Raw genomic sequence first — 57,090 nt, forward strand, 5'->3', positions numbered from 1 at the left:
ATTCACGATCTCGGCATCGACTATCCTGTCGCCATCGACAACAACTTTGCGATCTGGCGCGCGCTGAACAATCAGTACTGGCCGGCGCACTATTTCATCGATGCGCAGGGCAATATCCGCTATCACCACTTCGGCGAAGGCGATTATGCGCACTCCGAGCATGTGATCCAGCAACTGCTCGCCGAAGCGGGCCACGGCGCAGCGCCTTCCATGTCGATGACGTCGAAGAGCGGCGACGATGCCATCGGCGAAGGCGCGATGATGCAGGCCGACAACTCGGACATGCGTTCGCCGGAGACGTATATCGGCTACGAACGCGCGGAGCAGTTCATGTCGCCGGGCGGCGAAACGCGCGATCGCCTCCACGACTATGCCGCGCCGAAAGCGCTCGATGTGAACGACTGGGGACTCGCGGGCCCGTGGAAAGTCGGCGCGGAACATGCGACGCTCGAAGGCACGAAGGGCCGCATCGTCTATCGCTTTCATGCGCGCGACCTGCATCTCGTGCTCGGACCGTCGAAGGACGGCAAGCCCGTGCGCTTTCGCGTGAGCATCGATGGTGCAGCGCCGGGCGCTTCACACGGCAGCGACGTGCAGGCCGACGGAAGCGGCACTGTGACCGAGCAGCGCCTTTATCAACTCGTGCGTCAGACGGGCACCGTCGCGGATCGCACGTTCACGATCGAATTTCTCGACCCCGGGGTCGAAGCGTACGCGTTCACGTTCGGTTGAACGAGACTCATCGAGGAGCAAAGATGTTCAAGACCACCAGCAAAACGTTCAAGGCCGCGAGCGTGGCCGTGCTGTTCGCGGGCGCGTTCGCATTGCAGCGCGTCGCGCATTCGAGCGAGGCCGCCGTGAAGATTCCGCCGCCCGTGCACGACGAAACCGCGGGCGCGGTGCATACGGAAACCGCCGTGTTCGCGGGCGGTTGCTTCTGGGGCGTGCAAGGCGTGTTTCAGCACGTGCGCGGCGTGAAGGAAGTGATGTCGGGTTATGCGGGCGGCGCGGCCGACACCGCGCAATACGATCGCGTCAGCGAAGGCGACACGGGTCACGCGGAGTCGGTGCGCATCACCTATGATCCGGCGCAGGTCTCTTACGGCAAGCTCTTGCAGATCTTCTTCTCCGTCGCGCACAACCCGACGGAGCTGAACTATCAAGGCCCGGATCACGGCACGCAATATCGTTCGGCGGTGTTTCCGACAAACACGGCGCAACGTGAGATCGCCGATTCGTATATCGCGCAGCTCGACAAGGCCCACGTGTACAGCGGCAAGATCGTCACGAAGGTCGAAGACTACAAGGGCTTTTATCCGGCCGAAGGCTATCACCAGAACTACCTGACGGAGCATCCGGAAAGCCCGTATATCGCGATCAACGATCTGCCGAAAGTAGCAAATCTGAAGCAGATGTATCCGGCCGCGTATCGTCAGGATGCGGTGCTCGTGGCGGTCGCTTCCAGATAAGCGTCGAGAAGCCCGACGACCTCGGGCATGTTGCGTCGGCCGAAACCGAGGCGCACATGCGCGTCGCCGTGATCGATGAGCGTCGAAGGCAGTAGCAGCACGCCGGTGCGTTCGAGCAGTTCGGAACAGAACTGTTCGGCGTGCCCGCGTTTCAGACGCACGAAGCCGATGGTGCCCGCGCGCGGACGATGCCATTCGAAGCGATCCGCGTGACGTGCGAAGAAATCGTCGAGCACGCGCAGATTGGCGCGCACGATCGACACATTGCGTTCGATGAGCGCATCGGTATGGCGCACCGCGATCGCCGAGAGATACTCGCTCGGCGCGCTGTTGCTGATGGTGAGATAGTCCTTGAACGTGCTCATGCGTTCGAGCACCTGCGCGCTCTTCGTCGCGATCCAGCCGAGGCGAAGCCCCGCGAGCCCATGCGTCTTCGAAAGCGCGCCGAGTGAAATCGCGCGCTCGTACACGTCGCACGCAGCGGGCAGGCGATCGGCGGGATCGTGCTCCAGACCGCGATACACCTCGTCGCTGAAGAGCCACAGCCCATGCCTGCGCGCGAACGCGACGATCGCATCGAACACGTCGCGCGACGGCAGATAGCCGGTCGGATTGTGCGGCGCGCAGATCACGAGCGCGCGCGTGGCGGGCGTGACGAGCGTTTCGAGTTCGTCCGGATCGAGCGCCCAGCCCGCCTCCTCGCGCGCTTTCCACGGCGACACACTCACGCCCATCGCCTCGGCCACCGAATAGTGCGACTGATAGCCCGGCATATGCACGATCATGTGATCGCCCGGCGCGAGCATCGTGTGCATGAACGAATAGATGGCTTCCTGCGCGCCCGTGTGCACGATGATGTCGTCCGCGTCGATGTGCTCGTACAGCGTCGCGAGCTCGCGTCGCAGCGCGGGCGCGCCGGGATACTCGGTATAGCCGAGCCACGTATCGCTCAATCCGTCGATCGCGCCGGGTTCGTACGCGAGCAATTCGCCGATCGACATCGATTCGGGATCGGAACTGCACAGCAAGTGGCGCGCGGTGAATTCATGTCGCGCGAAGTATCGTTCGAGTTTGAAGGGATTCGGTTGCATGGCGTCGCTTGATCGGGATCGAAGAAAGCCGTAGTCTGCGCTTTGAACGTGCGTTCAAACAGCTAAACTTCCTAATTTCGATTAAGGAACGCTAATGCTCGACTACGCTCTGCTCGATGCGTTGCTCGCCGTCGTGCGCACGGGGTCTTTCGAACGCGCGGCGCGGGATCTCAACGTCACGCCGTCAGCGGTGTCGCAGCGTGTGAAGCTGCTGGAAGAGCGCGTCGGCAGCCTGCTCGTCAAGCGCGGCCAGCCGTGCGAAGCGACGGCTTCGGGCGCGCTGCTGTGTCGCCATACCGAACGGGTGCAATTGCTCGAAGCGGAACTCGGCGGACGCATGCCGGCCTTGCCGGGCGCGCCGAGCGAGCGGCGCGCGAAGCTGCGCATCGCGGTGAACGACGACAGCATGAGCACCTGGTTCATCGACGCCGCGGCGGACTTCTGTATCGAGCGTGAACTGATGCTGGACCTCGTCGTTGACGATCAGGATCACACCGCGCAACGCATTCGCGAAGGCGACGTGCAAGGCGCCATCACCACGCAGGCCGAACCCGTACCCGGCTGGCGCTCGGTGAAACTCGGGCGCATGCGATATCGCGCCGTGTGTTCACCCGCGTATTTCGAGCGTCATTTCGCTGACGGACTGACGCGTGACGCGCTGCGTCGAGCGCCATGCGTCAACTTCAACGAGAAGGATGAATTGCAGAAACGCTTCGTCAAGCGTGTAAGCCGCGCAGATATCGAGCCGCCCGCGCATGTCGTGCCGCATGGCGAAGGCTTCGTGCGCGCGTGCACGTCCGGGCTTGCGTGGGGTATGTGTCCGCAACGGCTCGTCGCGGCGCAACTGGACAGCGGCGCGCTCGTGGAAGTGTCGCCCGGCGCGCGCCTGGATGTTGACCTCTACTGGCAGAGCTGGCGTCTGTCGGTCGGCTGGCTCGACGACTTCAGCGCGATGCTCAAGCACCGCGCCAAAACCTTGCTCGATTGAGTGTCAGGCGTCGCGCGTTTCGAATGAATCGATGCGATCTCGATAAAACGCCAGATGATCTTTTATCGATGCAACCGCGTCGTATGGCATCTCATAGGACCACACTGCATTGGCGGCTTTTTGTCCACCCGACGGGATGCTGTAATAGCTGCATTCGCCTTTGTAAGGGCAGTATGTCGTGTGCGACGTGCGTTCGAGTTTTGTCATGTCCACGTCTTCGCGCGGGACATAGAGCACCTCCGGATACGATGCCTCGCGCAAAGATAGCGCCCTCGAAGTATCGACGATGACATGCCCGCCCGCCTTCACGATCACGTGCAACGGACTGGGTTCGACCGTGATCGGATGATCGGGGCCGGGAATCTTGACGGCTTTATCCATGAGTGTCTTCCTGCGCATGAACGCGATAGAGCGAATGGAAGAACCGATGTTAGCGCCGTTGCGCCGAACGCGCAGAACCCGGCCGCGTCATCATCAACGGCCAAAATAAACCGGCTTTGTGCCGTCGTCATTCAAAGGCGGCATCATGTTGCGCGTGCCTGAGGCCGATCGGCCGGCCGCTGTTCCGCCGTATGCACCGTTCTGGCGCGCCACGCGACTTTCAGCGGCCTGGATATCTGATGGATACGAAGTCTGGTCCGAGCGCGTCGGATCATAGCCGGCGGCTTCGACCTGCCGCAGATCCTGCTTCACCTGATCACGCGTAAGCGACGAATCGGTTTGCGCGAAAGAGAGCGCCGGCGCCACCACTACAGCGGCGACGGCCACGGCCTTGACGAACGATTTCATGGTGAACCTCCGGTGTGTTGGGCTACGCACGGTGTTTTCTGTGCGTGCTGCATAACTCAGCATCGGCCGTGCCCGGCCTCGCCCCCACACCTTCGAATCGCGCGCTACGAGGCCTTGCTTTCGATCGCCTTGACGAGCGCATGCAGCAGGCGGTTCGCGGGCGTCGGGATGCCGAGCGCTTCGCCTCGCCGCACGATCAGCCCGTTCAGATGATCGATCTCGCTCGTCTTGCCGCGCGCCACGTCCTGCGCCGTCGACGAGTACTGGTTCTGCATCGTTTCGGCGATGCGGCGCACGGCGGCATCGACGTCGCTGGGAATGATCACGTTGTCGGCCTTCGCCACCGCGAGACATTCGTCGACGACATCGCGCATCGAGCGCGTGATGCCCTCGCCCTGCACGAGCTTTCCGTACGGCAACTGCGTGATCGCGGACAGCGCGTTGTAGGCGCAATTCAGCACGAGCTTGGCCCACAGCGCGCCACGCACGTTGTCGGAAATCTCGGTCGGCACGCCCGCCTCGACGAACGCACGCGCGACCTCCTCGCTTTTCGTCGATGGCTCAATCACGAGCTCGCCGCGGCCGTTGTGTTTGACGTGCCCCGGCCCCGCCATCCCGGTCGCGACATACACGACCGCGGCCGCCGCTTCCTGCGGCAGCAACTCGCGCAGGCGTTCGGCATTCTCCACGCCGTTCTGCAGCGAGAGCAGCAACGCATCGTGTTCGAGATGCGACGCGAGCGCCTTTGCAGCGCTCTCGGTATCGGTGGACTTCACGCAGAAGAGCACGAGTTGCGCGCCCTTCACCGCGCTCGCGTCGGTGCTCGCGGCCACGCGCACGCGCTCGTCGAAATGCTGCGTGTCGAGGCGCAGGCCATCGCGTTCGATCGCTTCGACATGCTGCTGCCGCGCGATCAACACGACCTCGTGACCCGCGCGCGCAAGCATGCCGCCGTAGTAACAACCGACCGCGCCCGCACCCATGACGGCGACTTTCATGTTTCGTTTCCTCGTTGTGTCGTTGCGTTGCTATGGCTCGCAAAAATAACACATGGCTGCCGCATCGAGCGTTGTGTTCGATGCTTCGCATAACCGACGACGCGCAAACGCTTGCGCATTTCTGGCGATTCGCGCCGTGTTGCGCGCCCGCGCGATTTTGTGGGCGGACGCACGATAGTCAGTCGAATTAGCGGTGCACCATATTGTTAAAACAGGCCACGCAGAGATACGCTTCTTTCAGCGGATCGACGATGCTGTCCAAACAATGCCGACCGCTGCGGGGTATGCGGCTCATACCGCATCGATAGCTGAATCCGGGGACCAAATACACGGCGTGCCGGGGGGGAAGCGCTGCGCGCGAAAGTTCGCCCGCGCGGTGCACCGACACGCCGTGAACTTAGACAAGCGCTGGCTCTGCCACTCGGCGACGAGTAGCGAGAAGCCACAGGCGTGGGCGTTATCACGAGAACAAAAACATGAATCATGGCTATGAAGCATCGCTCGTCAAACGCGTGGTGAACCAGCTCGTAGCGGGCATCGTGAGCGGCGAATACCAGGACAACGTGCTGCCGCCACAAGTCATCCTCTCGAAGCAGCACGGCGTGAGCCGGACCATCATGCGCGAGGCGCTGAGCATTCTCATCTCGCGCCGCATGCTCGACGTGCGACCCAAGACGGGCACACGCATCAAGCCCGCGCGGGAATGGCTCATCATGGATCCCGAGGTCGCCGAGTGGCGCATGCGCGCGCTGCATGATCCCGACTGCATACGCAGGCTGATCGAGTTCCGCGCGCTCGTCGATCCGCCCGCCGCCGCGCTCGCCGCGACGCGCGCAAACCGGCACCAGCGCATCGCCATCAATGCGGCCTATCAGCGGCTTTTGCACGCGAGCCCGTCCGAACCCCTACAGTCCGCCGCGGAAGAGGCGCTACAGGCCGCTATCGTCGATGCAAGCGGCGACGAAGTGCTGCGCCAGATGGGCAGCGTCGTGCGCGTCGGCATCCGGACGATGAAGGCAGCCTTGCGCGCGCAGCCGCATGCGCTGCCACGCGTGCCCGACTCCCAGCTCGGCGATTACGGCCGGCTCGTGCGGGCCATCGAAACCGCCGATGGAGACGGCGCGCGCACGGCCATGTCGCAGGTGCTGGCGCGCACGGCTGCGCTCTGGATCGAAGAAATCGCCTGAACGCAGGGTTTCCGCCGTACCGGTGCCGCGGCCGCAGGGCCGCCTGCATCGCCTCCATAGCCGTTCCGGGCGCATATCTTGCGCGCCTCCAGCCGCAGTTTCGCCTCGCATGCGCCGTGCGCGTGACTACAATGAGTGATGCCGCGGCATGCGACGAATCATGGCCTCTCCGTCCTGCGGAGCGCCTGGCGTTGGAAAAACGGAGGCAAGAATGGCAGAGCTCGAAAAGGAAAAGGTCGTCGACGTCCTGAACAGGATCCTCGAATCCGAACTGGCGGGCGTCGTGCGCTACACGCACTATTCGTTTCTCGTGTTCGGCTTCGGACGCATTCCCATCGTGTCGTGGCTGCGCGCGCAGGCCGATGAATCGCTCGTGCATGCGCATCAGGCCGGCGAATGGATCACGACGCTCGGCGCCTATCCATCGCTCGCAATCGGCCCGCTGCTCGACAATCACACCTTCGACATCGCGACGATCCTGCGCGAATCGCTACAGGCGGAAAACGTCGCGCTCGGTCTTTATCGCGACTTGCTGAAGCTCGTCGAGGGCCGCTCCGTCGCGCTGGAGGAATACGCGCGGCAGATGATCGAAACCGAGGAGATGCACGCGGGCGAAGTGGACAAGATGCTGCGCAAGCCGGGCGAAGTCGAAACGTCGCCCGAACGCCGCACCGGACACAACTGAGCTGAAATAAAAACGCCGGCCCGCGTGTGCGGCCGGCGTCCGATTTCAGTTGCGCGTGCGTTACTTCGGCTGCGCCACCGTGCGCAGATACGGCTTGAGCGTCTTGAAGCCGTCCGGATACTTCTTCTTTGCGTCGTCATCCGATACGGACGTGGGGATGATGACGTCCTCGCCCGGTTTCCAGTTCACCGGCGTCGCGACCGTGTGCTTCGCGTTCAGTTGCAGCGCGTCGAGCAGGCGCAGCACTTCGTCGAAGTTGCGGCCCGCGCTCATCGGATACGTGAACGTGGCCTTCACCTTCTTGTCCGGACCGACGATGAACACGGCGCGGATCGTCGCGTTGTCGGCTGCCGTGCGCGGATTCGCGCCGCTCGCGTTCGGGTGGATCATGTCGTAGAGCTTCGCGACGTTCAGATCCGCGTCGCCGATCATCGGATAGTTGACCGCGGTACCCTGCGTCTCCTCGATATCCTTGGCCCATTGCGAGTGATTCGTCACCGGATCGATCGAGAGGCCGATCACCTTCGTGCCGCGCTTGTCGAACTCGGGCTTGAGCTTGGCCATGTAGCCGAGCTCGGTCGTGCAGACGGGCGTGAAGTCCTTCGGATGCGAGAAGAGGATCGCCCATTTGTCGCCGATCCACTCGTGAAAGCGAATCGTGCCTTCGGTCGTCTCCGCCGTGAAATCGGGGGCTTCATCACCAATGCGTATAGCCATATCAAATTCTCCACGTGAGGAAAGTCCGGTGAACGTTCCGCAAGCAACAGGAACGGATTCCGGGTTGAAAATCGCAACTGTGCAACTGATTATAGTGCGCCGCGCATCCGTGCTTTATGCCGTCCGCGTATGTCCTTGACCGTTGTGGGGTCTTGCGCCGCGCGAGCGCAGTCCCGACCGGCGCCGAGCGCGGCACGTTTCCTGCTGCAAGCCGCTCGCCGTGCACGAACGTACTCGTAAAACGCGTCGTTGCACGCGCATCGCTGAGCAGCGCTCGAATTCCCCGGCAAAATCTGCTATCACGAAACGGCAATACGTCAGAACGAACGTGCAGGTGTGAAGCAAGCGGCGTGTGCATCATCCCGCACTTGAACGGGCGACAGACTTCGCCGCGCCACCGGGCGCGGCCTCGCTGCCGCCGCACAGGAGGCGATCGTGACCGTCATGCAAAGAAAGTCCGTTGCTACGCTGCAAAGCGAAGCGGAAGAAACCGAGGAAGTGCTTCAGGAACACGGCGGCCACACGCTGAAACGTTCGCTCACCGCACTCGATGTCGTGTTGCTCGGCATAGGCTGCATCATCGGCGCGGGGATTTTCGTGCTGACGGGCCACGCGGCCGCGACCAACGCCGGGCCCGCGATCATCCTGTCGTTCGTGCTGGGCGCGATCGTCTGCGCGCTCGCGGGACTGTGTTATGCCGAAATGGCGTCCACGGTGCCGGTTTCCGGCAGCGCCTACACGTATGCCTATGCGACGATGGGCGAGCTGATCGCGTGGCTCATTGGCTGGGATCTGATCCTCGAATACGCGGTCGGCGCGACGACGGTCGCCATCGGCTGGTCCGGCTATGTCGTGAGCTTTCTGCATTCGCTCGGCATCGACATACCGGAGCAGCTCGCGAAAGCGCCCTTCGCCTACGATCCCGGTCACGGCTGGAGCCACGTCGGCGCGATACTCAACGTGCCTGCGATGGTGATCGTCGGGCTCATCACGATGCTGCTCGTGATCGGCATACGCGAGTCGGCGCGCGTGAACAGCTTCATCGTCATCATCAAGGTGCTGATCGTGATCGCGTTCATCGCCGCGGGCATCGCGTTCGTGGACAGGAGCCACTGGGTCACCGCGCAAAACCCGACAGGCGCGTTCATTCCGCCGAACACCGGAGAATCGGGCGTGTTCGGCATGAGCGGCGTGCTGCGCGGCGCGGCGGTCGTGTTCTTTGCCTATATCGGCTTCGATTCGGTGTCGTGCGTGGCGCAGGAGACGCGCAATCCGAAACGCGACATGCCGATCGGCCTGCTCGGCTCGCTCACGATTTGCACGATCCTCTATGTGCTCGTGTCGTATGTGCTGACGGGCATCGTGTCATACGACAAGCTCAACGTGGCCGATCCGATCGCAGTCGGCGTCGATGCGATCGGCATGCGCTGGCTCTCGCCCATCGTCAAGCTGGGTGCGATCTTCGGCCTCACGTCGGTGATTCTCGTGCTGCTGCTGTCGCAACCGCGCATCTTCTATTCGATGGCGCGAGACGGCCTCCTGCCGCCATTTGCATCGAAGATTCACCCGCGCTTTCAGACGCCCTACATCACGACGATCATCACCGGCATCATCGTGATGATCCTGGCGGGGCTTTTGCCGATCGGGCTCGTCGGCGAACTGGTGAGCATCGGCACGCTGTTCGCGTTCATGGTGGTATGCATCGGCGTGCTGGTGCTGCGCATCACGCAGCCGAATCTGGAGCGCGCGTTCAAGACGCCCGCGGTGTATGTCGTCGCTCCGCTCGGCGCGCTGTCCTCGCTCTTCCTGATGTCCGGACTGCCCGCCGATACGTGGATACGGCTCATCGTATGGATGGCGATCGGCGTCGTGATCTACTTCGGCTATGGCATACGCCATAGCAGGCTGCGCAATCAGCGGGAGACTGCGCCGAAGCACACCGCGCGTGGATAACATGCAATGCAATGGGCCGCTCGACGCGGCCCATTGTCATTCGGACGCGCGTTTCGACTCGTGTTCGCGCGCTTCTTCAGGGCTTTCGTAGATATACGGCGCGACGCCGCGGCGCTTCAATGCATCGCCGAGTTTGAGGCGCAGGAAGCTGCTCGTCGTATAGCGCGTCACGCGGTCGTAAAGGCCATCGACGAGCTTCGTCACCATCTCCGAATAGGCGTCGAGCATGTCGGGCCGAATCGAAAAGTTATCGTAGTTCACGATCGCGTGCGGCTTCGTCCTCATGGCCGCCAATTGCTTTTCGACTTCGACGCGTATCGCTTCGACATCGCTCAGGCTCTTTACTTCATGGCCTTCGAAGTTGATGAAGAAGAGATTCTTTTCCGGGTCGTAGCTGAAGCGTTCCGACAGATCGAGCCTGAGCAGCACATTGCGCAGACCCATCGGCGCATCGCGGAAAATGCGTTCGTCCATCAGGCGCGGCGGCGTATCCATGATCGGCCTGAAGCCCATTTGCCCGACGATATCCCGCTCGATATCGATACCAGGCGCGACTTCCGTGAGCGCGAGGCCCTTGTCCGTGAGTTCGAACACGCAGCGCTCGGTGATATAGAGCACGGTCTGCCCGCGCTCGGCCGCATAACGGCCGCTGAACGTACGATGCTCGACCGCATCGACGAACTTGCGGCAATCGCCTTCGCGGCGAATCCTGAGCTTGCCGTCGCCGATCGCGACATCCAGCTTGCCCGCGTTGAACGTGCCCACGAACACCACTTTCTTCGCCGACTGGCTGATGTTGATGAAGCCGCCCGCGCCGGCCAGCTTCGGCCCGAACTTGCTCACGTTGAGATTGCCGTCGGCGTCCGCCTGCGCGAGACCGAGGAACGCGATATCGAGGCCGCCGCCATCGTAGAAATCGAACTGATAAGGCTGATCGATGATCGCCTGCGTATTCGTGGCCGCGCCGAAGTTGAGGCCGCCCGCCGGAATGCCGCCGATCACGCCGGGCTCGGTCGTCATCGTGAAGAGGTCGATCACCTGCTCCTCGTTCGCGACGCTCGCGATGCCTTCGGGCATGCCGATGCCGAGATTGACGACGCTGTTGGCCATCAGCTCGAATGCGGCGCGCCGCGCGATGATCTTGCGTTCCGTGAGCGCCATCGGCGGCACGGAACTCGCGGCCACGCGCAGCTCGCTCGAAAATGCCGCGCTGTATTGCTCGCCGAAGGTCTGCCAGTGATTGTCGGACTTCGCGACCACGACGCAATCGACCATCACGCCGGGAATTTTCACGTGACGCGAATTGAGCGTGTTCGACTCCGCGAGCCGCTCGACCTGCGCGATCACGATGCCGCCCGAATTGCGCGCGGCCATCGCGATGGACAGCGCTTCGAGCGTCAGCGCTTCCTTTTCCATCGTGATGTTGCCGTTCAGATCGGCGGTCGTGCCGCGCACGATCGCGACATCGATCGGAAAGGTCTTGTAGTACAGATAGTCCGTGCCGTCGATAGGCATGAGTCGCACGAGATCGTCGGTCGTGCGCGCGTTGAGCTTGCCGCCGCCGTTGCGCGGATCGACGAAGGTGCCGAGGCCGACCGTCGAGAGCTGCCCGGGCCGATGCGCGGCGATATCGCGAAAGAGTTGCGAGATCACGCCTTGCGGCAGGTTGTACGCTTCGACGCGGTTCTCGATCGCCATCTTCTGCAGGCCCGGCACGAGTCCCCAGTGGCCGCCTATCACGCGTTTGATCAGGCCTTCATGCGCCAGGTGATTGAGGCCTTTCGTGCGGCCATCGCCCTGACCCGCGGCGTAGACGAGCGTCAGATCCGCGATCGGATCGCTGCCTTCGACGAAGCGTTCCTCGAGCGCGATCGCCACTTCCTCCGCGAAGCCGATGCCGACGAAACCGCTCGTCGCGAGCGTATCGCCCGAGCGGATCAGGCGCACCGCCTCGCGCGCAGAGACGATCTTGCCGCGCTCGACGAGGCGCGCGGTAGAGGGGAATGGATGGCGGGTCGGCGGGCTGCTGGCGGTCATGGCGTCTCCTGTGTGCCGCATGTCTTGTCTTGAGTCTCGCGCAATCCGCGGCCGCCCGCTTGCGCCGGATGCACGCAAATCAGCCGATTTGCGCCGTCATATTTCGACCCGCGCGCCGAGCTCGATCACGCGATCGGCCGGTAATCGCAAATAGGCCGCTACGTTGCCCACATTGTGCAGCATGATCGCGAAGAGGCGTTCGCGCCATAAGGCCATGCCGGTGCCCGGCGTCGGCACCACGGTTGCACGCGAAAGGAAATACGAAATCGTCGCGCGATCGAACTTGAGCCCCGAAGAGCGGCACTTTTCGAGCGCGGCAGGCAGGTCGACTTCGTCCTTGAAGCCATAGTTCACGGTCACCTGAAAACAGCCGTTGCCGAGCGTCTCGATACAGACGCGGCGCGCCTCCTCGACCCACGGCACCGGCTCGGTGGTGACCGTCAGAAACACCGTGTGTTCGTGCAGCACGCGGTTATGCATGAGGTTGTTCAGCAACGAATGCGGCACGCCGCTGGGATCGTTCGACATGAATATCGCCGTGCCTTCCACGCGTGCGGGCGCGCGTGCGATGAGGCTCTTGAGGAAGGGCTTGAGCGGCGTCGCGCCGGCGCGCACGCGAGCCTCCTGGATCATCATTTGCGCGCCGCGTCCCCACGTCGCCATGACGGTGAACATCACGAGACCGATCGCGACCGGGAACCAGCCGCCTTCCGCGATCTTCAGGCAATTCGCCGAGAAGAACATCGCGTCGATGACGAAGAAGAAAGCCGTCGCGACGACGCATAGCGCCCAGTTGTAGTGCCACGCGTAGCGGATCACGAAGAACGTCAGCACCGTCGTGATGAGCATCGTGCCGGTGACGGCGATGCCGTATGCGGAACCGAGCGCCGTCGACGAGCCGAAGCCCAGCACGGCCGCGACCACCGCGAGCAGGAGCGTCCAGTTGATGCCCGGCACATAGATCTGCCCGATCTCCTTCGCCGACGTGTACACGACGCTCATGCGCGGCAGGAAGCCGAGCTGCATCGCCTGCTTGGTCATCGAATAGGTGCCGGAGATGACGGCCTGCGATGCGATGACCGTCGCGATGGTCGAGAGCACGACCATCGGATAGAGCATCCATGACGGAAAGAGCCGGTAGAACGGATTCTGCAAAGCGCCCGGGTCCGTGATCAGCAGCGCGCCCTGTCCGAGATAGTTGAGCGCGAGCGCGGGAAAGACGACGGCGAACCACGTGAGGCGGATCGGCCGCGAGCCGAAGTGGCCCATGTCGGCATAAAGCGCTTCGGCGCCCGTGAGCGAAAGCACGACCGCACCGAGGGCGACGAACGCGAGCCAGCGATGATGCAGGCAGAATGCGAGCCCTTCGAGCGGATTGAGCGCCACGAGAATATGCGGTGCATCCTTGATGTTCACGACGCCCGACACCGCCAGTATCGCGAACCACAGCACCATCACCGGCCCGAACACCGCGCCGATGCCCGATGTGCCGTGCTTCTGCATCACGAAGAGCGCGATCAGCGCGACGAGCGTCACGGGCACGACATAGGGCTGCAGGCCCGGCGCGGCCACTTCCAGCCCTTCCACCGCGCTCAGCACGGAAATGGCCGGCGTGATGACGCCATCGCCGTAAAAGAGCGCGGCGCCCATCACGCCGATGAGCAAGAGCACGTGCTTCAACCGCTTCTTCGATTCGACCGATGACGCCGCCAGCGCGAGCAGCGCCATGATGCCGCCTTCGCCGTGATTGTTGGCGCGCAGGATCAGCGTTACGTATTTGAGCGAGACGATGATCGTGAGAGACCAGAAGATGAGCGACACGATGCCGATCACGTTCGCGGGCTGCAATGGCAGGCCGCCTGCGGGATCGAAGACGGTCTTGAGCGTATAGAGCGGACTCGTGCCGATGTCGCCGTAGACGACGCCGAGCGCCGCGAGCGAGAGCCCCATCAATGCCGGGTGGCCGTGCGGCTCGGGCGCGTGCTTGTCGTCGGCCGGAACGCCGGGTGCAGTCGATCCCATGATTCCTCCCTTCCTTTTTCCGGGCCGCCGCGTGGGACAGCCTATTTGTCAGAGGATGAGCGTCTGCGTTGCTGTGTCGATCGAAGCTATGTCGATCAAAGTATAGGAACGAAGCGCGGTTATGTCCGCGCAAGCTTCCTTACGCATATTTGATCTGCGCGACCGAGCGCAAGTCATCGGCGGTGGCGGTGCCGTAGCCGAAGAACTCCAGATACGCCGGAATCATTTCGAAAAGCATGTCCGTGCCGACCTGCACGGCGCAGCCCTTGTCCTTGGCTGCGCGCAAGAGCGGCGTGTACTCCGATTTCATCACCACTTCGCCGACGAACGTGCCCGGCGCGATGCGGTCGATATCGAACGGCAAGGGGTCCGTTTCCTTCATGCCGAGCGGCGTCGCGTTCACGATCACGTCGAAGCCGGCGGGATCTTTCGTGTCCGTTCTTACGACGAGCTTGGGATAGTGCTCACGCAAGCGCGACGCGAGCCCTTCGACGGAAGCCGTGTTGGTATCGAAGATAGCGAGTTCCGCGACGCCTGCCGCCGCGAGCGATGCCGCGATCGGCGAACCGACGCCGCCGCTGCCGAGCACGAGCACGCTCGTGCCCGCGAGCTTGCGGCCCTTGCGTTCGACGCCGCGCACGAAGCCCGCGCCGTCGAACTGATCGCCGACGAGCGTGCCGTCCGGGCGTTTGAGGATTGCGTTGCAGGCTCCGGCGATGCGCGCGGTCGGGCTGACTTCATCCATCAGTCCGACGGTCGTGATCTTGTGCGGCATGGTAACGAGCGCGCCGCGAATGTTGGTCAGCTTGAACAGATGCGGCAGGAACGCGACGTAATCCTCGGGTTTGACGCCCATCGGCACCACGACGGCGTCGATGTTCTGTTTGTCGAACCAGGGGTTGTAGATCATCGGCGCCTTGAACGCTTCGGTCGGGTAGCCGAGGTGGGCAATCAGAGTGGTCTTGCCGCTGATCATGGCAGCTCCTTGTGAGGATGTCGCGTGCGCATGTTTGCGCGCGCCCGTCACCATGATAGTTCGGCTTCGCTTGCCGCAGTGCGGCATTTGTTCGGGGTGTCAGTGACTCGCGCCGAGATACGCGGCCTTCACCGATGGATCGTTGCGCAACTGCTCGGCCGGACCGTGTGTCGCGACGCGGCCGTTCTCCAGCACGTAGCCGTAATCCGCGACGTTGAGCGCGGCGGCGGCGAACTGCTCGACGAGCAGCATCGTGACGCCATCGGCTTTCAGGCGCTCGATGATGCGAAATACTTCGTCGACGAGAATGGGCGCGAGGCCCATCGATGGTTCGTCGAGCAGCACGAGGTCCGGGTTGAGCATGATCGCGCGCGCCATCGCGAGCATTTGCTGTTCGCCGCCCGATAGCGTGCCTGCGAGCTGATTGCGGCGCTCTTTCAATCGCGGAAACAGGTCGATCGCGCGTTCGAGATCGGCGTTGACGTCGCCTTTCGGACGCGACCACGTCAGGCGCGGGAATGCGCCGAGGAGCAGATTGTCGGTGACGGACATGGTCGCGAAGACGCGACGCCCCTCGGGGGAATGCGCGAGCCCGAGACGCGCGATCTTGTGCGACTCGAGCGAGTCGATGCGCTTTGTGTTGCTGCCGACGCCCATCGTGATTTCGCCTTCCGTCGGTTTGATCATGCCGGAGATGGCGCGCATGGTTGTGGTCTTGCCCGCGCCGTTGGAGCCTATCAGGGTGACTACCTTCGCCTTGGGCACGTCTAGCGAAATGCCGTGGAGGACTTTGACTTTGCCGTAGCCGGCGTGGAGGTTTTTTATCGTCAGCATTTCTGGTTTTCGCTTTAGGCTTTTTTTGGTGGAATCCTGATTTCGCGTCGGTCTATTTGTGTTGCCCCTGTGCGGGGCGGCAGTCACTTTCTTTGCTGCTGCAAAGAAAGTAACCAAAGAAACAGCTATCCCCAGCCTAAGCACTTCACGCCGGCCGCGGCACAGGCGATTGGCCTAATGGCCCGGCAGTAGCGAGTGCCCTCACAAGCAGATAAGAGCTTGGACCGCGCACGGTCTGACTCATCGCACCACACAACACACTGGTTCAGCACCAAATAGCTCCGGCCCGCTTCGCGGCCGATGGGTCAATCGGGTGCGCGTGGGCTTCTTTGCTGATGCCTCCAACTCAATGCACCGCACATGTATTCCGTTGGTTTCCCTTGTAGACCCAGCGGCAGCGCGTAGCGCTGTGCCGAAGCTATTACGTGCTGAACCAGCGCCTTAAAACAACTAGCTTGTCAGACCGTGCGCGAGCCAAGCCCGAGTGGGCCTTTGGGGGCGACACTTAGGCGAGTGCCATCGCGGGCTGGCAAGCATGGCCAACGTGCGTGTGACCGCGGGCCCGAACGAGCTGCTTTCTTTGGTTACTTTCTTTGCAGCAGCAAAGAAAGTGACCCCCGCCCCGGGGAGGGGCAGTGCTAATAGACCACCGCGAATCCGGGATCCGGCGAAGCAAAAAACCCCCAAATCAAGCAACCTGGGCAGCCTGCCCACCCAAATAAGCCTCGATAACTTTCTCATTAGCCTGAATCTCCGAAGGCTTCCCCTCGGCGATCTTCTGCCCGAAATCCAGCACCGAAACGGTATCGCAAACACTCATGACGACATCCATATGATGCTCGATCAGAACGAGCGTAATCCCATGATTGCGCACCTTGCGAATGATCGCGACGAGTTCGCGAATATCCGGCGCGGTCAACCCCGCCGCTGGTTCATCGAGCAAAAGCAATTGCGGATCGAGCGCCAGAGCACGCGCGATCTCAAGCAGACGCTGCTTGCCGTAAGGTAAATTGCGCGCTTCCTCCGCAGCGACATTCTCCAGCCCCACAAAGCGCAGCATGTTGAACGCACGCTCACGCGCCGCACGTTCCTCACGCCGATATCGCGGACTCATCACGCCGACATCCGCGAAGTTCGACTCGAACGTGTGATGCAAGCCGACGAGCACATTCTCCAGCGCCGTCATCTCGCCAAAGAGCTGCACGTTCTGAAACGTCCGCGCAATGCCCGAGAGCGCGATCTTCGATGAAGTCCGCCCTGCGAGCGACTGCCCTTCGTATTCGATCGCACCCGCCGTCGGCACATAGATGCCCGTCAGCACGTTCATCATCGTGCTCTTGCCCGAGCCGTTCGGACCAATGAGGCCGTGGATCGTGCCGCGCTTCACCGTCAGGTTCACGTCGTTCAACGCCTTCAGGCCGCTGAACTGCATCAGCACGCCGCGCACGTCGAGGATCGTATCCGCGCCCTGCGTGCCGACCGCCGCCACCGCATCGTCCTGGCGCGTCTGGGTCGCGAGTTCATCGGTATCGACCTTCGTCACACGCACGCGGCCAAGGTTCAGCGTCTTGCGCACGAAGCCGACGATGCCGTCCTGCAGGTAATACACGACGAGCAGGATCATCAGACCGAAGATGGTGAGGCGCCAGTCGGTCAGCGCTTCGATCCAGAACGAGAACACCGCGAGGCCCGCCGTGCCGATGACCGGCACCGCCACGCGCTGCAGCGTCGTGGTCTTGCGCACGAGCGCGAGCACCGCGCCCGCGACGACGACGACCGCCAGCGCCGTCGCGACGACGCGAAAGTTTGCGATATCGTCGAGCAGCTTCGGCAACATCACGATGACCGTCGAGCCGATGATCGCGCCCGTGCGCGTCTTGCGCCCGCCCATGATGATCGCGAGCAGGAACAGGATCGTCAGTTCGAAGTTATACGTGTTCGGCGAAATGTACTGCTCGGAATACGAATAGAGACACCCCGCAAGTCCCGCGAAACCCGCGCTGATCACGAACGCATAGACCTTGTAGCGATACACCGACACGCCCATGCAATCCGATGCGATCGGGCTATCGCGCAACGCCTCGAACGCGCGCCCGAGATGCGACTTCAGCACGCGATGCACGACGATCAACGACACGACCAGCAATGCCGCGACGAGCCAGTAGTACTGCACTTCGTCGAGCCGGTGACCCGCGAACATCGGCTTCGGGATCTTGAGGCCCATCGGTCCGTTCGTCAGGAAATCCATCTCATTGATGAGGATCTGGATGATCGTGCCGAACGCGAGCGTCACCATCGCGAGATACGGACCGGACACGCGCAGCGCGGGCAACGCGAGGATCGCGCCGAAGCCGGCCGTCACCAGAATCGAAAGCGGCGCCGTCACATAGAACGGCATGCCGAGCTTCATGAACAGCACGCCCGCCGTGTACGCGCCCACGCCGAACAGACCCGCATGACCGAGCGACACCTGGCCGGTATAACCCACCACGATATCGAGCCCGAACAAAAGGATCGCGTAAATCATGATGGTTTCGACGAGGTGGATGTAGTACGGATTGCCCGACACCACCGGAAAAATCGCGAGCACGGCAAGCCCGACGATCGCCGCAATCCAGTTCTTTGCTTTCATCGTCGCCGCCTCAGACTTTCTTGATCGCCATCTTGCCGAAGAGACCTGCGGGCTTGACCGCGAGCACGATCAAGAGCAGCACGAGTCCCGGCACGTCCTTGTAGCCGGTGGAAATATAGAATCCGGTCGTCGTTTCCGCGATGCCGAGAATCATCCCGCCGACGATGATGCCCATGCCGCTCGACAAGCCGCCGATGATCGCCACTGCGAAGGCCTTGAGGCCGAGCACCGCGCCCATCGTCGCGCCCGTCAATGTGAGCGGCGCGATCAAAACCCCTGCAAATGCAGCGGTCAGCGATGAAAGCGCATACGAGAACGTGATGACGAGCCCGGTGTTGATGCCCATGAGCGACGCCGCATCGCGATCGTTCGCGGTCGCGACCACGGCCTTGCCGAAGATCGTCTTGCGGTTGAAGAACTCGACCGCGAGCATCATCACGAGCGCGCCGCCGACGACGAGCAGTTCCATCGGCAGCACGTTTGCGCCGAACACCTTGAGCGGCGCTTCGGGCAGCGGCGACGGAAAGCGCAGATCGTCGCGGCCCCATACGTTTTCCGCGACGTTCTTGAAGATGATGCCGAGCGCGATCGTCGACATGATCCAGCCGAATTCGGACTTGATTTTGATGGCGGGCCGCACGCCGATGCGCTCGACGAATGCGCCTTGCATCAGGCCGAAGAGGCATACGAGCGGAATCATCAGCCAGTAGTTGACGCCTGCGGAGACGAGCGTCAGGCCGACGAGCGCGCCGAGCATCAGGGCATCGCCCTGGCCGAAATTCAATGTGCCCGATGTGGCGAACGTGAGCTGATAGCCGAATGCGATCACGGCGTAGATCATGCCGAGGGCTATGCCGCTGTAGATGAGTTGCAGAAGGATCATCGCGGGGGGGTTTTGGGCGGTTGGGGTTGGTGCGTTTATGCTTCTGTGGAATCCTGATTTCTTGTCGGTCTATTGGCTCCGCCCCTCCCCGGGGCGGGGGTCACTTTCTTTGCTGCTGCAAAGAAAGTAACCAAAGAAACAGCTATCCCCAGCCTAAGCACTTCACGCCGGCCGCGGCACAGGCGATTGGCCTAATGGCCCGGCAGTAGCGAGTGCCCTCACAAGCAGACAAGAGCTTGGACCGCGCACGGTCCGACAAATCGCACCACACAACAAACTGGTTCAGCACCATATAGCTCCGGCCCGCTACGCGGCCGATGGGTCAATCGGGTGCGCGCGCGCTTCTTCTTCGGTTTCCCTCGCATACCCCACGGCAGCGCGTAGCGCTGTGCCGAAGCTATTTGGCGCTGAACCAGCGCCTTAAAACATTCGGTGCGGCAGACCGTGCGCGAGCCAAGCCCGATTGGGCCTTTGGGGGCGACACTTAGGCGAGTGCCACCGTGGGCTGGCAAGCATGGCCAAACTGCGTGTGACCGCGGGCGATGAGAAGCTGCTTTCTTTGGTTACTTTCTTTGCAGCAGCAAAGAAAGTGACCCCCGCCCCGGGGAGGGGCAGTGCCAATAGACCGACACGAAATCAGGATTCCACCGGCAAAGCCCTTAAAAACAACAGCAACGTCAATTAGAAGCAGTAGTAGCCTGCTTGCTACGCAAAGTCCCGCCGCCTTTCTTGTCGGCGTCATACGCATAGATCACGCGCCCGCTCTTCACTTCACCGATAACCGGCACATTCGGCGAAATCGCTTCATGATCGCCCTTCGAGAAAGGCTTGTCGTAGACCATCACCACGCCTTCGACCTTCGTGTTCAGGCCTTCGAGCGCTTCCTTCACCTTAGGACCATCCGTCGTGCCGGCCTGCTTGATCGCCGCCGCGAGCAGATACACCGAGTCATAACCTTGCGCCGCCGATACCGGCGAATCGATGCGATCGTTCTTCGGCTTGAATTCCTTCAGGTACGCATCGATAAAGGCCTTGCGCTTCGGCGTATTCGCTTCCTGGATGAAGGTCTGCGGCATGCGCGCGCCTTCGCCGTTCGCGCCGGCATTGTCGATATAGTTCGCCATCGAAAGCGTCCAGCTGCCGATCAACGGCACCTTCCAGCCGAGCTTCGACATGCCGTTCGCAATCTGCGCAAGCTCCGGCCCGATGCCGTAAGTCAGCACCGCTTCGGCGCCCGCTTCTTTCGCCTTCAGCAACTGGGCCGTCATGTCGACGTCCTTGATGTTGAACTTTTCGACAGCCACAGGCTTCACGCCTTTCGCGGCCAGCGCCTTCTCCAGATCTTCGCGGCCAAGCTGACCATAGTTCGTCGAATCGGCGAGAATCGCGACCTTCTTGAAGCCACGCTTCGTCACCGCTTCCTCGACGATCATCGGCGCCTGGATGCGGTCGGCGGCCGCGTTGCGGAACACGTAGTTATCGGGCTGATCGTCGAATTGCTTCGTCACCACCGTGCCGGTCGCGACATTGTTGAAGACGGGAATCTTCGCTTCCTGGAAGAAGCGCTGCGATGCGAGCGCCACACCCGTATTGATATAGCCGACGACCGCGACGACCTTCTCCTTGTTGATGAGCTCCTGCGCGATCTGCACGCCGCGCTCGTTCTTCGCCTCGTCATCGCGTTCGACGAGCACGATCTGGCGGCCAAGCACGCCGCCGGACTTGTTGATCTCCGCCGTGGCGAGACGAACGCCGTCGCGCATGCTGACACCCATGGATGACGAACCGCCCGTAAACGGACCATCGACGCCGATCTTGATCGGGTCCGCCGCGTGCGCCATCGAGAAAACGCCGAACGCGAGCGTGCTCGCGATGAGCTTCATCTTCATACCCATGTGTGTCTCCATCGCCTGATCGTTTTTTGAAAGTCCCATGCTTCGCGCAAAAAGCCTGCAATGCTTTTTAAATGCGTTGCGCGTTATCGATTACATGGGCTGTGAGCGAGTGTAGAAAAATGTAAGGATATGACCATATTCGGACATACCCGAAGAGCACGAGCGTTAGCCCACACCTGACGCATCGTAAGGGTGCACGGCATGGAATAAGTGTTAAAGAGGCATTGCGCGGACAGGATTTGGACAGCATCCCGAAGCGTTTTTTTAGCTTCGGGAAAGCCAAGAGACAGCGGGTATACGCGTAAGGGCCGTGCACAAAAAAACGCGCGGCGTCCCCGGAGGATCACCGCGCGCAACCTTGCGCACTCTCAGGTTCTTTCAGCGAATAAGAGCTTTATCGCGATGCACCGCTTTAGCGCGGCGCGCCGGTTTCGATCGCGTGAGCGAACTGGCGCAGCACCGCGCCCGATGCATCGGTGACGGCCCAGAAGGTCATGCCGTCATGATTCCAGCGCGCGAGTGCGTAGCCATCGTCGGACTGCGTGACGACCGGTGAGAACTCCTTGTCGTTCGCATCGCTCTTTACGTCGCCTTTGCGCTCGGGAAACACGTACACGTCGATCGGATGCTTCAGGTAGCGATACACCACGACCGCAACCGGCCGATGATCGATGTAATCCAGCCGTCCGCCGACCAGCGCGAAGCCCGGTCCCGCCGGATCGATCACCGGCGGCGCATAGTCGATGCGGCCGTTGAACCACGGCTTCACCGTGTGCTTGTCGCTGGAGAGAACGTCGATCGGACGGTCCGACATCAGCGCGCGCACATGGCTCGACACGATCTCCTGCGCGATCGGCGACGCGCCCGCCACGCCCGTCATGAGCGGCGCCGCCTGGAACCAAAGCATCGCGCCGAGCACGAGCGCGGAGAGCGTCGCGCCCGCGAACGCGCCGCCGAAGAACGGCCAGGGCGCCGAGAACAGGTTGCTCCAGCCGCCTTTCGCCGCGCGCTCCGGCAAGCGCGTGCGGGCGTCCCGTTCGGCTTCCTCCCGCACACGCGCCAGCACTTGCGCCCGCAGATGCACGGGTGCGCGCTGATAGAGCGAACCATCGGTGAGCCTCGTATCGAGCGAGGCGGTGTCGCTATTTTCCATTTCCCGACTCCTCTGAATGTCCCGGTCCGGCACGGCGCACGAGCCGCACGCTCGGCTTGTCCTGCCCGCCCTGGGCCGCGCAAACCGCCCCCGCCAGCATTTTGCGGCCGCGCGCGAGCCGCGACATCACCGTGCCGATCGGCACGCCTGTCACGGATGCGACTTCCTTGTAACTCATGTCTTCCAGCTCACGTAACACCAGCACCTCGCGAAAGGCGATCGGCAGCGCCTCCAGCGCGCGATGCACCAGATGAACTTCGTCGCGGCGCACGGCGAGCGTCTCCGGATCGGCCGCGCCTTCCTCCGACCAGCCCGGCAACGCCTCGTCGCCGCCCAGTTCCTCGTCGTAGGGCGTCGCGTCCGCGAGTTGCACGCGCCGCCGCCATTCCGTGAACCACGTATTGCGCACGATCGCGAGCAGCCATGCCCGCGCGTTCGCTTCCTCGCCGCCCTCGAATCCGCCGAAAAAACGGAACGCGCGCAGATACGCTTCCTGCACGACATCGTCGGCGTCGGTCGCGCTGCCCGACAGCCAGCGCGCGAGGTTGTACGCGGCGTCCAGGTGCGGCATCACCGTCGCCTCGAAGCGCGCGTGCACCGCCTCGGCGCCCGCCTGGCCGCGGCGCCCGGACTTGTCTTCTTTCGACCTGCTTGGCCACATCGCGCGGGTCTCCTTTCGACAACCACGTTCGGAAAACATCGTTCGGGCGCGACCGGCATCGCTTTCTCGCGCCTTCCCCTCCGTTACTCCTCTCGCGGACGGTTTATTCCCGTTTGCAGCAGCGACTCAAAAAAATATAGCGGGAATATCCCGCCGCCTTCACCGGTTCGATGGACGGATGCCCAAGCGACCTCGCCCGAACGAAGCGGACGTCGCCGGCCTCGCGCCCATGCATCGAGCCGCCGTGGGCGCGACTTTGCCGATTCGAATGACAAAAACCGCGGCCGCAATCATCAGAGGACCCCATCATGAAACCCGACCCGACCGCACTGCCGCCCGCGCAGGAACGCGACGAACTCGACGAGCACGGCAAGCGCCGCCGCACCGCCCTCTCCTGCATGGCCTGGGCGGGCGCCGGCGTCATCTGGACCGTGAGCGGCGGCGTGCCCGTCTCGCGCCTGATTTCGTCGGCGGAAGCTGCCGAGAAGACGAGTTCCTTCAGCTTCGTGCAGATCAGCGACAGCCATATCGGCTTCAACAAGGATCCGAACACCGAGCCGACGAGCACGCTCGAAGAGGCGGTCACGCGCGTGAGCACGATGAAGACGCGCCCCGCCTTCATGATCCACACGGGCGACATCACGCACATGTCGAAGCCCGGCCAGTTCGACAACGCCACGCAGATCATCAACAAGGCCGGCATGGACGTGCATTACGTGCCGGGCGAGCACGACGTGCTGGTCGAGGACGGCAATCCGTTCTTCGAGCGCTTTTCCGGGCAGTACGGCAAGGACAGCACGCGCCACTGGTACAGCTTCGATCAGGGCGGCGTGCATTTCATCGGCCTCACCAATGTGATCGATCTGAAGGGCGGCGGCCTCGGCTTTCTCGGCGATGCGCAACTCGCGTGGCTCAAGGCCGACCTGCAGGGCAAATCGAGCAGCACGCCGATCGTCGTGTTCGCGCATATCCCGTTGTGGGCGCTGTATCCGCAATGGGGCTGGGGCACCGACGACAGCGCGCAGGCGCTCGCGCTGCTCAAGCGCTTCGGCTCGGTGACGGTATTGAATGGCCACGTGCATCAGGTGGCGCAAAAAGTGGAGGGAGAGATGCGTTTCTATTCGGCGATGTCGACAGCGTTTCCGCAACCCGCGCCGGGCGCGCCGTCCGGGCCCGGACCGATGAAGGTGCCCGCGGAGCAGTTGCGTACGATGCTCGGCTTGCGCGAAGTCACGCATATCGCCGGGCGCTCGCAACTGGCCATCACCGACACGGCGCTCGCCGCCGCGCAGTCATGAACGCCGCCATGATCGCGAGCTATGTCTCGCCTGCCAATCTCCGTCCGCTCGCCGGCAAGTTCCTGCGCAAGGCCGCGTTCGCGCTCGTCGTGAAGGGCGTCATCAGCGCCGCGATTCCGTCGGCCTGTGCGCAGGAGCCCGCGCAACAGGTCGCGGCGGCCAACACGCCGACCATCTCCATCGACAACTTCGCGTTCAGTCAGCCGGCCCTCACCGTGCCGGTGGGCACGAAGGTGACGTGGGTGAATCACGACGACATGCTGCACACCGTCGCGGATGAGGGAAAGAGCTTCAAGTCCGATCCGCTCGACAGCGGCGAGAGCTTCTCGCATGTGTTCGACAAGCCGGGCACGTACAAGTACTTCTGCTCGCTGCACCCGCACATGACGGGGACGATCGTCGTGCAATGAGCGCCGCCCGTCGTGGCGCATGCGGTTGGCTTGTCAGCCCCGTGCCTTCGCGATCGCGGCGAGATTGCCTTCGCCGAATCCGTGATGCCCGCGCCGCTCGACGATTTCGAAGAACATGTCGCCGGGCTGGCGCTCGACGAAGGTCTGGAGGAAAAGCTGCGGCGTGCCGTCGGGGAGAATCTCGCCATCGACGAGAATGCCGCGCGTACGCATCTCGTCGATGTCGAGGCCGTGGCCGGGAAGCCGCTCGTCGATCTCGTCGTAGTAGCGCGGCGGCGGCTGCAGGAAGCGCACGCCGCGCGCCATCAGGGCATCGACGGAAGCGAAGATATCCGCCGATGCGAGCGCGATATGCTGCACGCCCTCGCCTTCGTGATCGGGCAGATACTGCTGCATCAGGTCCGTGCGATAGGTGCCTTCCTCATAGACCGGAATGCGGATCGAGCCGCACGGCGACAACGTGACCGCGGAATCCTGCGACACATGCCAGTCCGGGTGCACCTGATGAATCTCCGAGAAGTGCAGCACTTCGCGGTAGAAATCGAGCCATTCCTGGATGCGGCCCGCGCCGACGGTCTGCGTGAAATGATCCACTTCCAGCAGGCCGGTGCTTTTTGGGTCCGCGCTGGCGCTGGCGATCGGACGAAAGTCGATGTCGTAGATCGACGTCTCGCCGCTGTTCTTGCCCGGCCAGTGATCGACGAAGTAGATATGCGAATCGCCGATGCCCTGGATCGCCGGGATCGCGAGTTCGTTCGGGCCGATCTTTTCGCCTTCGAAATCCCACGCGCCGTACTCGAGCGCGCGCTCGTGGGCGACCTGCGCATCGAGCACGCGAATGCCGATCGCGGCGATGCCCACGCCATGCGACTCCGCAAAGCGCGACGCGAACGAATCCGGCTCGGCGTTCAGCAGAAAATTCATGCTGCCCTGCCGGAAAAGCGTCACCGCCTTGCTGACATGCTGCGCGACGGCAACGAAGCCGAGCGTCTCGAACAGCCTGGCGAGCCCCTCGGGATCGGGACTGGAAAACTCGACGAACTCCAGCCCCGCGATGCCGAGCGGATTGTCGCCGAGGGTCGAATCGGGCGTCGCGCGGGCGGAGGAAGAAGAGTCGGGCTGGGTCATCGGCAATACCTCGAAAATGTACGATCTGGTTCACGGACGCAAAACTACCACGACCTGCCGCATCCGTGCGACCCGGCGGCTTCGTCGAATGGCCGCCTGAGTGCGCCTAGAGTAGCGGCAGCGGGATTGCCGTGTCAAAGCCGGGGCAGCCCGACGCGCCCCGGCCCATCGTACGCATTCAGTATGCGCTCAGGCGGCGAGACGCTGCGCGCTCATCGACGGGCGCTTCGCCTGCGGGGGAAACACGTTCCAGGTGCCGTCGTCATGGCGGAAGAAGATGATCGCGAGCGGGCCGCCCGGATGCTCTGCCTCGATGCAAACATAGCGCGCGCCGGTGACATGCGAGCGGCACAGACGCACGACACGTGCCGGACGCGCGGGTGTCGGGGCGAGCCATTTGTCGACGGCCCAGTGCAGCGAATTTTCGATGGTTTGCATGATGGTCTCCTCGGAATCGATCGGCAAGACGTGCGGTTCAGGCTGCGAGCGCCGCGTTCATGCGGCGGCGGCGTTCGGCGGCGACATAGGCGCGAAAAAGTCCCGACACGGCGCGAAGCGCGGCGCGCGGATGCACGAAGCACGCTTGCACCTGACGGCTGCGGGCGCGGCCGTCGAGGCACCACGTGACGAAGTGCTCGCAGTTGTTGGTCAGCAGGTGGTATTGGTCTTCGCCGAGGCGGCTGCGTGCGCGGCCCACCGCTTCCATGCCGACGAACTTCGCGGCCGGGTTCTGACGGATCGTGACTTCGTGGCCGGCGGCGAATTGTTCGACGGAGACTTCCTCCACCGGGCCGCGATGCAGCGACTTCGCGAAGCCGGCATAGTGGATGACCATGCCGTTGCCGGCGTAGATGCCGTGGTGTTCGTAGCCCGAGCGGCGCGTGATGAGTTCGGTGCCGAGCGCCGGTTCGTCGTCGAGCGAGAAACCGCAAGCGGCTTGCTGGTCGATCAGTCCGGTTTGTTGGTTGGTTGACATGGCTGGCTCCGATTTTTCTTTGCTTGGCGCCATGTGTTCGTTTGGCGCCGGGTTGCCATGTCATTTGCATCTTCCTTGCCAGCTTCTCTAAGTCACTGATTTGTTTGAATTAACCATAATCTGCGAGCAATTCTCAACGACCTTGTGTTCTGGATCGGCCAACAGTTTCGAGGGATGTTTGTTGGGCTGCTTGCGTCAGGACGCGCACGTTCGTAGCAGAAGCCCGCGAGCGTGGGCCGCGCCTGCGTGTGTTGGTTGGTCGCTGCTGCGCCAACAGCGCTTGTTGGCGGCGACCCAACGGATGCCATTTCTCGCGCTTGGGCCGGTTTCGCCGGAACGCCGCCCCACCGGGCACGCGCGGAAAAACGCGAAAGAGCGTGTGCGTCGGCATGAGCCTTGCATTGACTCCTGCGTCCTGCTCACAGGCCCATCCCGGAGAAACGACATGTGCGCCATCACCGTCACCGATCTTGAATACGACCGCGAGCTGGATCACGCGGCGATGTCGGCCATCAGCGGCGGCGGCGGTGCGCCCTGGGTGTACGGCTGGATCACGCCGTATGTCGATCGCCCGTCGGGCGGCGGCGTTGGGGGAAGTGCCGTGGTGAACCTCATCGATGTCACCAATAACGTCTACGAGGTCACCAACAACATCACCAACATTTCGGTCGGCCAGATGGTCAATCAGTTTCAGAACGTCGCGGTCAGCAACACGGGGAACGGCGCGACGCTCACGGTCAATCCGAGCTCGGTGGCGGGGAATCGCGCGGGTTGAACGGTGCAGATCAAGATTCGCTTCGGGCGCGCGTTGGTACACAATGAGCGGGACCGTCCGCGACGCGCGCCCGACGCCGCGCCACCCAGGATTCCGGAGGTTGCCGTGACCTTCAACACCGAGTTTCGATGGACTTCCGCCGCCCGCACCGACACCGGCTGCGTGCGGCAGATCAACGAGGACGCGCTGCTCGATGCCCCCGAGCGCGGCCTATGGGCCGTCGCGGATGGCATGGGCGGACACGCGGTCGGCGATCTGGCGAGCCGGATGGTGATCGAGAGCCTGGCCCGGGTATCGGCGTCGAACGACCTGCCGGGCGTGATCGCGGACGCGCGCACGCGGCTTCTCGACGTGAACGATCAGTTGCGCGCGGAGGCGGCGCGGCGGATGGTATCGCGCATCGGCAGCACGGTGGTCCTGCTCGCGGCGCGCGATGGCGCATGCGGTTACGTGTGGGCCGGCGACAGCCGCATCTATCTATTCCGTCAGGGACGCCTCGTGCAGCTCACGCGCGATCACAGCCATGTCGAGGAACTGAAGGCCCGCGGCCAGCTAACGGCGGAGGAAGCGCTGCATCATCCGGCGCAGCATCTGATCACGCGTGCGGTCGGCGCGCTCGACGTGCTCGAACTCGACGAAAACACGCTCGCCTTGCACGATGGCGATACGTTTCTGCTGTGCAGCGATGGCTTGTCGAACGAGGTGAGCGAGACGGAGATCATGAACGAGCTTGCGCCCGGCAATTGCGATATGGCGGCGCAAAGGCTGCTGGAGATCGCACTGGCGCGCGGCGGGCGCGACAATATATCGGTCGTCGTCGCGCATGTGGAGGATTTGATGGCGCCCGACAAGACGCAGGTGAATCCGTCGATTTAGGGGCGTTCAGGAATGACGCCTTTGCTGAGTTTGCATGTAGGCGCGCAGAAGCCGGTTGATACGTGTCTGATATCCCTTTCCCTGCTGGCGAAACCACTCCAGCACGTCGGCATCCAGCCGCATCGTCACGGCTTGCTTGGGCGGCACATGCAGCTCCGCCTGCTCGAAGAACGCGTCGTCGAGTTCCGCTATGTCGGAAAAATCGATGTCGGCGTCCTTCATCTTCGCCAGCCGCTTCCAGTCAGTTCCCGATTTCTTGCTCATATCTTTTCGCCTCGTGTCTGGCTGCCTTGCGCGCCGAGATGATACGGATCACATCCGCATATCGCTCGACATACACCACGACGCCTACTAGCTCCTTCATCCAGCCCAGCGCTATCCAGCGCTCTTCTCCGTACGCTTCCCGCGTATCGGGCCACGTCAGCACCGGGTGATTGAACACGTCGGCTGCATCTTGAAAATCGATTCCGTGCTTTCGAATGTTGGTTTGATTTTTCTTTTCATCCCATTCGAAATGCACACACCACCCGTATTGACGTTTGTATGTACATTTTGACTCCAACGGCGCACGACGTCAACTAGCTTTGGATGGCCGGGCCGCTATCCCCCCGCCTCCTTATTCTTCTGCGCCGCCGCCCGAAACTCCTTCGAATGCAGCCCGTGCTTCTTCAAAAGCATCTGCAGATGCGACCGGTTCATCTCATACCGTCGCGCAAGCTCGGCGACCGTCCCGCCGGTTTCCTGCAACCCGCGTTCGAGAAACGCGCGCTCCGCCTCATCGCTTGCGACGCGCTTCGCTTCCGCGAGCGAACTCGCCGTCGCAATGCCGTTGCCGCTCGCGGCCGGCCCGCCCATCGCCAGCGAGAGCGATGATTTCGGCCGGATATCGACCGGCAGATGTTCGATATCGGCCATATCGCCCGCAAGACACGCGACCCGATACAGCACGTTCCTCAACTCGCGGATATTGCCGGGATAGTCGTAGTTGCGCAGAAAATCGCGCAGCCTCGGCGACAGCTTCACCGGCCTGCGCTTCAAAGTCGCGGCGGCTTCATCGCCGAAATAGGCAAGCAACAGCGGAATCTCGTCGCGCCGCTCGCGCAACGCCGGCAGCGTCAGATGAATCACGCTCAGCCGATAGAACAGATCCTCGCGAAAGCGCCCCTCTTCACAGAACTTGCGCAAGTTGCGATTCGTCGCCGCGACGATGCGCGTATCCACCGCGATCGGCTCATCCGAGCCCACGCGCTGAATCTCGTGCGCTTCGAGCACGCGTAGCAGCTTCACCTGTCCCGACAAGGGCAGCTCGCCGATCTCATCCAGAAAGATCGTGCCCGTATGCGCGCTTTCGAATTTGCCCTTACGATCGTTCGACGCGCCCGTGAACGCGCCCTTGCGATGGCCGAACAATTCGGACTCCAGCAGATTGTCCGGAATCGCGCCGCAGTTCACCGAGATATACGGCTTGTCCGCGCGCGAGCCGTTCGCGTGAATGACCTTCGCCATCAGTTCCTTGCCGGTGCCGCTCTCGCCGTCGATCAGCACGGGGAGATCAGTCGGCGCGGCTTTTTCCGCGATCTCCAGCGCTTCCAGCAGCTTCGGGTTATCGCCGAACGTACCTTCGAACACGAAGCTGCGTTCGATCAGCGCCTGACGCCGCGCGCCCGGCGGCAGGTCGCGCTTCGGCTCCGCGGCGGCCGCCTGCACAAAGCGCTCCTTATGCGACAGTTGCATCACTTCGTCGCGCAAGGTGCTCGCCTGCCGCAGCAGCTTTTCGATTTCGGGCCGTTCGAGACGCGAGGTCCATCTGAGCGTCGAGCGCAGAATCTCGATCTTCTCGATGAGCCCCGCATACGAAATCGCCGATGATGCGGGCGCGCTTGCATCGCTTTCCGGTTGGTCGAGTATTTTCATGCTGCGCTCAGTTGCTTTTGCACGAGTTGGTAGTACATGCCTTTTCTCGCGACGAGTTCGTCGTGCTTGCCCTGCTCGACGATGCCGCCTTCGTACAGCACGAGAATCTTGTCGGCGCGCATGATCGTCGACAGCCGGTGCGCGATGATCACCGCCGTGCGTCCCTTCAGTATCTCCTGCATGTTGCCGAGAATATTGCTTTCCGATTGCGTGTCGAGCGCGGACGTGGCTTCATCGAACACGAGCAGACGCGGGTCGTGATAGAGCGCGCGCGCAATGCATAGCCGCTGGATCTGCCCGCCCGAAAGGCCCACGCCGCGTTCACCGACCACTTGCTCATAACCGAGCGGCATCTTCACGATGAACGCATGCGCATCGGCCATCTTCGCGACTTCCTCGATGCGCCGCCTGTCGGGTGCTTCGTCGCCGCTCGCGATGTTATCGGCGATCGTCCCCGAGAACAGCAGATTGCTCTGCATCACATAACCGATCTGCGCGCGAAAGAAGCCTTTGTCGACCACGTTGATATCGTAGCCATCCACCGTCATCTTGCCCTCGCTCGGCGCATAGAAACCGACGAGCAGTTTCGCGAGCGTCGTCTTGCCCGAGCCGCTGCGTCCGACGATCGCGATCAGTTCGCCCGGCTTCACATCGAAGCTGATGTTTTCCAGCACATAGGGCGCGTCGCCGTCACCATAACGGAAGTACACGCCGTTGAAGCTGATGTCGCCCTGCAGGTCCGGCAGCATCACGCGCTGCTGCATGTCTTCGGGTTTCTGTTCAGGCTCGATGTCGAGCACGTCGCCCAGGCGCTCCATCGCGACGCCCGCGTCGTTCAAGAGACTCCACAGGTTGATGAGACCCATCAGCGGCGCAAGCACGCTGCCCATGTAGGCGTTGAACGCGATCAGTTGCCCGATCGTCAGTTCGCGCGCAAGCACGAGATTCGCGCCGACCCATAGCACGCCGATGGTCGTCGCCGCATTCAGCAACTGGCTGCACAGGCCCACCGCGATATTGAAGCGCTGCGACTTGTACTGCACTTCGAGCGACTTCGCGTACTTCTTCTCCCACTTCAGGCGCACGGGCCGCTCGATGCCCATGCCCTTCACCGTCTCGACGCCGCCGAGCGCTTCCATCAGATACGAGCGCGCATCCGTTCCCGCGGAAAACGTCTCGCGCGCATTCTGCTTAATGCGCGGCGTCGCGACGACCGTGAGCACCATCATCGGGATCACGAACGCGATCAGCAGCAACGTGAGCTTCACGTTGTAGAGAAACATGATCGTGAAGTAGATGAAGATCATCAGCAGGTTCAGCACGGTCGATACCGTCGATTCCGTGAGGAACGCGCGGATCGTGTGATTCTCCTGAAAGCGCGCGAACACGTCGCCGGTCTTGCGTTTCGCGAAGAAACCGAACGGCAGCGAGAACGTGTGTTTGAAGAACTGCGACATCATCGCGAAGTCCATGTTGCGCACCATGAAGTTCGCGAGGTATGCGCGTATCGTCGTCATGAGCTGCGTGAACAGGCTCGCGATGACGAGGCCGCCGATCAGCACATGCAGCAGGCTCACGTTCTGATGCACGATCACGCCGTCGAGAATGTTCTGGATGATGAGCGGCGGAATCACGCCCAGCACCTGAATCACGAAGGTCGCCAGAAAGAGATGCAGCAGGATCTTCTTGTAGGGCTTCAGATAGCCGACGAAACGCAGCCACGGCGAGCGCGAAACGGCTTTCTGCGTGAGATCCTGCCCCGCCGTGAACAGCAGGCACGTGCCGCTCCAGCCGCGCTCGAACTCGCCGACCGTCATCTTCCTGAAACCGATCGCCGGGTCCGCGACCCACACGTTCTCGCTCGACACGCCGTAGACGATGATGTAGTGATAACCCTCCCAGTGCGCGATGAACGGCATCTCGAAGCCGCGCAGCGATTCGAACGTGCACTGCACGCCGCGCGTCGTGAAGCCGAGCGATTCGCCCGCGCGCGCGAGTGAATCGAGCGTCGCGCCCGAGGTCGTCACGTTGGCGAGCTCGCGCAGCTTGCCGAGCGTCATGTTGATGCCGTAGTGGCGGCAGATCATCGCGAGACAGGCCGCGCCGCAATCCATCTCTTCGGCCTGTTCGACCCACGCGAAGCGCTTGATCACGCGCTCGCCAAGCTCGGGCTTCGTGTGCAGATCGAGCATCGCGGGCAGCTTGCGGCGCTCGGCGAGCTTCTTCTGGCGCTGCAATTCGCGCTCGGTGAAGCGGATGCGTTCTTCCAGCACTTCGCGCAGCTTCACGTTGCGCTCGATGATGAAATGCACCGTCTTCTCGGGGATCACGAGCAGGCGCGTATCCGCGCTCGCGATGGCGGACGCCATCTGCTCCTGGCGCATCACGCAGGCCTTCTCGCCGAAGATCTCGCCGGGGCCGAGCGTCGCGAGCACATGCTTTTCGCCGCCCTCTTCGCGCACGATGCGCACTTCGCCCTGCCGCACGACATAAAGACGCCGGTCGTCGCGCGATTCCTGCTTGAGAATCTCCTTGCCCTCGCCGACGCGCTTCACGCCGACACTGCGCACGCATTCTTCGAGCTCCGCCTTGTCGAGCTTACCGCGCAGATCGAAGAGCTTCGCGACGAAGCCGCCCGCCGAATTGATCGCGACGTAGCTCGTCACGAACGCGAGCGCGGCGGGATTCTTCGCGATCACCGGATCGATCGCGATGCGCGGGATATACAGCAGCTCGGTCTTGCCGGAGGAGCGCACCGACGACTCGTGGCGGTAGTCGCGCAGCATCGCGATATCGGCGAAGGTCTCGCGCTCCTTCTTGACCCCCATGCTGATTTCCTTGCCGTGCTCCTCGGTGAAGATGCGCACGGAGCCCGCCTTCACGATATAGAGCCCGTCGGCCGCATCGCCCGCATTGCACACGGTCTCGCCGAAGCCGAAGCGGCGCGACTCGGCATTTGCCGCCAGGTGTTCGATCTCCTCGCGCGTGAATGGCGAAAGAATCTCGACCGACGAAAGAAAGTCGGCGGGCGAATCAAGGCTCGATGGAGCGTCCATGTTCTATCGCGTTCCCCGTCGGTCAGCGTGCTTCGATGACATGCTCCTGCGCGCGCGTCAGCATCCAGTCTTCGCGCAGCAGGCGGCGGATTTCCGCGGACACGTCTTCGTCGAGCTTCGCGGGATACTTCGCCGTCACCGCGAAAATTTCATACGACGCGCCATCCGCGGAAATGAATGGTCCGAGCAGATCGCCGACCTCCGCGTTGAACACTTTCGCCTCGACCTCCGGCTTCATCTGTCCGCGCATCACCCGGCCGATCACGCCGCCTTCGTTGCGCGTATCGGCAAGCGAATGCTCGCGCGCCATCTCGGCGAAGCTGTCGGGATCGTCGTTGAGATAGGAGATCATCTCCTTCGCGCTGCCCTCGGTATCGAGCAGGATGTGACTGACCTCGATGCTGTCGAACTTCGGCGAGTTTAGCTGGAAATACTCTTCGATCTCGCGCTCGGTTCCGACCTTGTCGAGCATCTTTTCCTGATAGAGCGTGTCGGTGATATAGACCTCGAACTCGTCGAGACTCACGTGCAGCGCATCGAGATAGTTGTTCATGTCCGCCGCGCGATGCAGCCCGCGAATGCGGCGGAACTGATCGGCGCGGTTCTGGATTTCTTCATCGCTCACGGCGACGCCCGATTTCTTCGCCGCACGCACGGTCAGCTTGTCGCGCACGAGTTGCTCGATAAGTCCGTCGAACTGGCCGTTCAGTTTCAATAACCTGATGAATTCGCCGACGTCGACCACTTCGTCGTCGATACGCACAATCGCCGTCATCTCGTTCTCCGTTCGGTTCTATGTTGAATTGCGCATCATGTCCGCGTTGCGGTGCTCGTGTAACCCCCCATCCTTATCCCGCCACATTACGGAACGGGTCGAGCCCGAGGTCGATCAGGCGCCGCTCGCGCACCACGATTTCAGCGGTCGCCGTCATGCCGTAACGCAGCGGGTACTTCGTGTCCGCAACCTGATAGGAATCGCGATCGAGCGTCACGCGTCCTTCATAGACGGGTTGCTTGGTCGTCGGGCTCGGCTTGGTCGCGGGCGAGATGAACGCGAGCGTGCCTTCGATCACGCCGTAGCGCTGATAAGGAAACGCGTTGAACTTGAGCTTCACGCGCTGCCCTTCGCGCAGGAACGCGCGGTCGTGCTCGGCGATCTCGATCTTCAGAACTGGCTTCGCATTCGCCGGCGCGATGCCGCCGAGCGGCGTGTTCGCCTGAATCTTGTCGCCGGGCTGCGTCGATGTCACATCGGTGACCACGCCCGACACCGGCGCGAGAATCAGCAGAAAGTTATCCTTGTCGATGTTTTCGAACTTGATGCGCGCGGCCGCATCCGCGACGAGGCGCGCCGTCTGTAGTTGCAGACGCAGCTTGTCTTCGGTGCTCGCGACTTCGCGCATCGCGGCTTCGTATTGCAGCCGCAGACTCGTCGCTTCCTGACCGCTCGTTTCGAGTTGACGCTTCGCCTGCGTGAAATCGTGGCTCAGGCGGAAGTCGAGTTCCGCGAGCCGCGATTGCTCCACGCGATACGCGCCGTCCGCTTCCAGATAGGCATTGCGTTTCGCATCGACCTGCGTTTCGGCCACGCCGCCGCCGCCCGGCAGCGCGAGCAGACGTTGAAAGCGGTCGTACTCCACCTTCGCCGCATCGCGCGCGCGGCGTGCGTTTTCCAGCGTGCTGCGCGCTTCCTGCAACTGCGCCTTCTGGCCTTCCGCGAGCTTGCTCGTGCCTTCGGCCACACGCTGCTGATGCTGGTGTTCCTCCACGTCCATCTGATCCTTGAGCGCGGCGATCTTGCGCTCCATCAGCAGCTTCTTCTCGGGGAACTGCTTCCATTCGCGCTCGGCGTCGTCGAGCTTCAGTTGCGCTTCGAGCGCGTTGCTCGCGGCCTCGATCGCGCCGCGTGCGTTCAAGCGCGCGACGACATCGTCCTTGCGCACGGGCTGCCCTTCGGCGATATAGAGATCGGCCAGCTCGCCATCGATCGGCGTATAGAAGCGCCGCACTTCCGATTCCGGCGCGAGCGTGCCCTGGGCGCTGACCATCACGTCCGCGTGGCCGACGAACGACCACACGAGCGCGGACGCGACGAGCGCCACCATCGCGTAGACGAGCCCTTTCGTGAGCCCGAGCGGCTCGGCCGTGAGAATCGCGATGCCTTCGGCACCGTGTTCTCCGAGCGCCTCCGACAACGGCTTAAGGTGTGTGTCTCTCTTCACTGCTCGTGCCTCCGCCGATCAGACTCAGCTTGGTATTGAGAAGTCCCGGTTCGAGCACCATGCGCAGGTCCTGCAGCGAGCGTCGCTGCAGATCCGCTTCGGTGTCGATCTCATTGGCGAGCGCGGTCCACTTCGCAGTCGCGCTGTCTGCCTTCACCTGCCTGAAGATGCGCATGCCCCGCGTGGCCGCATCCTGCGCGTCCGACAAAAGCCGCGCCTGCGTCCTGAACGTATCCGACACGCCCGATTCGAGCCGCTGCGACCCGCCGATGCCGCCGTTGGTCCGATACTGCTGCCAGAGCGTTTGCGCCTGCGTCATCAGCGTCTGCGCCCGCGCGGTCGCCTTGTCTTTCAGCGATGCGACGTCGGGCGCGACGGCCTTCGCATGGAACGTGTCGCTATCGAGATCGAGCGTTTCGTAGAACGACAGCAGCGCTTCTTCATAGCCCTTCGAGCCGCGCGCCTTTTGCAGATCGGCGAACTGCGCGGCCACGGCCTTCTTGTGCGCGAGTTCCTTCTGCACGGTAGGCGACCATGAACCTTGCGGCAGCTTTTGCAGCGCGTCGATCGCCTGCGCGCTCTGGCCGCGGCTCCATGCCTCGGCGACCGTCGCGTATTGCGCGAGCACGTCGGCGGGCGGCAACTGGCTCGTGCGCATCTGGCCGAATTTTTCCTGAAACGGCGGCGTCGAGAAATTCGCCTTGCTCACCGATCCCGCGAGCGGCGCGAGGCTCCCGGCGCTGAGGCTGTGCCGCAGGCCCGCATAGCTGTCGAGATCGGCGCGCACGCGATCGAGGCCCGCGAGACGCGGATACTTGTCCGCGTATTCCTTGAGCGTCGCGCCGATCGCGTCGGGATCGTCCTGTCCCAGACTCTTGACGATGCTCGCGTTGAGCCTTTCGATGGCCGCGAGATACACCGAATCGTCGCTTTGCAGCTTGCGCAGATGGCTCAACGCGAGCGCGTACGGATCGCGAAACTCGGGCACGTAGCCCGCGATGCGGTCGAGATCGCGCTGATGGCCCGCCGCGTCCGCTTCCCAGTGCTTCAGGATCGCACCGATACGCGGCTCGTCGGCATACATGCGGATCGGCGCTTCGGCGCCGCCGCGGCCCATCACGAAGCTTTCCAGCTTGCCGATCCACTGCAGTTCGTCGATGAGCGAATGCACGTCGGCATTGTGCTCGGCGAGCGTTCTCATCTGCGCGATGATCGCGTCCGCGCTCGCGAAGTCGCCCTTCTTCAACGCGACGAGCCAGCGCGGCACGTTCGACTTGAGCACGGCTTCGGTGTTCATCGACGTGAACTGCGCGTCTTTCGGATGTGTCTTCAGATAGTCGTTCGAAACGCTCGCGGCCTCGCCGAATTCGCCGTGCGCCATCAGCGATTTCGCCTGACGCTCGGGCGAGCCGATGAAGTAGAGCGCCGCGCCGCCCGCGAGGAGCGCGGCCAGCACGCATCCGACGATGATGCGCGTGCGACGCGCGGCGCGTTGATCGTCGCTTGCGAGCGCACGATGCAGTTCGGCCACGAAGAGCGCGAACTTGCTGCGCTTCGCGGCGCGCGTGTCGTGACGGCTTTCGTCGGCGGGCTTGGGCTGCGCTTCCTCGTTGACTTCGTCCTCGCGCGCGGCGGCCTGATCGACGCAGAAGATATCCAGGAACGAATGCGCCGAGCCGACAAAGGTCGTCTTGTCGCTGTCGTGCTCGTCGTCGTGAGCCTGCGCCTCCACCTGCGCGACCATTTCCGTGAGCGTCGATTCGCTCTCTTCGCCGTGCAGATGCACCGTGTAGGCGAAGTGCGTGCCGCCGAACGCGACGGTGTCGCCATTCTTCAGCTCGACCGCCGACGCGCCGAGCCGCTCGCCGTTCACGAAGGTGCCGTTGGTGCTGCCGAGATCCTCGACGAACGGCGCGCCGCCCTTGATGAACACATGGGCATGCCGCCGCGACACGTAGTTGACCTGATGCGGATACTGCTCGCGATAACGCGAAAACGTTTCGTCGGTCTTGCTGACGAGAAACGGAAATTGCGCGAGTTCGACGGGATGAAGACCGAGATCGTCGCGCTGCGGCGTGAGCGTGATGCCGATCGGCTTCGGCGCGTTGATGCGTCGCGTGCGCGGCGCGAACTGCACGCGATACGACAGCCGGCTGCCGAACGAGATGATGTCGCCGCTTCTCACGCGCGCGGGCGTATCGCGCACGGGCGTGCCGTTCACCGCGGTGCCGTTCTTGCTCGCGAGATCGGCGATATAGACGAAACCATGCTCGATGAAGATGCGCGCGTGACGGCGCGAGAGCTGCGCAACGGCTTCGGGCGGGCTCGTGTCGAACGGCGCTTCGGCGCGGCCGATCGCGAAGAGATTTTCGTCGATGCGGATTTCCGTCAGCCTGTCCGCCAGCTCGCCGGCAAGCTCGGGATGCGGCATGGGCTTCAGAATGACGTCGAACGCCTCGCCCACGCTCGGCGGTTGTTCCGCCACGGAAAAGCCTTGAGCCATGTCCATGTCACGAGGTACGTCCAGCCGCTGCCGCCGACGCGCCAGAGGAATGCCCGGCAACGTCGGGCGCATGGACAGGTTGGACCGCGCCGTTATTGAAGTCATTCGTAACCGGCGGCTGTTGAGAGTTTAAGTCCTGCATCGTCGTAGTCAATCGTGCGGCACCGGTTCGTCACGCAAATGGCCATCGATATGAAACGATCGTTAGTAATTCATATGAATACACTCCATCGATATTAATGGAGCGCTTCACTTCGTCGTTTCCTTGCTCGCGCTTTGCACATCGACCATCGGCCAGCCGCCGCCGAGCGCTTTATAGAGCGTCACGGTGTCGGACAGAATCTGCTGATGGTTCGCGAGCAGCGCGAGTTGCGCCGCGAGCAGCGTGCGCTCCGTCTCGAACACCTGGAGTTGCGAGATCACGCCCTCTTTCAATTGCGCGTCGATCTGCGCGGCGACCACCGTTAGCTGATCGACTTCCTGCTGCAACTCGACGCGCTGCTTCGTGTGCGAATCGAGATTGACGAGCGCGTTTTCCACTTCCTCGAACGCGTTCATCACCGTGCTGCGATATTGCTGTTCGGCGACCGCCGTCTGCGCTTCGGTCGTCTTCACGTGGGCGCGCACGGCCGGATCGAGAATCGGGATATTGATGCTCGGCACGAAGCTCAGCGTGAACATCTTCAGCAGATCGGTGAGCTGAAAGCTCGCCGAACCGGCCCGTCCGGTCAGGTTGATGGTCGGCAGTTGCGCGAGCTTCGCCTGCCCGACGAGGTCATAGGCTTCGAGCACGCGATACTCGGCCGCGATCAGATCGGGACGGCGTGCGAGCAACTGCGACGGTAGCCCGCCCGGCACCGGCGGAATCTGCACGCGCTTTTGCAGCTTGCCGTCGGGCATCCTGAATTCGCCCGCGGGCACGCCGATCAGCGTCGAGAGCGCGTTGTTCGCGAGATCGCGCGAGCGGCGCAGTTCCAGCAGCTCGCGCGTCAGGCGATTCAGTTCCGCGCGCTGCGTGAGCACCTGCGTCTTCGGCACGAGACCGTTCTTCTGCATGCCTTCGAAGATCGTCAGGATCTGCTGGTTCGTCGTGATGGTCTGCTGCTGCTGGGCGATCTGATCGTCGAACTGGAGAATCTGGAAGTAGGTCGTCGAGACGAGCGAGACGAGTTCGAGATAGCCCGCGCGCCAGTCCGCTTCGGTCGCGCGAAATTCGGCCTTCTGGGCCTGCACGCCCTTCTCGACCGAACCCCAGATGTCGATATCCCAGCTCACCTGTGTCGCCAGGTTGTACTGTTTCGAGAACTGCTGGCCGGTCGTCTTCTCGAAGCTCGCGCCAGCGCCCAGATCCATCGACGGCAACGCGCCCGCACGCGCCTCGCCGATCTGCGCGCCCGCCACCTGAATGCGCGCGGCCAGTACCTTGATATCGAAGTTGCCGCTGATTGCCTTCTCGACCAGCGCGTCCAGCGTCGGGTCGTGGAACTGCTTCCACCAGTCGGGCTGGATCGTGTCGGATGCGGCGACCTTCGCTGCGTCGATCTTCGTGAAGGCTGTCTTCTCCGGCGTGTCGGGCCGCTGATACGTCGGCACCTTCACGTCGATGCAGCCGGACAGCAATGCGGCGGCAATCAGCCCCGGCAGCACGGCCCACTCGCGCCTGATGGTCACGCGCAACGATGGCAACAAGGCTCGCACGATCTCGCTCCCGGTGAACGCGCACCGACGGTCGGTTTGAAGGGTGAGAAGCGCGGCGCCGGCCGTTGTGTTCTTCAAGTAAATCACACGGCGCGCCGCGACTCCATACGGGTAAAGTCACGTGGCGCGCGCGTGCTCTGTGGCACGTCGCGCATTTCGTGACGCGGTCCGGCAGGATGCGACCCCGGCCGATCCGCAGCGCCCGATGTCGCGGGCGGTGTTACAGCAGAGCTCCCCGTGCCTCGCCTTTACTGCTGACTGCTTGAAGGCTTACCGCATCGGCATTCGATTCATTCCTCGCGACAATCTCTTCACGCGAGATTGCCCGCCACGCCGAAGTTGACGTTGGCGATGTTCTTCGCTTCCTGCGTCGGCGAAACCGTCGATTGCGACTTGAGCGCTTCGGCAAACGCGATGTTGCTGCCGTTCTGGTTGAACGTGGTCTGCGTCTGGTTGATGATCTGCTGCGGGTTGAACGGCATCGAGAGCGTCGCCCCGTTCATCGAGATATGGCCGGGGAACAAGGTCGCATAGCCGCCACGCACCGCGGACATCGCGCGGCTGTCGAGTTCTGCTGTGACGGGAAGGTCCTTGATGGTCAGCGTCTTCATTTCCGCTCTCCTTGGGTGCGCGTCGCGCATTCGGTGGTGGCTTCGAGCAACTTGTCGCTCGCGACCATGTAATGCATAGGGTGTGCCAATCGCGTCGGGTATCGGCAGCCTTTCGCTGGATTCGTTGCTGCGCAAGGCTTTCGTCGATTCGCGTTGCGTCGTCATTTCCAGCATCGTGATGCTGTCCGACCGACACTTCCCTGTTGCACTGTCGGTTCACGAACGACACCTCGTCCAGAGCAAGGACGAACGTTTTCCTCCGCGATACGCGCGCGGAATCGAAGCCGATGGAAAAACCGGGAAAGGCGCCGCTCAGTGCCTCACGCGGCGCCCGGATTCATTTGACGTAGATCGTGATCTTCTTGGAATAGATGGGCGGGTTATGCGGTATGTGCTTGTCATCGCCCATCAGAAGCTGAATCGTGTGCTTGCCCGGCGGAAGCTCGAGCATGGTTTCGGTTTCACCGGCGCCGTAGTGCAGATGATTGCGATCCGATGGAATCTCCTGATCCATCGGCGGCAAGTCAACGTCGATCAGCAAATGATGATGCCCCGTGTTTGGAAACTTCACGCCGCGCGGCGCGACGCCCATGTAGCGCAGCCCGAACCAGACCTTGAAGGGCTTGCCCGCGGGCAAGGTCTGGCCGTCGTTCGGATAGCCGATGTACGCATAGGCGTTGGCGGGCGCGGGCGTCGGCCCGGCGAACGCGCACGGCGCGGCGATCGCCGTCGCGAGCGTGACGGCGACGAGGAGCGAACGCGAGAACGCGAGCGCGTCAGCGGATCGTTTTTTCATGTCATGTGCCCTCGGCAAGTGCACCGCTCATTTCACAGCTCATTTCACGGTGATCGTGATCTTCTTCGAATACACCGGCGGATCGTGCGGAACGTGGTTGTAGTCGCCCATCAGCAACTGCAACGTGTGTTTGCCCGGCGGCAGTTCGAGGCGCGCATCGGTTTCGCCCGCACCGTAATGCAGATGATTGCGATCGGACGGAATCTCCTGATCGAGCGGCGGCAGATCCGCATCGACCAGCAGATGGTGATGCCCCACGTTCGGCAGATCGACGCCCTTCGGACAGATGCCCATGTTGCGCAGGCCCATGCGCACCCAGAGCTTGCCGCCCGAAATCACGGCGCCGTCGGGCGGCCAGATGATGTACGCCTCGGCGTTCGGCGGCGCGGGCGTGCGCGCACGCGCGGCGGCGGAGAACGACGAATCGGCGGCCAGAGCGGCCAGGGAAGCCAGCGCGCCAAGCACGGTTCTTCTCAGCATGTTATGCACGCCTCTCTCGTTGAAAGGCCTCGCGGATGGGCCAGGGAATCGTGCCTTGCACGCGCGAACGCTCGTGCTCGGCGCGAGTTGCGGGTTGCGGGTTGCACCGTCGTTGGCTTTTAGATTAGGACGTAACGTTTAAAAAAGATACGTGCAGAGGCGTGCGAGCCGGCCCTCATCACGGATACCTCCCTTCAGGGGATTAAGCGCTGCGTGAGCGCGTGCTATCGTTGTTGGTGCTGGACAAACAGAGGGCGCGGACCTCGCCCCAAAGCCTCGGCATCGAGCGCGAATGCAACGCGATGCCCTCCACTCAAAGCCGGACGGACAGGGTGTGAATATGTGGCGAACTCTTCTTATCGCGGGCGTGTTGCTGATGATCGGCCTGCCGCACGCGCAAGCGAATGCGGCTTCGGTCGCAGCGCTGTCTTCTCCTTCGATCGCGACGACCGCACATGCGCCCAGACATCTCGCGCTCGTGATCGGCAATGCAGACTATGTCGATCACCCGCTCGCGAGCGCATCGCGCGATGCCGATGACATGACCGCGGCACTCGACGCACTCGGCTTCGACGTGACGCAGCGCACGAATCTCGATGAAGCCGCGATGCGGCAGGCTCTCGATGCATTCGCCACGAGGCTCGGCCCGAACGACACGGCGCTCGTCTATTTCGCGGGCCACGGATTGCAGGCGGGCGGCGATGCGTTGCTCGTGCCGCTCGACGCTCGCGAGCAGCGGCCCGCGACGCTCGTGCGCGACACGCTCTCCGCGAAAGACATCGTCGAACGCATGACGCGTGCGCGGCCGGACGCGGCGAACATCGTCGTGCTCGACATGTGCCTCACCGATCTCTTCGAAAAAACGAACGCGCGGACGTGGACGCTGCCGCCGCGCACGCTCGTCGCGTATGCGGCCGCGCCTGGAAACGACGCCGCCGAGAGCGAACGCAACGGGCGCTATACCGCGGCGCTTCTGCGTGCGTTGGGCGCCGATGCATCGGTGACGCCATCGACTTTCGCGGCTGCGGCCTCCGATGTCGCGCGGACATCGCGTGGCGCGCAGCGGCCTTGGATCGCATCGACGCTCGATGCAGGCTTTGCGATCGCCGATGCATCTACGAACATGCGCATCGCGGACGCGAACGCCATCCATCCTGCCGATTCCGCCAACGCCGTGCGCACGCGCGGCATCCTTCCGAAGGACAGCAACGAGCAGTACGAACTGACGTTCTGGGAATCGATCAAGGACAGCACCTATCCGAGCGATTACGAGGCGTATCTGAAGGCGTATCCGAATGGCCGTTTCGCCGCGCTCGCGAAGGCGCGCATCGATCGTCTGCACGCGGCGGGCAATGCGAAAGCGGCGGCATCGGCGCCGGCCGCGCCACCGGCTGCGACCGCGACGCCTGCCGCACCGGCGCCCAAGCCGCCGCCGTCCGCACCGGCCGCCGCAACCACTACCGCGCCGGAAAAGCCGCGCCCGAGCGTGCCTGCCGCGCCCGCTGCCGCCGCGGTGACGGCGCCGCCCGCCGCCATCACCACCAAGCCCGCGGCGAAAACGGCAAGCGGCGGCGAGATCAAGGATTGCCCGACGTGCCCTGTCCTGATTCCGCTCTCATCAGGCAGCTTCACGATGGGCAGCAACAACGACGATCCCGCCGAGAAGCCGCCGCATCGGGTATCGATCGGGCGCGCGTTCGCCATCGGCAAATACGAAGTCACCGTCGAGCAATGGAACGCCTGCGTCGATGCGGGCGCGTGCACGCGCGTCGCGGCGGAAGGCGAAACGGCCACGCCGCCCGGCAATGCGCCGATGCGCAACGTGAGTTGGGACGACGCGCAGGTCTACGTCAAATGGCTGAGCAAGGTGGGCGGCAAGGCATATCGTCTGCCGACGGAAGCGGAGTGGGAATACGCGGCGCGCGGCGGCACGCAATCCACCTACTGGTGGGGCGATCAGATGAAGAAAGGCACGGCCGACTGCAAGGATTGCGGCGATCCGTACAAGCCCGACGCGCCGACGCCCGTCGGATCGTTCGCGGCCAATCCCTATGGCCTGTACGACATGAACGGCAGCGTCTGGGAATGGGTCGCCGACTGCTGGCATAGCTCGTACAAGAGCGCGCCCGTCGATGGCCGCGCGTGGGACGATCCTTCGTGTTCGGTGCGCGTGATTCGCGGCGGCTCGTGGCGCGAAGGCGCGTCCTACATGCAGTCGGCGACGCGCTTCAAATACAGTTCGAGCGTGCGCCAGTCGCAGAACGGCTTTCGCGTCGCGCGGGACATGGAGTGAGCTTCATCGGCCAGCGGCCTTCACGATGATCTGCGCCTGCGCATCCCGCTCGATCGTCTTGAGCGCGGGCAGCGCCGCGCGGAAATCGTCGGGCGTGCAGACCTGCCTGCCGAAGCGCGCTTCCAGCGTGCGCGAAATCTGCACGACATTGGTCGACGGATCGAAGAGATAGCGCGAGCGGTAGCGAAAGAAATCGCTCGTCAGATCCTGATCGGCGGGCACCTCGGCCACGCGCATCGTCTTCGGCAGCGAGATCTGCGAGACCTCGTCGAACGTTCCGCCGATGCACAGATACGGCTGCGTGCGCGTGCGCTCGGCGAGCCAGTTGCGCGTCGCCGTCGCGATGCCGCCCGACAGGCTCGAAAGCGCGGGCAGCGCCGTCGTGCCGGTCGGCCAGACGACATCGTCGAGCGTGCCGCGCAGCGTCGTCGCGAACGGGCCGCCGCTTGCATCGACATCGCTCGTCGTCAGCGCGCCCGCGCCGCGCAGGTTCGTGAAGCGCAGCCGGTCCGCCGCGATCTGGTCGCGCCGCTGCGCATTCGCGAGCCGCAGGTTCATGCGCTCGATTTCCGCGCTCCATCCCGCATCCTCCACCCAGTAGGCGAAGCTCGCCTCGCCTTGCGGCGCGACCTCGATCTGCAGACGCGCCGTGCGCGCGAGCGGCTGGGTCGCGGGCGTGCGGGCGAGCGCGCCGGTGTTCACGAGCAGTGCGGGGCGATCCATGTCGGCGAGCGGCAAAAAACCGAACTCGACGCTCGACGCCGTGCTGTCCGCATACAGGTTCAGATCGGGCAGCCACGTGACGATGTGATTGATTGCGCCCGACCCGTATCCCGGCACCGACGGCAGCGTATAGACCGAGCCCAGACCGATCAGCGCGGGCTCGTTGCGAATACCGATGGCATCGAGCAGCGCGCCGTAGAGCGCGACGTGGTCCTTGCAATCGCCGTAGCGGTTCGCGAGCACATCGGTCACGCGATGCGGCACGGCGGGACTCTGACCGATGAACATCGCGACATAGCGGATCGAGTGGCGCACCCAGTCGTAGAGCGTTTTGGCTTTGGCGCGGTCGTCGGCGTCGTTGCTCGTGAGCGATTGCGCGAGCGCGCGGATGGCGGGAGCGCTCGCGCCCGTGTCGGCGGCCGCTTCGCGATAGCTCTTCGCGAAGCTCGCGTAATCGGGAAAGGTCGTGACCATCAGGCGATCGCCGTACTGCGCATAGCCCACCGAGCCGCTTTCGATGCGCGCGATACGGTCGCGCCGGTAGACGAACGCATAACGCGTGCGCCCGTTTTCCGTGACGGGCGGCTCGGCGACGTAACCGCGCGCGTCGGCATAAAGCGGCTTGTCCGCCGGCAGATCGAAGACGAGCCGCTGTTGCAACACGGGCCTCGGCCCCGGATCGACGTAATAGTTGAACTGCCCCGGAATCACCGCCGCCGCCTGGCTCTTGCGAGAACGCAGATGCACCGTCGAGCCGATGCCCACCGCCGGAAAGATCACCGCGCGCAGTTTCGCGTCCTGAAACGTCGGCGCGCCCGCCGAGCGCGGCTCCTGAATGTCGCGGATCTGATCGGGCGAGACGTCGTGGCGCGCACCGTTCGCATCGACCGAATAGGCCTCGACGATATCCACCTTCGACACGCTCTTGTCGTACCAGACATAGCGCTGCGCGATCTCGTCGACGCCCGCCGACGTGTTCGCGCGCAGCACGGCGTCGTCGTCTTCGGTCAGCGAGCCATCGGCGGCGACGACGAACTCGTGAACGTCGCTGACGACGGTGGAAGGATCGTCGTCCGTCGCGGCAAGGGCGCACGACCACACGCACATGCCGACGATGACGCACGCCAGATCGGGAATGAAGCGACGAAACATGTGAGAGCCCGCGCCGCAGGGAGAAAACTTATCGTACAGGAGGACGCGCACGCCGTTTCGCCGCGACGAATCGCGACATGCGACAATTTGTATCATGTTGGGATATAATTTTCGGATCGTCGCACGCTTGCTTTCGCGCCACCGATCCGGCCGGCCAGTGTGACCCTCCACTGACTCTTCCGGAACGCTGAAAAGTGTCGCGTAACGTATTGCTTCGCTGGCTGCAAGGCTTTCTCCCCGCTCCTGTCACGCTGCGCTGGACCGAGCGGCTGCGCGGCGGTCTGGGCGCGCTGATCGGCATCGCGCTGACGGGCGGCCTCGCGCATCTCCTGGTCGGCGACGCAGCGGCCATTCCGTTTCTCATCGCGCCGATGGGCGCCTCCGCCGTGCTGCTCTTCGCCGTTCCCGCGAGTCCGCTCGCGCAGCCGTGGTCGATCATCGGCGGGAACCTCGTGTCGGCGACGGTCGGCGTCGCCTGCGCGATGCTCATCCACGATCCCGTCGACGCCGCCGCGCTCGCCGTCTGTCTCGCGATCTGCGCGATGTTCGCGCTGCGCTGCGTGCATCCGCCTTCGGGCGCGGTCGCGCTCACGGCCGTGCTCGGCGGACCGTCGATTCATGCGCTCGGCTTCGGCTTCGTGTTCGCGCCGGTGGCGATCCAGTCGGCGGCGCTGCTTTCGTCGGCGATCGTGTTTCATGCGTTGACGGGCCATCGCTATCCGCACGGCCACGCCGCGCCGAAACCCGCGAACGCGCCGCCCGACGCCGCCTCGTTCACGCGCGCCGATCTCGAAGCCGTGCTGTCGCGGCGCAGCGAAATGCTCGACGTCGATCCGGACGATCTCGAAGCGCTCCTGCGCGAGACGCAGTTGCAGGCCTACGCGCGCCGTTTCACGGAATTCACGTGCGCGGACATCATGTCGCGCGCGATCGTGTCGGTGACGCCCGATACGAGCGCGCAGGCGGCGCTCGCGCTCATCGACCGGCATCAGGTGAAGGCGCTGCCGGTGATCGACGCGACGCGCCGCGTGTGCGGCATCGTCACGCGCGCGGACCTGGCGCCGGTGCGCCGCGGCGGCATCGTCGAGGGCATGAAGCGCGCGATCGAGCGGCTCATGCGCGGCCCGTCGACGACGCCGCCGCTCGTCGCCGCGCTGATGACGACGGACGTGCGCACTGTGAAGACCGGCACTGCGATCGCCGCACTGGTGCCGATGTTCGCGCACTTCGGGCACCACCACATTCCGGTGGTCGGCACGCACGATGAGCTTGCCGGAATGATCACGGAAACCGACCTGATCTCCGGGCTCTATCGGCAATCTTTCGTGGGCGAGCGCAAGAGCGCCTGAACCCCCTCGCGCTGACTGGAATCCGATGAAAACCCCTCGCACGCTCGACAAGCCGGACTTCGAACAGTTATCCGAATTCCGCTATCAGATGCGCCGCTTCGAACGCTTCTCCGAGCAAGCCGCGCAGAGCGAAGGCATCACGCCGCTGCAGTATCTGCTGCTTCTGCACATCAAGGGGTATCCGGGCCGCGACTGGGCGACGGTCGGCGAACTCGCGGAGCGGCTGCAATCGCATCATCACGGCGTCGTGGCGCTCGTCACGCGCTGCGAGGCGGCCGGGCTCGTGCGCCGCGCCCCGAGCGACGAGGATCGCCGCCAGGTCCGGGTGCATCTCGAAGCGCGCGGCGAAGACGTGCTCGAACGGCTTGCCGCGCTGCATCGCGCGGAGCTGAAGTCGCTCGAAGGCGCGTTCCGCGTGCCGAGCATCGATCTCTGAATTTCCTGGAGCACTGATCATGGACCATCACAAGCGCGACTTTTCGGTCAACGACCGGCTGCTCAGGATCTGCGGGCTCGCCGCGATCATCGGCGGTGTCGCCACGCTCGCGGCCGTCGTGCTTCTCGGGCTCATCCATCTCTTCACGAACCTGTTCTTCTTCGGCACGTTCTCGATCGAGGACCGTTCTCCCGCGCTCAACACGCTCGGACCCTGGGTGATCGTGATTCCGGTGATCGGCGGATTGATCGTCGGGATGATGGCGCGCTTCGGCTCGGAGAAAATTCGCGGCCACGGCATTCCCGAAGCCATCGAGGCGATTCTCTTCGGCAAGAGCCGCATGTCGCCGAAAGTGGCGATTCTGAAGCCGCTGTCGTCGGGCATCGTGATCGGCAGCGGCGGGCCGTTCGGCGCGGAAGGCCCGATCATCATGACGGGCGGCGCGCTCGGCTCGCTGATCGCGCAATGCATCGACGTGACGGCCGCCGAGCGCAAGACGCTGCTCGTCGCGGGCGCGGCGGCGGGCATGACCGCCGTGTTCGGCACGCCGGTCGCGGCGGTGCTGCTCGCGGTCGAACTGCTGCTCTTCGAATGGCGGCCGCGCAGCTTCCTGCCGGTCGCGCTCGCGTGCGCCGTCGCGGGCTTCGCGCGCGCGTCGGTGTTCGGCACGGGCGCGCTCTTTCCGCTCGAAACGCAGCCGCCGCAGATGATTTCGCTGCTCTCGTGCCTCGTCGCCGGCTTGCTGTCGGGCGCGCTGGCGTCGGGGCTGTCGGCGGCGCTCTACAAGCTCGAGGACGTGTTCGGCAAGCTGCCGATCCACTGGATGTGGTGGCCCGCGATCGGCGCGGTGTTCGTCGGCATCGGCGGATATATCGAGCCGCGCGCGCTCGGCGTCGGCTATGACGTAATCGGCGACCTGCTGCATCAGCACATCGCGATCAAGGTGGCGCTGTCGATTCTCGCCGTGAAGGCGATCATCTGGGTCGTCGCGCTTGCCTCGGGCACATCGGGCGGCGTGCTCGCGCCGCTCCTGATGCTCGGCGCGGGCCTGGGCACCGCGCTCGGCGCGATCCTCCCCGGCCACGACGCCGCGCTCTGGCCGCTCGTGTGCATGGCCGCGACGCTCGGCGCGACGCTGGGCGCGCCGCTCACCGCGATCGTCTTCGCGTTCGGCCTCACGCACGATGCGAACGCGCTCCTGCCGCTGCTCGCCGCGACGCTCGTCGCGCACGGCTTCGCGACGGTCGTGATGAAGCGCTCGATCATGACCGAGAAGATCGCGCGGCGCGGCTATCACATCTATCGCGAATACGGCGTGGATCCGCTGGAGCGTCATCACGTCGATGAAGTCATGACGCGCGACGTGCTGACGATCGACGCCGCCGCGCCTTTGAGCGATGTGCTCGCGAAGCACTTCGGGCCGCATCAGGTGCATCGCGCGTATCCGGTCGTGCGTGACGGCGTGCTCGTCGGGATGCTGGATCGAGGGGCGCTCGGAACGTTGAACGAAGCGCAGGCGGGTATGAGCATCGGTGAGGCATTGCAGCGGCTTCAGCCCGCTGCGCCGGTCTTCGCGCTGCCGGGAGAACCGTGCCGGCTTGCCGCGACGCGCCTTGCCGTGCACGAACTGGAGCGCCTGCCGGTGGTCGCGGACAAGCAGTCGCTAAGGCTCGTCGGCATCGTGTCGCGCAGCGATCTCGTCAAGCCCGCGCGCGCGCACTTCGACGAGGAACATCGGCGCGAGCGATTCAGGGGTTTTCGGCGGACGCCTGCGTTGAGAAAGCACTGAGGTCGACTTGCATGTCGGCGAGCGGCCCGGTCCAGTTGCCGAGTTCGGTCTGTCGATAAAGACGCATCGACGGATACCACGGCGTGAAGCGCTGACAGTCGAGCCAGCGCGCATCGCATGTCTGGGACAGCAGCACCCACACCAGGCGATTCAGCGCACCGGCGAGATGCCCCGAGCCCGTATCGATGGTGATGAGCAGATCGAGCTTTTCGAGCACGCGGGCGGTGTCGCCGAAGGTCGAGAGAAGCGGCGCCATGTCGGTCACATCGTGGCGATGCATGACGGCGCGTTCTTCGTCGCTGATCTCACCTACCTGCAGCGAATAGAAACGGCAGGCGCGGTTTGACATCACCGATTCGAGGCGGCTGAGCGGAATCGATCGATACGGCTCCTGACGCACGCCGCTCGCGCTTTTCCATATCAGGCCGATTTTCGGGCGCTTCGTGTCGGCGCTCAGCAGCGCGCTTGCCTCGTCGGACAACACCGTGGCCGGATCGATGGCGATGCGCGCCCCCGGATTCTCCGCCGGAAAATACGGCGAGCGCTGATATCGCGCGTAGAGACTGAAGCCGAAGGTAAAGCGATCGCAGCGTTCGAGTTCGGCCGTGCGCTGTTCCGCCGTCGCCATCGACAGCGTCACGACATTGCTTTGCCAGAAAATCTCTTCCCATCCCGGACACTGCTCCACAGCGACCGCACGCGCGCCTTCCCGAAGCAGCAGATCGATGTAGCGCGAGAACTGCACGAAGTCCCCGAAACCGCCTTCCAGGCAGATGAATATCCGCTTGCCCGCGACGGGTTCGTCCATGCCGAGGAGCTTCTCCGGCGGTGTGGCCTGCCACACGGGATGATCTCCCAGAATGAGGCTATGGAAGGCTTCCGCGTACGCCCGCCCGCGAATCATGCGGTGTCGCTCGTTCGCCAGGTGAAACTTGCCGAGGATGAATTGCACGATCGCGAGCTCTTCGCTCATGATGTAGCGATCGCGCTGAGACAGCGACTCGTCGGCCAAAGCGCGTTCCAGGTGCTTTTCGGCTTCGGCGTGCAGCCCGGCGAAGCTCAGGTCGATACCGAGCTGGCCGATATGGCAGCCAGGATCGTCAGACGCCGACAACTTCTCCGCGAGGGCTTGCGCCTCTCTGGCGCGGCCAGCCAGCCGAAGCGCGCGGATCAGTTCCAGCGGCTCCATGTGTTGCAGGTCGTTGGGATGGGTCATGATGTTGTGAGCTGAGGTCGCCGGTGACGGCCGGTTATGCTAATTCTTCGTAGCGGTCAAACCGCAAAAATGCGTAACTCCAAGGTAGGCGCAGCGGCCCCAGGATGGAAACGAAGTTGCGTCATCGTGCGTTTCCAGAAGCGAAAAAATCGAACGGACCACCGTCGGCCAGAAACTCGCGACAATGCCCTTTCACCCGCCGAATCGCGCGACCCGCGCGCGCCTCCCATGACCACCCGCCGCGACTTTCTCCACTTCACCGCCGCCGCGCTCGTCGCCCGCGCAACCCAGGCAGCCCAAGCCGCCGAACCGCCCGCCCAACTCATGCACAAACGTCCCATTCCCTCGACCGGCGAGCCTTTGCCCATCGTCGGCTGCGGCACCTGGCGCACCTTCGACGTCGGCGATGACGCAGCCCGCCGCCGCGAACTCGCCGAAGTCCTGCGCGTGCTTTTCGCGGCAGGCGGCTCGGTGATCGATTCATCGCCGATGTACGGTTCCTCCGAAGCCGTCGCGGGCGCGCTGCTCGCGCAATCGCACACGCGCGACAAGGCGTTCATCGCTACCAAGGTCTGGACCGACGGACGCGAGGCCGGCATCGCGCAGATGGAGCAGTCGATGCGACTGTGGCAGACCGATCGCATCGACCTCATGCAGATTCACAACCTGCTCGACTGGCGCACGCATCTCGCCACGCTGCGCGACTGGAAAGCCGCCGGCAAGATCCGCTATATCGGCGTCACGCACTACACGTCCGGCGCGTTCCCGCAGGTCGAAGCGGTGCTGCGTTCGGAGCGCATCGATTTCGTTCAGATCAACTACGCCGCCAACGACCGCGACGCCGAAGCGCGCCTCCTGCCGCTCGCCGCCGATCGCGGCGTCGCGGTGATCGTGAATCAGCCGTTCGGCGGCGGGTCGCTGCTCGCGAGCCTGCGCAACCGGCCCCTGCCCGCCTTCGCACAGGAACTCGGCTGCGCGTCGTGGGCACAGCTTCTGCTCAAATTCGTGCTGGGCAACGCCGCCGTGACCTGCGTGATTCCCGGCACGGGACGGCGCGAATACATGATCGACAACGCGCGCGCGGGCATCGGCATCTATCCCGACGCGGCGATGAGACAACGCATCGCCGACGCGGTCGCGTAAGGAGGAAACCATGAGCGATCCCTACGATCTTCAGCGTTTCGTCGACGCACAGGAAAGCGTCATCGACGACGTGCGCGCCGAGCTTTCCGCCGGCCGCAAGCGCACGCACTGGATGTGGTTCGTGTTCCCGCAGATCGCCGGCCTCGGGCACAGCGCGATGGCGCAGCACTACGCGATCTCATCGCGCGACGAAGCCCGCGCGTATCTCGCGCACCCCGTGCTGGGCGCGCGGCTCGTCGAACTGACGCGCATCGTCAACGGCGTGCAGGGGCGCAGCGTCGGCGACATCTTCGGCTATCCGGACGACATGAAATTTCATTCGTCGATGACCCTTTTCGCGCGCACGGCCGACGATTCCGACGTCTTCAACGAAGCACTGCGCCGCTATTTCGAAGGCCGCGCCGACGAAGCCACGCTGTCGCGTCTTCAATGACGGGCATGGCGGTTGCGTCTCCTGAAACGTCCACATTCTTCAGGAGGCGCGCGCCATGAGCCGATCCTTCAAGCTGCACGATCACGTCCGCTGGAACACGCCGCAAGGCGAGACGACCGGGCATATCGTGCGCATCGTCACCGAACGCACGACGCTCGACGGTCATACCGTCAACGCGTCGCGCGACGATCCGCACTTCGAAGTCGAAAGCGACAAGAGCGGCAAACGCGCCGTGCACAAAGCCGACGCGCTCACGCGTCTGACGCACTGAATCCGCTAACGCCATGCGCCGCACGTTCGCACTAATGCAGTGCGCGCGGCGCAACCCGGCACCGTTCCTGCAGAAACCACGATTAACGTTCAAACTTCTACCGCGCTGGAAGCTTGAATCGCGCATTTCCATTGAACCGGTTTGCCCAATCCTTTGAGGAATCGAACCAATGAAATCGAAACTCGTGGCACTGCTCGTTGCATCGTCGGCACTCGGCCTGACTTCCACGGCATCGTTTGCCCAGGTCGCGGGCGCTCAACCGCTCGGCGTATCGGTCGAGGTATCGACGGCCATCATCGATGGCTGGAGCGTCAAAAAATCCATCCTCAACAAGCCCGTCGTGAACGATCAGGGGCAACGCGTCGGCGTGATCAATGACATCATCGTCGCGCCGGATAAATCCGTTTCGTTCGCGATCATCGCGGCGAACAAGTTCCTCGGCGTGGCGCGCCACGATGTCGCGATTCCCATCGAGCAGCTCGACGTGAAAAACGGCCAGTTCGTGCTCGCGGGCGCAACCAAGGACGCGATCAAGGCGCTGCCCGAGTTCCAGTACAACAAGGTGAAGCCGACGCCGAAGCCGCGCGCGGAATTCGAGCATCATTAAGCTTGGCCAGAGGCGGCCGCGCGCCGCCTCTTTCGCTTGACCTCAACCGGAAACCGCCGATGTTCAAAGCCCTCATGCTCGACAAACAGGACGACCGCACGGTCGCGTCCATTCAGTCGATCGACGAATCGCGCCTGGCTTCGTCCGTCGATGGCGGCGACGTGCTCGTGCGCGTCGAGTTCTCCACGCTCAACTACAAAGATGGCCTTGCGATCACCGGCCGAGTGCCGGTCGTGCGCACCTGGCCGATGGTGCCGGGCATCGACTTCGCGGGTGTCGTCGAAACGAGCTCGCATCCGGACTACCAACCCGGCGACAGGGTCGTGATGAACGGCTGGGGCGCGGGCGAAACGCACTGGGGCGGGCTCGCGCAGAAAGCGCGTGTGCCGGGCGATCATCTGATCGCGCTGCCCGCGAATATCACGACGCGCCAGGCGATGGCCATCGGCACCGCCGGCTATACCGCGATGTTGTGCGCGCAGGCACTGGAAAAGCACGGCGTCGGCCCGAAAGACGGCGACGTGCTCGTGACCGGCGCGAACGGCGGCGTCGGCAGCTTTGCCATCGCGATTCTGGCGAAGCGCGGCTTTCGCGTGATCGCGTCGACGGGCCGTCCCGAGGAAGCCGAGCGGCTGCGCGAGCTCGGCGCGGCGGATATCGTCGAACGCGCGACGCTTTCGGAGCCCGGCAAGCCGCTGCAGAAGGAACGCTGGGCGGCAGCCGTCGATTGCGTCGGCAGTCATACGCTCGCGAATGTCTGCGCGAGCTTGCGCTACGGCGGCGCGGTCGCCGCGTGCGGGCTCGCGCAAGGCATGGATCTGCCCGCGTCGGTTGCGCCGTTCATCCTGCGCGGCGTCGCTCTGCTGGGCGTAGACAGCGTCTATGTGCCGCGCGAGCGGCGCATCGCGGCATGGAAAGCGATCGCCGATGAAGTGCCGGTCGCGACCATCGAAAGCGTCGCGACCGCCATTCCTCTGGCCGACGCGCCCGATGTCGCCGCGCGCTTGCTGCGCGGCGAAGTAAAGGGGCGCGTGATCGTCGATGTGAACGCCTGAGCCGGCGTCAGAAGGCGCTCCAGCCGTCGGCGCTCACGGGCTTGGCGGCTGCAACCGGGGCCACGCGAGGCGCGGGCTTCTTCGCAACCGGCGCACGCGCGACGCTCGGCGCGGCCCGCGTGAACGTCGACGCCTGCGCTTCTACCGTGAAGAACGCCACCGCCTCGTTGAGCCTGCGTCCCTGCTCTTCCAGCGACGACGCAGCCGCCGCCGCTTCCTCAACGAGCGCCGCGTTCTGCTGCGTGACTTCGTCCATCTGCGTGATGGCCTGATTCACCTGTTCGATGCCGCGTCCCTGCTCCGCCGACGCCGCCGCGATCTCCTGCATGATATCCGTCACGCGCGCGACGGCCTGCGTCACTTCGGCCATCGTCGTGCCCGCTTCGCCTGCCAGCATGGAACCGTCGCGCACCTTGGCGGTGGAATCCGTGATCAGTTCCTTGATCTCCTTGGCCGCCGTCGACGAGCGCTGCGCCAGGCTGCGCACTTCGCTCGCGACGACCGCGAAGCCGCGGCCCTGCTCACCCGCCCGCGCCGCTTCAACGGCCGCGTTGAGCGCGAGAATATTGGTCTGGAACGCGATGCCTTCGATGATCCCCGTGATCTCCGCGATCTTGCCCGAGCTGTCGCTGATGCCGTTCATCGTCTCGACCACGCGGCCGACGACATCGCTGCCCTTCTTCGCGATATCCGATGCATTCGACGCGAGCGAACTCGCCTGCTGCGCGTTCTCGGCGTTCTGACGCACGGTGGACGTGAGCTCTTCCATGCTCGCCGCCGTTTCCTGCAAGGACGCGGCCTGTTCTTCGGTGCGCTGGCTCAGATCGGTGTTGCCGGTGGCGAGCTCCTTCGCCGCGCCGCCGACCAAGCCGCTGCTTTCGCGCACGCGGCCCACGGTTTCGGTGAGACGCGCGTTCATCGTCGCGAGCGCACGCAGCAGGTCGCCGGTTTCGTCCTTCGTTTCGGCGACGATATGGCTCGTCAGATCGCCGCGCGCCACCGTCTGCGCGATGCCGACCGCCTCGCCGATCGGTGTCGTGATCGAGCGCGTGATCGCCATGCCCGCAGCGACCGCGAAGAGCGCCGCCGCCGTGCACAGCGCGATCAGCACGTTGCGCTGCATCTCGTAGCTGGCTGCGTCTGCGCGCACGATTTCCTCGCGGCGCGAGGCGGTGTAGGTCGCGTAATCGTCGGTGGCCTTCACCAGTTGCGCGAGCAGCGGGCGGCATTCGTCGTCCATCTTCTGGATCGCCTCGTCACGCTTGCCCGCGAGCGCGAGTCCGACGATATTTGTCGCGACCGGCCCGTATAAGCCCTCCACACGTCCCATTTCGGCGACGAGGCTCTTCGCCTTTTCGCTGGTATCGGTCGCGGCGGCGATCATGTCGTTGAGTTGCTTCAGACGCGCCTGCACGTCGTCGTGCGCGCGCAGGACATCGGCTTTCTCGAGATCGAGGTCGGACTGCTTCGTGACGAGCACGAGATTGCGCGCGGCGATCGCGCGGCGGTCGACAGCCGTGCGAATCTGACTGGCCACGTCGGCTCGCGCGTTGATACCGTTCACATAGTGCGCGAAGCCGTCCGTCGCGACGGACAGCGCGCGCAGTGACATGCCCGCCACAAGCACGACCAGTACAGCCAGAATACCGAATCCAGCGACCAACTTATTTTTGATCGTGATGTTCTTGAGGTTCATGTTTTGGGTTCTCTCAGGGTCCGTTCAAGGGGACATACGGCGTGATCTCAACGCTCTTCTTGCTGATTACGGCCCGCCAAAATTGCTCTGAAGGGCAAAAGATGCAAATAGTCTGCACTTTGTCCAAGTTAAACCGGTAATTCCGTTACGATGCATCACGTCATCTTGAGTAAATATTGCCTTTTCTTCACGGAACATTCAGAACGATGCCCGACATCCTCGACTACCGCACACCCGAATTCGAAGCCGCGCTCGCTGCGCTCCCATCCACGCCGGCAGCCGGCCTCGCCACCGACGAAAATTACTGGGACGCGGTGCGCGGACTGTGGCGCCAGTCGGATGCGCTGATCAATCTGGAGAACGGCTTCTGGGGTGCGATGACCGAGCCGGTCAAGGCGATGTTCCATCACTGGACCGAGCGCGTGAACCACGAGACGACATTGCTGATCCGTCCGCATCTGATGACGCTGTATCAGGGCTTGCGCGAGCGCGTCGCGAAGGAGATGGGCTGTGCGGTCGAGGAGATCGAGCTGACGCGCAATGCGACCGAAGCGCTGCTCGCGCTCATCAGCGGCTACAACCGTCTGGCGCCCGGCGACACCGTGCTCTACAGCGATCTCGACTACCCCTGCGGCAAGGACGCGATGGAATGGCTGCGCGAGCGGCGCGGCGTCACGCCCGTGCGCATCACGATGCCCGAGCCGGCCACGCGCGAAGCCGTTCTCGAAACCTACGCGAAAGCCTTGAGCGCGCATCCGCGCACGCGGCTCGTGCTGCTCTCGCATGTGTGCTTCGCGACGGGTCTCGTGTTGCCGGTCGCGGACATATCGGCGATGGCGAAGGAAGCGGGCGCGGACGTGATCGTCGATGCGGCGCATTCGTGGGGCCAGCTCGATTTCGACGTGCCCGACCTGAACGCACCGTTCGCCGCGCTGAATCTGCACAAGTGGATCGGCGCGCCGCTCGGCTGCGGTGCGATCTATATCCGTAAGGGACACGTCGCATCTATCGATCCGTATTTCGGTGACCGCACCTGGCCCGCCGACGATATCCGCGCGCGCGTGCACACCGGCTCGCCGAACTTTGCCGCGTGGTTCACGCTGCCCGCGGCGCTGGATGTGCATCGGGCGATCGGCTCGAAGGCGAAGGAAGCGCGCTTGCGTGCCTTGCGCGATGCCTGGGCGAAACCCGCGCGCACGCTGCCCGGCGTGCAG

Annotated in this window: 52 protein-coding genes (2 of these 52 cut by a window edge); 21 read left to right on the plus strand and 31 right to left on the minus strand. The window is 63.5% G+C overall.

Translation table 11 applies throughout. From position 1 onward, the window contains the following. Together PQR08_RS22685 and msrA are read left to right on the plus strand one after the other, a co-directional pair. Positions 1–732, plus strand: partial view of a cytochrome c biogenesis protein DipZ gene (locus PQR08_RS22685; RefSeq protein ID WP_250484683.1) — the end only. It extends 1,077 nt beyond the left edge of the window; the window shows 732 of its 1,809 coding nt (coding positions 1,078–1,809); the start codon falls outside the window, past its left edge; it ends in the stop codon at positions 730–732. A 23-nt stretch (positions 733–755) separates the two neighbouring features. Beyond that, positions 756–1,469, plus strand: coding sequence for a peptide-methionine (S)-S-oxide reductase MsrA (gene msrA / locus PQR08_RS22690; RefSeq protein WP_250484684.1), 714 nt, complete (start codon positions 756–758; stop codon positions 1,467–1,469). Here the strand turns inward: msrA and PQR08_RS22695 are convergent. Further along, positions 1,433–2,560, minus strand: a complete 1,128-nt coding sequence (locus PQR08_RS22695; RefSeq protein ID WP_250484685.1) for an aminotransferase class I/II-fold pyridoxal phosphate-dependent enzyme — start codon at positions 2,558–2,560, stop codon at positions 1,433–1,435. The two genes, msrA and PQR08_RS22695, sit on opposite strands and share 37 nt — an antisense overlap. Before the next feature lie 94 nt (positions 2,561–2,654). Here PQR08_RS22695 and PQR08_RS22700 point away from each other — a divergent pair, with 94 nt between their 5' ends. Continuing rightward, a complete protein-coding gene (locus tag PQR08_RS22700) occupies positions 2,655–3,548 on the plus strand; it encodes a LysR family transcriptional regulator ArgP (RefSeq protein ID WP_238291574.1) in 894 nt (297 codons plus the stop codon). A 3-nt stretch (positions 3,549–3,551) separates the two neighbouring features. On the opposite strand, the gene PQR08_RS22705 is transcribed toward PQR08_RS22700, so the two are convergent. The 3 genes from PQR08_RS22705 to PQR08_RS22715 all read right to left on the minus strand — a co-directional run bounded on the left by PQR08_RS22705 (position 3,552) and on the right by PQR08_RS22715 (position 5,335). Further along, positions 3,552–3,929: a DUF427 domain-containing protein gene (locus PQR08_RS22705; RefSeq protein ID WP_250484686.1), complete on the minus strand. Its 378-nt coding sequence runs from the start codon at positions 3,927–3,929 to the stop codon at positions 3,552–3,554. A 93-nt stretch (positions 3,930–4,022) separates the two neighbouring features. Then, positions 4,023–4,337: a DUF4148 domain-containing protein gene (locus PQR08_RS22710; RefSeq protein WP_250484687.1), complete on the minus strand. Its 315-nt coding sequence runs from the start codon at positions 4,335–4,337 to the stop codon at positions 4,023–4,025. Positions 4,338–4,441: 104 nt separating this feature from the next. Next, the gene (locus PQR08_RS22715) at positions 4,442–5,335 is read right to left on the minus strand and encodes a ketopantoate reductase family protein (protein ID WP_250484688.1); all 894 of its coding nucleotides are present in this window, start codon (positions 5,333–5,335) and stop codon (positions 4,442–4,444) included. 476 nt (positions 5,336–5,811) lie between these two features. Between PQR08_RS22715 and PQR08_RS22720 the strand changes: the two genes are divergently transcribed. After that, the gene (locus PQR08_RS22720) at positions 5,812–6,522 is read left to right on the plus strand and encodes a FadR/GntR family transcriptional regulator (RefSeq protein WP_035501832.1); all 711 of its coding nucleotides are present in this window, start codon (positions 5,812–5,814) and stop codon (positions 6,520–6,522) included. Positions 6,523–6,733: 211 nt separating this feature from the next. After that, positions 6,734–7,207: a ferritin-like domain-containing protein gene (locus tag PQR08_RS22725; protein WP_238213873.1), complete on the plus strand. Its 474-nt coding sequence runs from the start codon at positions 6,734–6,736 to the stop codon at positions 7,205–7,207. 60 nt (positions 7,208–7,267) lie between these two features. Here the strand turns inward: PQR08_RS22725 and PQR08_RS22730 are convergent, their stop codons facing one another. Further along, positions 7,268–7,924 carry a peroxiredoxin gene (locus PQR08_RS22730; RefSeq protein WP_035501829.1) on the minus strand — a complete coding sequence of 219 codons (657 nt, stop codon included), beginning with the start codon at positions 7,922–7,924 and terminating at the stop codon, positions 7,268–7,270. A gap of 444 nt (positions 7,925–8,368) precedes the next feature. Between PQR08_RS22730 and PQR08_RS22735 the strand changes: the two genes are divergently transcribed. Continuing rightward, positions 8,369–9,877 carry an amino acid permease gene (locus PQR08_RS22735; protein ID WP_187606626.1) on the plus strand — a complete coding sequence of 503 codons (1,509 nt, stop codon included), beginning with the start codon at positions 8,369–8,371 and terminating at the stop codon, positions 9,875–9,877. A 36-nt stretch (positions 9,878–9,913) separates the two neighbouring features. On the opposite strand, the gene PQR08_RS22740 is transcribed toward PQR08_RS22735, so the two are convergent. From PQR08_RS22740 to PQR08_RS22765, 6 genes are all read right to left on the minus strand, one after another. After that, positions 9,914–11,914 (minus strand): acyl CoA:acetate/3-ketoacid CoA transferase, encoded by a 2,001-nt coding sequence (locus PQR08_RS22740; protein WP_250484689.1) that lies wholly within the window; start codon positions 11,912–11,914, stop codon positions 9,914–9,916. Positions 11,915–12,010: 96 nt separating this feature from the next. Beyond that, complete coding sequence (locus PQR08_RS22745) at positions 12,011–13,936, minus strand: potassium transporter Kup (protein WP_187606255.1); 1,926 nt, start codon at positions 13,934–13,936, stop codon at positions 12,011–12,013. A 139-nt stretch (positions 13,937–14,075) separates the two neighbouring features. Next, entirely contained in the window at positions 14,076–14,912 is an 837-nt protein-coding gene (locus PQR08_RS22750) for a shikimate dehydrogenase family protein (RefSeq protein ID WP_250484690.1), read from the minus strand. Between the two features lie 99 nt (positions 14,913–15,011). Next, a complete protein-coding gene (locus PQR08_RS22755) occupies positions 15,012–15,746 on the minus strand; it encodes an ABC transporter ATP-binding protein (protein WP_187606253.1) in 735 nt (244 codons plus the stop codon). Between the two features lie 688 nt (positions 15,747–16,434). Further along, positions 16,435–18,378, minus strand: coding sequence for a branched-chain amino acid ABC transporter ATP-binding protein/permease (locus PQR08_RS22760; protein ID WP_187606252.1), 1,944 nt, complete (start codon positions 18,376–18,378; stop codon positions 16,435–16,437). Between the two features lie 10 nt (positions 18,379–18,388). Then, complete coding sequence (locus PQR08_RS22765) at positions 18,389–19,261, minus strand: branched-chain amino acid ABC transporter permease (protein ID WP_035501820.1); 873 nt, start codon at positions 19,259–19,261, stop codon at positions 18,389–18,391. A gap of 514 nt (positions 19,262–19,775) precedes the next feature. Between PQR08_RS22765 and PQR08_RS22770 the strand changes: the two genes are divergently transcribed. Beyond that, a complete protein-coding gene (locus tag PQR08_RS22770) occupies positions 19,776–19,946 on the plus strand; it encodes a hypothetical protein (protein ID WP_250484692.1) in 171 nt (56 codons plus the stop codon). On the opposite strand, the gene PQR08_RS22775 is transcribed toward PQR08_RS22770, so the two are convergent. The 3 genes from PQR08_RS22775 to PQR08_RS22785 form a co-directional block, all read right to left on the minus strand. Then, positions 19,939–21,150 carry an ABC transporter substrate-binding protein gene (locus PQR08_RS22775; protein WP_371882252.1) on the minus strand — a complete coding sequence of 404 codons (1,212 nt, stop codon included), beginning with the start codon at positions 21,148–21,150 and terminating at the stop codon, positions 19,939–19,941. The two genes, PQR08_RS22770 and PQR08_RS22775, sit on opposite strands and share 8 nt — an antisense overlap. 418 nt (positions 21,151–21,568) lie before the next feature. Beyond that, a complete protein-coding gene (locus PQR08_RS22780) occupies positions 21,569–22,309 on the minus strand; it encodes an anti-sigma factor family protein (RefSeq protein WP_250484693.1) in 741 nt (246 codons plus the stop codon). After that, positions 22,299–22,970 (minus strand): RNA polymerase sigma factor, encoded by a 672-nt coding sequence (locus PQR08_RS22785; RefSeq protein ID WP_250484694.1) that lies wholly within the window; start codon positions 22,968–22,970, stop codon positions 22,299–22,301. The genes PQR08_RS22780 and PQR08_RS22785 overlap by 11 nt, the downstream gene beginning before the upstream one ends. A gap of 308 nt (positions 22,971–23,278) precedes the next feature. Between PQR08_RS22785 and PQR08_RS22790 the strand changes: the two genes are divergently transcribed. Together PQR08_RS22790 and PQR08_RS22795 are read left to right on the plus strand one after the other, a co-directional pair. Beyond that, complete coding sequence (locus tag PQR08_RS22790) at positions 23,279–24,268, plus strand: metallophosphoesterase family protein (RefSeq protein WP_250484695.1); 990 nt, start codon at positions 23,279–23,281, stop codon at positions 24,266–24,268. After that, positions 24,265–24,678, plus strand: a complete 414-nt coding sequence (locus tag PQR08_RS22795) for a cupredoxin domain-containing protein (RefSeq protein WP_187606248.1) — start codon at positions 24,265–24,267, stop codon at positions 24,676–24,678. The genes PQR08_RS22790 and PQR08_RS22795 overlap by 4 nt, the downstream gene beginning before the upstream one ends. Positions 24,679–24,711: 33 nt before the next feature. On the opposite strand, the gene PQR08_RS22800 is transcribed toward PQR08_RS22795, so the two are convergent. The 3 genes from PQR08_RS22800 to PQR08_RS22810 all read right to left on the minus strand — a co-directional run bounded on the left by PQR08_RS22800 (position 24,712) and on the right by PQR08_RS22810 (position 26,782). Beyond that, complete coding sequence (locus PQR08_RS22800) at positions 24,712–25,806, minus strand: 4-hydroxyphenylpyruvate dioxygenase family protein (RefSeq protein WP_250484696.1); 1,095 nt, start codon at positions 25,804–25,806, stop codon at positions 24,712–24,714. Positions 25,807–25,995: 189 nt separating this feature from the next. Then, entirely contained in the window at positions 25,996–26,244 is a 249-nt protein-coding gene (locus PQR08_RS22805; RefSeq protein ID WP_035511103.1) for a hypothetical protein, read from the minus strand. A 37-nt stretch (positions 26,245–26,281) separates the two neighbouring features. Then, positions 26,282–26,782, minus strand: coding sequence for a lecithin retinol acyltransferase family protein (locus tag PQR08_RS22810; protein WP_187606246.1), 501 nt, complete (start codon positions 26,780–26,782; stop codon positions 26,282–26,284). Between the two features lie 445 nt (positions 26,783–27,227). Here PQR08_RS22810 and PQR08_RS22815 point away from each other — a divergent pair, with 445 nt between their 5' ends. Both PQR08_RS22815 and PQR08_RS22820 read left to right on the plus strand, forming a co-directional pair. Next, positions 27,228–27,557 carry a hypothetical protein gene (locus PQR08_RS22815; protein ID WP_187606245.1) on the plus strand — a complete coding sequence of 110 codons (330 nt, stop codon included), beginning with the start codon at positions 27,228–27,230 and terminating at the stop codon, positions 27,555–27,557. Positions 27,558–27,662: 105 nt separating this feature from the next. Then, entirely contained in the window at positions 27,663–28,433 is a 771-nt protein-coding gene (locus tag PQR08_RS22820; protein WP_035511126.1) for a PP2C family protein-serine/threonine phosphatase, read from the plus strand. A gap of 6 nt (positions 28,434–28,439) precedes the next feature. Here the strand turns inward: PQR08_RS22820 and PQR08_RS22825 are convergent, their stop codons facing one another. The 11 genes from PQR08_RS22825 to PQR08_RS22875 form a co-directional block, all read right to left on the minus strand. Further along, positions 28,440–28,697 carry a BrnA antitoxin family protein gene (locus PQR08_RS22825; RefSeq protein ID WP_187606243.1) on the minus strand — a complete coding sequence of 86 codons (258 nt, stop codon included), beginning with the start codon at positions 28,695–28,697 and terminating at the stop codon, positions 28,440–28,442. Continuing rightward, positions 28,675–28,953: a BrnT family toxin gene (locus PQR08_RS22830; RefSeq protein WP_187606242.1), complete on the minus strand. Its 279-nt coding sequence runs from the start codon at positions 28,951–28,953 to the stop codon at positions 28,675–28,677. Before PQR08_RS22830 ends, PQR08_RS22825 begins: the two co-directional genes overlap by 23 nt. Positions 28,954–29,033: 80 nt before the next feature. Further along, positions 29,034–30,347: a sigma-54 interaction domain-containing protein gene (locus tag PQR08_RS22835; protein WP_238213860.1), complete on the minus strand. Its 1,314-nt coding sequence runs from the start codon at positions 30,345–30,347 to the stop codon at positions 29,034–29,036. Next, positions 30,344–33,403, minus strand: a complete 3,060-nt coding sequence (locus PQR08_RS22840; RefSeq protein WP_035511112.1) for a peptidase domain-containing ABC transporter — start codon at positions 33,401–33,403, stop codon at positions 30,344–30,346. Before PQR08_RS22840 ends, PQR08_RS22835 begins: the two co-directional genes overlap by 4 nt. Before the next feature lie 22 nt (positions 33,404–33,425). Continuing rightward, positions 33,426–34,178, minus strand: a complete 753-nt coding sequence (locus PQR08_RS22845; protein ID WP_238213859.1) for a peptidylprolyl isomerase — start codon at positions 34,176–34,178, stop codon at positions 33,426–33,428. 73 nt (positions 34,179–34,251) lie between these two features. After that, a complete protein-coding gene (locus PQR08_RS22850) occupies positions 34,252–35,625 on the minus strand; it encodes a beta-barrel domain-containing protein (protein ID WP_035511116.1) in 1,374 nt (457 codons plus the stop codon). After that, positions 35,603–38,128 carry an FHA domain-containing protein gene (locus tag PQR08_RS22855; RefSeq protein ID WP_250484720.1) on the minus strand — a complete coding sequence of 842 codons (2,526 nt, stop codon included), beginning with the start codon at positions 38,126–38,128 and terminating at the stop codon, positions 35,603–35,605. The genes PQR08_RS22850 and PQR08_RS22855 overlap by 23 nt, the downstream gene beginning before the upstream one ends. Positions 38,129–38,377: 249 nt before the next feature. Beyond that, complete coding sequence (locus PQR08_RS22860) at positions 38,378–39,799, minus strand: efflux transporter outer membrane subunit (RefSeq protein WP_371882251.1); 1,422 nt, start codon at positions 39,797–39,799, stop codon at positions 38,378–38,380. Between the two features lie 338 nt (positions 39,800–40,137). Continuing rightward, positions 40,138–40,437, minus strand: coding sequence for a hypothetical protein (locus PQR08_RS22865; protein ID WP_250484698.1), 300 nt, complete (start codon positions 40,435–40,437; stop codon positions 40,138–40,140). 337 nt (positions 40,438–40,774) lie between these two features. Next, positions 40,775–41,233 carry a DUF4399 domain-containing protein gene (locus PQR08_RS22870; protein ID WP_187606237.1) on the minus strand — a complete coding sequence of 153 codons (459 nt, stop codon included), beginning with the start codon at positions 41,231–41,233 and terminating at the stop codon, positions 40,775–40,777. A gap of 39 nt (positions 41,234–41,272) precedes the next feature. Continuing rightward, entirely contained in the window at positions 41,273–41,713 is a 441-nt protein-coding gene (locus PQR08_RS22875; protein ID WP_035511122.1) for a DUF4399 domain-containing protein, read from the minus strand. Between the two features lie 340 nt (positions 41,714–42,053). On the opposite strand from PQR08_RS22875, the gene PQR08_RS22880 reads away from it, so the two are divergent. Continuing rightward, a complete protein-coding gene (locus tag PQR08_RS22880; RefSeq protein WP_250484699.1) occupies positions 42,054–44,006 on the plus strand; it encodes an SUMF1/EgtB/PvdO family nonheme iron enzyme in 1,953 nt (650 codons plus the stop codon). Positions 44,007–44,009: 3 nt separating this feature from the next. Here the strand turns inward: PQR08_RS22880 and PQR08_RS22885 are convergent, their stop codons facing one another. Continuing rightward, entirely contained in the window at positions 44,010–45,881 is a 1,872-nt protein-coding gene (locus PQR08_RS22885) for a DUF3857 domain-containing transglutaminase family protein (protein ID WP_250484700.1), read from the minus strand. Between the two features lie 194 nt (positions 45,882–46,075). Between PQR08_RS22885 and PQR08_RS22890 the strand changes: the two genes are divergently transcribed. From PQR08_RS22890 to PQR08_RS22900, 3 genes are read left to right on the plus strand one after another with little or no spacing between them, the layout of a single operon-like run. Continuing rightward, complete coding sequence (locus tag PQR08_RS22890; RefSeq protein WP_250484701.1) at positions 46,076–47,230, plus strand: HPP family protein; 1,155 nt, start codon at positions 46,076–46,078, stop codon at positions 47,228–47,230. A 25-nt stretch (positions 47,231–47,255) separates the two neighbouring features. Then, positions 47,256–47,666 (plus strand): MarR family winged helix-turn-helix transcriptional regulator, encoded by a 411-nt coding sequence (locus tag PQR08_RS22895; protein ID WP_035503580.1) that lies wholly within the window; start codon positions 47,256–47,258, stop codon positions 47,664–47,666. A gap of 19 nt (positions 47,667–47,685) precedes the next feature. Then, on the plus strand, positions 47,686–49,455 hold the full coding sequence (locus PQR08_RS22900; protein WP_408162362.1) for a chloride channel protein: 1,770 nt from the start codon (positions 47,686–47,688) through the stop codon (positions 49,453–49,455). On the opposite strand, the gene PQR08_RS22905 is transcribed toward PQR08_RS22900, so the two are convergent. Continuing rightward, positions 49,415–50,671, minus strand: a complete 1,257-nt coding sequence (locus PQR08_RS22905) for a glycosyltransferase family protein (RefSeq protein ID WP_250484702.1) — start codon at positions 50,669–50,671, stop codon at positions 49,415–49,417. The genes PQR08_RS22900 and PQR08_RS22905 overlap by 41 nt on opposite strands. 228 nt (positions 50,672–50,899) lie before the next feature. Here PQR08_RS22905 and PQR08_RS22910 point away from each other — a divergent pair, with 228 nt between their 5' ends. The 5 genes from PQR08_RS22910 to acuI all read left to right on the plus strand — a co-directional run bounded on the left by PQR08_RS22910 (position 50,900) and on the right by acuI (position 54,180). Next, entirely contained in the window at positions 50,900–51,814 is a 915-nt protein-coding gene (locus PQR08_RS22910; RefSeq protein ID WP_250484704.1) for an aldo/keto reductase, read from the plus strand. A 10-nt stretch (positions 51,815–51,824) separates the two neighbouring features. Then, positions 51,825–52,247, plus strand: a complete 423-nt coding sequence (locus PQR08_RS22915) for a DUF1810 domain-containing protein (protein WP_250484705.1) — start codon at positions 51,825–51,827, stop codon at positions 52,245–52,247. 55 nt (positions 52,248–52,302) lie between these two features. Then, complete coding sequence (locus PQR08_RS22920) at positions 52,303–52,518, plus strand: hypervirulence associated TUDOR domain-containing protein (protein WP_035503587.1); 216 nt, start codon at positions 52,303–52,305, stop codon at positions 52,516–52,518. A 169-nt stretch (positions 52,519–52,687) separates the two neighbouring features. Further along, positions 52,688–53,125, plus strand: coding sequence for a PRC-barrel domain containing protein (locus PQR08_RS22925; RefSeq protein WP_035503589.1), 438 nt, complete (start codon positions 52,688–52,690; stop codon positions 53,123–53,125). Between the two features lie 59 nt (positions 53,126–53,184). Next, positions 53,185–54,180 (plus strand): acrylyl-CoA reductase (NADPH), encoded by a 996-nt coding sequence (acuI, locus tag PQR08_RS22930; RefSeq protein ID WP_250484706.1) that lies wholly within the window; start codon positions 53,185–53,187, stop codon positions 54,178–54,180. 7 nt (positions 54,181–54,187) lie between these two features. Here the strand turns inward: acuI and PQR08_RS22935 are convergent, their stop codons facing one another. Next, a complete protein-coding gene (locus PQR08_RS22935) occupies positions 54,188–55,876 on the minus strand; it encodes a methyl-accepting chemotaxis protein (protein ID WP_408162366.1) in 1,689 nt (562 codons plus the stop codon). Between the two features lie 206 nt (positions 55,877–56,082). Between PQR08_RS22935 and PQR08_RS22940 the strand changes: the two genes are divergently transcribed. Continuing rightward, on the plus strand, positions 56,083–57,090 hold the 5' portion of the coding sequence (locus tag PQR08_RS22940) for an aminotransferase class V-fold PLP-dependent enzyme (RefSeq protein WP_250484709.1). The gene runs 249 nt beyond the window's last position; only the first 1,008 of its 1,257 coding nucleotides appear in the window; its start codon is at positions 56,083–56,085; its stop codon lies off the right edge, out of view.

The sequence above is a fragment of the Caballeronia jiangsuensis genome (genome assembly GCF_046030135.1).
In the GTDB taxonomy this organism is placed as follows: Bacteria; Pseudomonadota; Gammaproteobacteria; order Burkholderiales; family Burkholderiaceae; genus Caballeronia; species Caballeronia jiangsuensis.

Coding starts and splice junctions, on each gene's coding strand:
- msrA (WP_250484684.1), top strand. CDS start 756: ATGTTCAAGACCACCAGCAAAACGTTCAAGGCCGCGAGCGTGGCCGTG.
- PQR08_RS22835 (WP_238213860.1), bottom strand. CDS start 30,347: ATGAAAATACTCGACCAACCGGAAAGCGATGCAAGCGCGCCCGCATCA.
- PQR08_RS22915 (WP_250484705.1), top strand. CDS start 51,825: ATGAGCGATCCCTACGATCTTCAGCGTTTCGTCGACGCACAGGAAAGC.
- PQR08_RS22735 (WP_187606626.1), top strand. CDS start 8,369: ATGCAAAGAAAGTCCGTTGCTACGCTGCAAAGCGAAGCGGAAGAAACC.
- PQR08_RS22845 (WP_238213859.1), bottom strand. CDS start 34,178: ATGACGGCGATTGTGCGTATCGACGACGAAGTGGTCGACGTCGGCGAA.
- PQR08_RS22875 (WP_035511122.1), bottom strand. CDS start 41,713: ATGCTGAGAAGAACCGTGCTTGGCGCGCTGGCTTCCCTGGCCGCTCTG.
- PQR08_RS22790 (WP_250484695.1), top strand. CDS start 23,279: ATGAAACCCGACCCGACCGCACTGCCGCCCGCGCAGGAACGCGACGAA.
- PQR08_RS22905 (WP_250484702.1), bottom strand. CDS start 50,671: ATGACCCATCCCAACGACCTGCAACACATGGAGCCGCTGGAACTGATC.
- acuI (WP_250484706.1), top strand. CDS start 53,185: ATGTTCAAAGCCCTCATGCTCGACAAACAGGACGACCGCACGGTCGCG.
- PQR08_RS22900 (WP_408162362.1), top strand. CDS start 47,686: ATGGACCATCACAAGCGCGACTTTTCGGTCAACGACCGGCTGCTCAGG.
- PQR08_RS22720 (WP_035501832.1), top strand. CDS start 5,812: ATGAATCATGGCTATGAAGCATCGCTCGTCAAACGCGTGGTGAACCAG.
- PQR08_RS22765 (WP_035501820.1), bottom strand. CDS start 19,261: ATGATCCTTCTGCAACTCATCTACAGCGGCATAGCCCTCGGCATGATC.
- PQR08_RS22880 (WP_250484699.1), top strand. CDS start 42,054: ATGTGGCGAACTCTTCTTATCGCGGGCGTGTTGCTGATGATCGGCCTG.
- PQR08_RS22750 (WP_250484690.1), bottom strand. CDS start 14,912: ATGATCAGCGGCAAGACCACTCTGATTGCCCACCTCGGCTACCCGACC.
- PQR08_RS22780 (WP_250484693.1), bottom strand. CDS start 22,309: ATGGAAAATAGCGACACCGCCTCGCTCGATACGAGGCTCACCGATGGT.
- PQR08_RS22700 (WP_238291574.1), top strand. CDS start 2,655: ATGCTCGACTACGCTCTGCTCGATGCGTTGCTCGCCGTCGTGCGCACG.
- PQR08_RS22785 (WP_250484694.1), bottom strand. CDS start 22,970: ATGTGGCCAAGCAGGTCGAAAGAAGACAAGTCCGGGCGCCGCGGCCAG.
- PQR08_RS22715 (WP_250484688.1), bottom strand. CDS start 5,335: ATGAAAGTCGCCGTCATGGGTGCGGGCGCGGTCGGTTGTTACTACGGC.
- PQR08_RS22725 (WP_238213873.1), top strand. CDS start 6,734: ATGGCAGAGCTCGAAAAGGAAAAGGTCGTCGACGTCCTGAACAGGATC.
- PQR08_RS22825 (WP_187606243.1), bottom strand. CDS start 28,697: ATGAGCAAGAAATCGGGAACTGACTGGAAGCGGCTGGCGAAGATGAAG.
- PQR08_RS22760 (WP_187606252.1), bottom strand. CDS start 18,378: ATGAAAGCAAAGAACTGGATTGCGGCGATCGTCGGGCTTGCCGTGCTC.
- PQR08_RS22920 (WP_035503587.1), top strand. CDS start 52,303: ATGAGCCGATCCTTCAAGCTGCACGATCACGTCCGCTGGAACACGCCG.
- PQR08_RS22705 (WP_250484686.1), bottom strand. CDS start 3,929: ATGGATAAAGCCGTCAAGATTCCCGGCCCCGATCATCCGATCACGGTC.
- PQR08_RS22855 (WP_250484720.1), bottom strand. CDS start 38,128: ATGGCTCAAGGCTTTTCCGTGGCGGAACAACCGCCGAGCGTGGGCGAG.
- PQR08_RS22885 (WP_250484700.1), bottom strand. CDS start 45,881: ATGTTTCGTCGCTTCATTCCCGATCTGGCGTGCGTCATCGTCGGCATG.
- PQR08_RS22840 (WP_035511112.1), bottom strand. CDS start 33,403: ATGGACGCTCCATCGAGCCTTGATTCGCCCGCCGACTTTCTTTCGTCG.
- PQR08_RS22775 (WP_371882252.1), bottom strand. CDS start 21,150: ATGAAGATGAAGCTCATCGCGAGCACGCTCGCGTTCGGCGTTTTCTCG.
- PQR08_RS22870 (WP_187606237.1), bottom strand. CDS start 41,233: ATGAAAAAACGATCCGCTGACGCGCTCGCGTTCTCGCGTTCGCTCCTC.
- PQR08_RS22745 (WP_187606255.1), bottom strand. CDS start 13,936: ATGGGATCGACTGCACCCGGCGTTCCGGCCGACGACAAGCACGCGCCC.
- PQR08_RS22805 (WP_035511103.1), bottom strand. CDS start 26,244: ATGCAAACCATCGAAAATTCGCTGCACTGGGCCGTCGACAAATGGCTC.
- PQR08_RS22800 (WP_250484696.1), bottom strand. CDS start 25,806: ATGACCCAGCCCGACTCTTCTTCCTCCGCCCGCGCGACGCCCGATTCG.
- PQR08_RS22895 (WP_035503580.1), top strand. CDS start 47,256: ATGAAAACCCCTCGCACGCTCGACAAGCCGGACTTCGAACAGTTATCC.
- PQR08_RS22740 (WP_250484689.1), bottom strand. CDS start 11,914: ATGACCGCCAGCAGCCCGCCGACCCGCCATCCATTCCCCTCTACCGCG.
- PQR08_RS22910 (WP_250484704.1), top strand. CDS start 50,900: ATGACCACCCGCCGCGACTTTCTCCACTTCACCGCCGCCGCGCTCGTC.
- PQR08_RS22755 (WP_187606253.1), bottom strand. CDS start 15,746: ATGCTGACGATAAAAAACCTCCACGCCGGCTACGGCAAAGTCAAAGTC.
- PQR08_RS22795 (WP_187606248.1), top strand. CDS start 24,265: ATGAACGCCGCCATGATCGCGAGCTATGTCTCGCCTGCCAATCTCCGT.
- PQR08_RS22935 (WP_408162366.1), bottom strand. CDS start 55,876: ATGAACCTCAAGAACATCACGATCAAAAATAAGTTGGTCGCTGGATTC.
- PQR08_RS22810 (WP_187606246.1), bottom strand. CDS start 26,782: ATGTCAACCAACCAACAAACCGGACTGATCGACCAGCAAGCCGCTTGC.
- PQR08_RS22815 (WP_187606245.1), top strand. CDS start 27,228: ATGTGCGCCATCACCGTCACCGATCTTGAATACGACCGCGAGCTGGAT.
- PQR08_RS22770 (WP_250484692.1), top strand. CDS start 19,776: ATGGCCAAACTGCGTGTGACCGCGGGCGATGAGAAGCTGCTTTCTTTG.
- PQR08_RS22730 (WP_035501829.1), bottom strand. CDS start 7,924: ATGGCTATACGCATTGGTGATGAAGCCCCCGATTTCACGGCGGAGACG.
- PQR08_RS22695 (WP_250484685.1), bottom strand. CDS start 2,560: ATGCAACCGAATCCCTTCAAACTCGAACGATACTTCGCGCGACATGAA.
- PQR08_RS22710 (WP_250484687.1), bottom strand. CDS start 4,337: ATGAAATCGTTCGTCAAGGCCGTGGCCGTCGCCGCTGTAGTGGTGGCG.
- PQR08_RS22865 (WP_250484698.1), bottom strand. CDS start 40,437: ATGAAGACGCTGACCATCAAGGACCTTCCCGTCACAGCAGAACTCGAC.
- PQR08_RS22925 (WP_035503589.1), top strand. CDS start 52,688: ATGAAATCGAAACTCGTGGCACTGCTCGTTGCATCGTCGGCACTCGGC.